The 57,671-nt window shown below is 43.1% G+C and carries 49 protein-coding genes and 4 tRNA genes (1 of these 53 running past the window's edge); 32 read left to right on the forward strand and 21 right to left on the reverse strand.

Features of this window, described 5'->3' with window-relative positions:
• Positions 1-158 precede the first annotated feature (158 nt).
• From ACNQO6_RS05145 to ACNQO6_RS05160, 4 genes are all read left to right on the forward strand, one after another.
• Positions 159-234 (forward strand) — tRNA-Val (locus tag ACNQO6_RS05145).
• A gap of 39 nt (positions 235-273) precedes the next feature.
• Positions 274-350 (forward strand) — tRNA-Asp (locus ACNQO6_RS05150).
• Positions 351-451: 101 nt separating this feature from the next.
• Positions 452-527 (forward strand) — tRNA-Val (locus tag ACNQO6_RS05155).
• Between the two features lie 87 nt (positions 528-614).
• On the forward strand, positions 615-1,106 hold the full coding sequence (locus ACNQO6_RS05160; protein ID WP_032879987.1) for a DUF2750 domain-containing protein: 492 nt from the start codon (positions 615-617) through the stop codon (positions 1,104-1,106).
• Positions 1,107-1,119: 13 nt separating this feature from the next.
• On the opposite strand, the gene ACNQO6_RS05165 is transcribed toward ACNQO6_RS05160, so the two are convergent.
• From ACNQO6_RS05165 to yccS, 4 genes are all read right to left on the reverse strand, one after another.
• On the reverse strand, positions 1,120-1,905 hold the full coding sequence (locus ACNQO6_RS05165) for a YdcF family protein (RefSeq protein WP_440208283.1): 786 nt from the start codon (positions 1,903-1,905) through the stop codon (positions 1,120-1,122).
• Positions 1,906-2,024: 119 nt separating this feature from the next.
• Entirely contained in the window at positions 2,025-4,568 is a 2,544-nt protein-coding gene (locus ACNQO6_RS05170) for a PepSY domain-containing protein (protein WP_440208284.1), read from the reverse strand.
• A 158-nt stretch (positions 4,569-4,726) separates the two neighbouring features.
• Positions 4,727-5,311 (reverse strand): YcxB family protein, encoded by a 585-nt coding sequence (locus ACNQO6_RS05175; protein WP_440208285.1) that lies wholly within the window; start codon positions 5,309-5,311, stop codon positions 4,727-4,729.
• Between the two features lie 78 nt (positions 5,312-5,389).
• On the reverse strand, positions 5,390-7,564 hold the full coding sequence (yccS, locus tag ACNQO6_RS05180) for a YccS family putative transporter (RefSeq protein ID WP_440208286.1): 2,175 nt from the start codon (positions 7,562-7,564) through the stop codon (positions 5,390-5,392).
• A 143-nt stretch (positions 7,565-7,707) separates the two neighbouring features.
• Between yccS and ACNQO6_RS05185 the strand changes: the two genes are divergently transcribed.
• On the forward strand, positions 7,708-8,922 hold the full coding sequence (locus tag ACNQO6_RS05185) for a multidrug effflux MFS transporter (RefSeq protein WP_343578736.1): 1,215 nt from the start codon (positions 7,708-7,710) through the stop codon (positions 8,920-8,922).
• A gap of 26 nt (positions 8,923-8,948) precedes the next feature.
• Here ACNQO6_RS05185 and ACNQO6_RS05190 read toward each other — a convergent pair whose 3' ends face one another.
• Entirely contained in the window at positions 8,949-9,653 is a 705-nt protein-coding gene (locus ACNQO6_RS05190) for a nitroreductase (protein ID WP_062846087.1), read from the reverse strand.
• A gap of 423 nt (positions 9,654-10,076) precedes the next feature.
• Here ACNQO6_RS05190 and ACNQO6_RS05195 point away from each other — a divergent pair, with 423 nt between their 5' ends.
• The 6 genes from ACNQO6_RS05195 (at position 10,077) to ACNQO6_RS05220 (ending at position 19,259) form a co-directional block, all read left to right on the forward strand.
• Positions 10,077-11,429, forward strand: a complete 1,353-nt coding sequence (locus ACNQO6_RS05195; protein ID WP_343578735.1) for a DcaP family trimeric outer membrane transporter — start codon at positions 10,077-10,079, stop codon at positions 11,427-11,429.
• 190 nt (positions 11,430-11,619) lie between these two features.
• Positions 11,620-12,855, forward strand: a complete 1,236-nt coding sequence (gltS, locus tag ACNQO6_RS05200) for a sodium/glutamate symporter (protein WP_312049950.1) — start codon at positions 11,620-11,622, stop codon at positions 12,853-12,855.
• A 94-nt stretch (positions 12,856-12,949) separates the two neighbouring features.
• A complete protein-coding gene (locus ACNQO6_RS05205; protein ID WP_312049951.1) occupies positions 12,950-14,431 on the forward strand; it encodes an alanine/glycine:cation symporter family protein in 1,482 nt (493 codons plus the stop codon).
• Between the two features lie 157 nt (positions 14,432-14,588).
• Entirely contained in the window at positions 14,589-15,566 is a 978-nt protein-coding gene (locus ACNQO6_RS05210; protein ID WP_343578734.1) for a patatin-like phospholipase family protein, read from the forward strand.
• A gap of 230 nt (positions 15,567-15,796) precedes the next feature.
• A complete protein-coding gene (gene sbmA, locus ACNQO6_RS05215) occupies positions 15,797-16,990 on the forward strand; it encodes a peptide antibiotic transporter SbmA (RefSeq protein WP_005226984.1) in 1,194 nt (397 codons plus the stop codon).
• Between the two features lie 217 nt (positions 16,991-17,207).
• The gene (locus ACNQO6_RS05220; protein ID WP_440208287.1) at positions 17,208-19,259 is read left to right on the forward strand and encodes a M13 family metallopeptidase; all 2,052 of its coding nucleotides are present in this window, start codon (positions 17,208-17,210) and stop codon (positions 19,257-19,259) included.
• 51 nt (positions 19,260-19,310) lie between these two features.
• Here the strand turns inward: ACNQO6_RS05220 and ACNQO6_RS05225 are convergent, their stop codons facing one another.
• Positions 19,311-19,826: a chromate transporter gene (locus tag ACNQO6_RS05225; RefSeq protein WP_005226986.1), complete on the reverse strand. Its 516-nt coding sequence runs from the start codon at positions 19,824-19,826 to the stop codon at positions 19,311-19,313.
• Positions 19,823-20,395 carry a chromate transporter gene (locus ACNQO6_RS05230; protein WP_440208288.1) on the reverse strand — a complete coding sequence of 191 codons (573 nt, stop codon included), beginning with the start codon at positions 20,393-20,395 and terminating at the stop codon, positions 19,823-19,825. Before ACNQO6_RS05230 ends, ACNQO6_RS05225 begins: the two co-directional genes overlap by 4 nt.
• 100 nt (positions 20,396-20,495) lie before the next feature.
• On the opposite strand from ACNQO6_RS05230, the gene ACNQO6_RS05235 reads away from it, so the two are divergent.
• Positions 20,496-21,395, forward strand: a complete 900-nt coding sequence (locus tag ACNQO6_RS05235; RefSeq protein WP_440208289.1) for a LysR family transcriptional regulator — start codon at positions 20,496-20,498, stop codon at positions 21,393-21,395.
• Between the two features lie 6 nt (positions 21,396-21,401).
• On the opposite strand, the gene ACNQO6_RS05240 is transcribed toward ACNQO6_RS05235, so the two are convergent.
• Positions 21,402-22,151, reverse strand: coding sequence for a DUF4850 domain-containing protein (locus ACNQO6_RS05240; protein ID WP_440208290.1), 750 nt, complete (start codon positions 22,149-22,151; stop codon positions 21,402-21,404).
• Between the two features lie 133 nt (positions 22,152-22,284).
• Between ACNQO6_RS05240 and ACNQO6_RS05245 the strand changes: the two genes are divergently transcribed.
• The 5 genes from ACNQO6_RS05245 (at position 22,285) to ACNQO6_RS05265 (ending at position 25,577) form a co-directional block, all read left to right on the forward strand.
• Positions 22,285-23,349, forward strand: a complete 1,065-nt coding sequence (locus ACNQO6_RS05245) for a DUF1176 domain-containing protein (RefSeq protein ID WP_440208291.1) — start codon at positions 22,285-22,287, stop codon at positions 23,347-23,349.
• Between the two features lie 35 nt (positions 23,350-23,384).
• Positions 23,385-24,155, forward strand: coding sequence for a hypothetical protein (locus ACNQO6_RS05250; protein ID WP_440208292.1), 771 nt, complete (start codon positions 23,385-23,387; stop codon positions 24,153-24,155).
• A 154-nt stretch (positions 24,156-24,309) separates the two neighbouring features.
• Positions 24,310-24,831, forward strand: coding sequence for a hypothetical protein (locus ACNQO6_RS05255; RefSeq protein WP_440208293.1), 522 nt, complete (start codon positions 24,310-24,312; stop codon positions 24,829-24,831).
• A 90-nt stretch (positions 24,832-24,921) separates the two neighbouring features.
• Positions 24,922-25,173, forward strand: coding sequence for a DUF6364 family protein (locus ACNQO6_RS05260; protein WP_440208294.1), 252 nt, complete (start codon positions 24,922-24,924; stop codon positions 25,171-25,173).
• The gene (locus tag ACNQO6_RS05265) at positions 25,170-25,577 is read left to right on the forward strand and encodes a PIN domain-containing protein (RefSeq protein ID WP_440208295.1); all 408 of its coding nucleotides are present in this window, start codon (positions 25,170-25,172) and stop codon (positions 25,575-25,577) included. The genes ACNQO6_RS05260 and ACNQO6_RS05265 overlap by 4 nt, the downstream gene beginning before the upstream one ends.
• A 112-nt stretch (positions 25,578-25,689) precedes the next feature.
• Here the strand turns inward: ACNQO6_RS05265 and ACNQO6_RS05270 are convergent, their stop codons facing one another.
• The 4 genes from ACNQO6_RS05270 to gatC form a co-directional block, all read right to left on the reverse strand.
• Positions 25,690-26,172, reverse strand: a complete 483-nt coding sequence (locus tag ACNQO6_RS05270; RefSeq protein WP_440208296.1) for a hypothetical protein — start codon at positions 26,170-26,172, stop codon at positions 25,690-25,692.
• A 97-nt stretch (positions 26,173-26,269) separates the two neighbouring features.
• Positions 26,270-27,739 (reverse strand): Asp-tRNA(Asn)/Glu-tRNA(Gln) amidotransferase subunit GatB, encoded by a 1,470-nt coding sequence (gene gatB / locus ACNQO6_RS05275; protein ID WP_440208297.1) that lies wholly within the window; start codon positions 27,737-27,739, stop codon positions 26,270-26,272.
• Entirely contained in the window at positions 27,739-29,217 is a 1,479-nt protein-coding gene (gene gatA, locus ACNQO6_RS05280) for an Asp-tRNA(Asn)/Glu-tRNA(Gln) amidotransferase subunit GatA (protein ID WP_440208298.1), read from the reverse strand. Before gatA ends, gatB begins: the two co-directional genes overlap by 1 nt.
• A gap of 53 nt (positions 29,218-29,270) precedes the next feature.
• Positions 29,271-29,588, reverse strand: coding sequence for an Asp-tRNA(Asn)/Glu-tRNA(Gln) amidotransferase subunit GatC (gatC, locus tag ACNQO6_RS05285; RefSeq protein ID WP_004652310.1), 318 nt, complete (start codon positions 29,586-29,588; stop codon positions 29,271-29,273).
• 133 nt (positions 29,589-29,721) lie between these two features.
• Between gatC and ACNQO6_RS05290 the strand changes: the two genes are divergently transcribed.
• From ACNQO6_RS05290 to ACNQO6_RS05315, 6 genes are all read left to right on the forward strand, one after another.
• Positions 29,722-30,762, forward strand: a complete 1,041-nt coding sequence (locus ACNQO6_RS05290; protein WP_004775309.1) for a rod shape-determining protein — start codon at positions 29,722-29,724, stop codon at positions 30,760-30,762.
• A 17-nt stretch (positions 30,763-30,779) separates the two neighbouring features.
• Positions 30,780-31,637: a rod shape-determining protein MreC gene (gene mreC / locus ACNQO6_RS05295; protein ID WP_004775307.1), complete on the forward strand. Its 858-nt coding sequence runs from the start codon at positions 30,780-30,782 to the stop codon at positions 31,635-31,637.
• Positions 31,624-32,115, forward strand: coding sequence for a rod shape-determining protein MreD (mreD, locus tag ACNQO6_RS05300; RefSeq protein WP_440208299.1), 492 nt, complete (start codon positions 31,624-31,626; stop codon positions 32,113-32,115). The genes mreC and mreD overlap by 14 nt, the downstream gene beginning before the upstream one ends.
• Complete coding sequence (locus tag ACNQO6_RS05305) at positions 32,103-32,663, forward strand: Maf-like protein (protein WP_343578720.1); 561 nt, start codon at positions 32,103-32,105, stop codon at positions 32,661-32,663. The genes mreD and ACNQO6_RS05305 overlap by 13 nt, the downstream gene beginning before the upstream one ends.
• A 63-nt stretch (positions 32,664-32,726) precedes the next feature.
• The gene (gene rng, locus ACNQO6_RS05310) at positions 32,727-34,181 is read left to right on the forward strand and encodes a ribonuclease G (protein WP_004775302.1); all 1,455 of its coding nucleotides are present in this window, start codon (positions 32,727-32,729) and stop codon (positions 34,179-34,181) included.
• A 135-nt stretch (positions 34,182-34,316) separates the two neighbouring features.
• Positions 34,317-34,490 carry a PA1571 family protein gene (locus ACNQO6_RS05315; RefSeq protein ID WP_104021909.1) on the forward strand — a complete coding sequence of 58 codons (174 nt, stop codon included), beginning with the start codon at positions 34,317-34,319 and terminating at the stop codon, positions 34,488-34,490.
• A gap of 35 nt (positions 34,491-34,525) precedes the next feature.
• Here the strand turns inward: ACNQO6_RS05315 and ACNQO6_RS05320 are convergent, their stop codons facing one another.
• Together ACNQO6_RS05320 and ACNQO6_RS05325 are read right to left on the reverse strand one after the other, a co-directional pair.
• The gene (locus ACNQO6_RS05320; RefSeq protein ID WP_343581512.1) at positions 34,526-35,914 is read right to left on the reverse strand and encodes a WS/DGAT/MGAT family O-acyltransferase; all 1,389 of its coding nucleotides are present in this window, start codon (positions 35,912-35,914) and stop codon (positions 34,526-34,528) included.
• Positions 35,915-36,100: 186 nt separating this feature from the next.
• On the reverse strand, positions 36,101-36,832 hold the full coding sequence (locus ACNQO6_RS05325) for a phosphoadenylyl-sulfate reductase (RefSeq protein WP_440208300.1): 732 nt from the start codon (positions 36,830-36,832) through the stop codon (positions 36,101-36,103).
• A 172-nt stretch (positions 36,833-37,004) separates the two neighbouring features.
• Here ACNQO6_RS05325 and thrH point away from each other — a divergent pair, with 172 nt between their 5' ends.
• The gene (gene thrH, locus ACNQO6_RS05330) at positions 37,005-37,622 is read left to right on the forward strand and encodes a bifunctional phosphoserine phosphatase/homoserine phosphotransferase ThrH (RefSeq protein WP_004652299.1); all 618 of its coding nucleotides are present in this window, start codon (positions 37,005-37,007) and stop codon (positions 37,620-37,622) included.
• A gap of 78 nt (positions 37,623-37,700) precedes the next feature.
• Here the strand turns inward: thrH and ACNQO6_RS05335 are convergent, their stop codons facing one another.
• The 3 genes from ACNQO6_RS05335 to ACNQO6_RS05345 all read right to left on the reverse strand — a co-directional run bounded on the left by ACNQO6_RS05335 (position 37,701) and on the right by ACNQO6_RS05345 (position 42,669).
• Entirely contained in the window at positions 37,701-38,930 is a 1,230-nt protein-coding gene (locus ACNQO6_RS05335; protein WP_440208301.1) for an OmpP1/FadL family transporter, read from the reverse strand.
• A gap of 252 nt (positions 38,931-39,182) precedes the next feature.
• Positions 39,183-40,673, reverse strand: a complete 1,491-nt coding sequence (locus tag ACNQO6_RS05340) for a long-chain fatty acid transporter (protein WP_440208302.1) — start codon at positions 40,671-40,673, stop codon at positions 39,183-39,185.
• Between the two features lie 535 nt (positions 40,674-41,208).
• Positions 41,209-42,669, reverse strand: coding sequence for a coniferyl aldehyde dehydrogenase (locus ACNQO6_RS05345; RefSeq protein WP_440208303.1), 1,461 nt, complete (start codon positions 42,667-42,669; stop codon positions 41,209-41,211).
• A gap of 132 nt (positions 42,670-42,801) precedes the next feature.
• Between ACNQO6_RS05345 and ACNQO6_RS05350 the strand changes: the two genes are divergently transcribed.
• The 4 genes from ACNQO6_RS05350 to ACNQO6_RS05365 all read left to right on the forward strand — a co-directional run bounded on the left by ACNQO6_RS05350 (position 42,802) and on the right by ACNQO6_RS05365 (position 47,693).
• Positions 42,802-43,884 (forward strand): AraC family transcriptional regulator ligand-binding domain-containing protein, encoded by a 1,083-nt coding sequence (locus ACNQO6_RS05350; protein ID WP_440208304.1) that lies wholly within the window; start codon positions 42,802-42,804, stop codon positions 43,882-43,884.
• 459 nt (positions 43,885-44,343) lie between these two features.
• Positions 44,344-45,681, forward strand: a complete 1,338-nt coding sequence (locus ACNQO6_RS05355; RefSeq protein ID WP_343581656.1) for a CitMHS family transporter — start codon at positions 44,344-44,346, stop codon at positions 45,679-45,681.
• A 140-nt stretch (positions 45,682-45,821) separates the two neighbouring features.
• A complete protein-coding gene (locus ACNQO6_RS05360) occupies positions 45,822-46,931 on the forward strand; it encodes a porin (RefSeq protein WP_440208305.1) in 1,110 nt (369 codons plus the stop codon).
• Between the two features lie 201 nt (positions 46,932-47,132).
• The gene (locus tag ACNQO6_RS05365) at positions 47,133-47,693 is read left to right on the forward strand and encodes a phosphatase PAP2 family protein (RefSeq protein ID WP_440208306.1); all 561 of its coding nucleotides are present in this window, start codon (positions 47,133-47,135) and stop codon (positions 47,691-47,693) included.
• A gap of 50 nt (positions 47,694-47,743) precedes the next feature.
• On the opposite strand, the gene ACNQO6_RS05370 is transcribed toward ACNQO6_RS05365, so the two are convergent.
• Both ACNQO6_RS05370 and ACNQO6_RS05375 read right to left on the reverse strand, forming a co-directional pair.
• On the reverse strand, positions 47,744-48,973 hold the full coding sequence (locus ACNQO6_RS05370; RefSeq protein WP_440208307.1) for an HmuY family protein: 1,230 nt from the start codon (positions 48,971-48,973) through the stop codon (positions 47,744-47,746).
• A 20-nt stretch (positions 48,974-48,993) separates the two neighbouring features.
• Complete coding sequence (locus tag ACNQO6_RS05375; RefSeq protein ID WP_440208308.1) at positions 48,994-51,051, reverse strand: TonB-dependent receptor plug domain-containing protein; 2,058 nt, start codon at positions 51,049-51,051, stop codon at positions 48,994-48,996.
• Positions 51,052-51,202: 151 nt separating this feature from the next.
• On the opposite strand from ACNQO6_RS05375, the gene ACNQO6_RS05380 reads away from it, so the two are divergent.
• Together ACNQO6_RS05380 and ACNQO6_RS05385 are read left to right on the forward strand one after the other, a co-directional pair.
• Positions 51,203-52,189, forward strand: a complete 987-nt coding sequence (locus tag ACNQO6_RS05380; RefSeq protein WP_440208309.1) for a DUF6607 family protein — start codon at positions 51,203-51,205, stop codon at positions 52,187-52,189.
• A 161-nt stretch (positions 52,190-52,350) separates the two neighbouring features.
• Positions 52,351-53,763, forward strand: a complete 1,413-nt coding sequence (locus ACNQO6_RS05385) for a glutamine synthetase family protein (RefSeq protein ID WP_440208310.1) — start codon at positions 52,351-52,353, stop codon at positions 53,761-53,763.
• 25 nt (positions 53,764-53,788) lie between these two features.
• Here ACNQO6_RS05385 and ACNQO6_RS05390 read toward each other — a convergent pair.
• Together ACNQO6_RS05390 and ACNQO6_RS05395 are read right to left on the reverse strand one after the other, a co-directional pair.
• Positions 53,789-53,861: transfer RNA gene (locus tag ACNQO6_RS05390), tRNA-Arg, on the reverse strand.
• Between the two features lie 69 nt (positions 53,862-53,930).
• Complete coding sequence (locus ACNQO6_RS05395) at positions 53,931-55,289, reverse strand: amino acid permease (protein ID WP_440208311.1); 1,359 nt, start codon at positions 55,287-55,289, stop codon at positions 53,931-53,933.
• A gap of 371 nt (positions 55,290-55,660) precedes the next feature.
• On the opposite strand from ACNQO6_RS05395, the gene prpF reads away from it, so the two are divergent.
• Both prpF and ACNQO6_RS05405 read left to right on the forward strand, forming a co-directional pair.
• A complete protein-coding gene (gene prpF, locus ACNQO6_RS05400) occupies positions 55,661-56,848 on the forward strand; it encodes a 2-methylaconitate cis-trans isomerase PrpF (RefSeq protein ID WP_440208312.1) in 1,188 nt (395 codons plus the stop codon).
• 160 nt (positions 56,849-57,008) lie between these two features.
• Positions 57,009-57,671: the 5' portion of a polyprenyl synthetase family protein gene (locus ACNQO6_RS05405; protein ID WP_440208313.1), read on the forward strand. The gene runs 255 nt beyond the window's last position; only the first 663 of its 918 coding nucleotides appear in the window; its start codon is at positions 57,009-57,011; its stop codon lies off the right edge, out of view.

The following is a 57,671-nucleotide window of genomic DNA, read 5'->3' on the forward strand; positions in this document are numbered from 1 at the left end:
GAATATCGGCCTGTCACGCCGAGGGTCGCGGGTTCGAGCCCCGTCCGCTGCGCCACTTTAAGATTGCAAGAATAGCTAGAGTTGAATAGATTAGAATTTATGTCTTTTATATTCAAACAAATTTTTAAAGCGATGCTTTAGATTTGTTACCTCGCTCAGGGCGCTTAGCTCAGTTGGTAGAGCGTCTGCCTTACAAGCAGAATGTCGGCGGTTCGATCCCGTCAGCGCCCACCATAATTTGTGACATTTACTTCTCTATGGAAGTAATACAGTGCAGCGGTAGTTCAGTTGGTTAGAATATCGGCCTGTCACGCCGAGGGTCGCGGGTTCGAGCCCCGTCCGCTGCGCCATTCTCTTGATTCCCTGTTTAAGAGGGTGATAATGTAAGATACTACGCACTCCGTTTGTCTTGCGTCATAAAAATTGATATTCAATCAATTTTTATTCCTCAGGGCGCTTAGCTCAGTTGGTAGAGCGTCTGCCTTACAAGCAGAATGTCGGCGGTTCGATCCCGTCAGCGCCCACCATATTTCTTCCCCGATCTCATATCATTGTAATCAATACAAAGTTATTTTATGATTAGCATCAATAATGATTCTAATACGAAGTACTTTATGAGAAATCCTTATCAACGCAAGGCTGCGTCGAAATCTCAAGCTACACCTGCCAATTCTTCACTCAAAGACACTTACCGTCAGTTTATTCAAAACATTATTATGCAACGTCACGTAATAGCGCTCTATCATGACGGCTGGGCTTTATGTTCAACACCATCAGGTCAGCATGCATTATCGGTATGGCAAAATAAAAGCTTGGCGAAATTACTGATTAAAGACAATTGGGCACAATACGAAATTCAGGAAGTACCCTTATTGGCTTTTATTGAGAAGATGATTCCATTTTTAAAAGAAAATAATACCATCTTATCTTTGGATTTAACCCCTGAAGGGAATAACCTGTTGGTTAGCCCCGATGCTTTATTATTAGATATTAAGAACTTTTTATACCAGATTTACTTACAACGACCCGATGTATTTGCTGAGTTAAAACTGCCGTTACCGCGTGATATTCGTTTGCATCAGCCAGCTTCGTCCTCATTGGAATAGAGAAGGTCTCAATTCAATATTCATTGAGCAGCCAGCCACTGGCATAAGCAAAATATTCTCTTAACCAGGCGTTATAGCGTGTAGCCAATGGTGTGGTCGCTCCGAGCAGGGTAATATTACGATATCCTTGTTTTCTAGCAATGGCGGCAGCTCTTAAGGTATGAAAATCACTGGTCACAATCGCAATCGGTTGCTGGATATTGATGTGTTGGGCTTGTAATAATGTTTGACTATTTTTAAGGTTTAGTTCAGTGCTGGTGCTTTTATCTTCCAGAATGATGTGTGAGGCAGGAATATGGTATTGCTGTTGTAGATAACGAGACATCACCATAGCTTCGCTTTCGGTTTCACCATAATCTATACCGCCTGTCAGCACCAGTTTTGCATCAGGCTGCGCTAAAGCTACAGGAGCCGCGCGATCCAATCGTTTTGCCAGCGTCGCAGAAGGTTGTCCATTTTCTACGCCACTGCCCAAAACAATAATGGCTTTTACCGGTGCAACAGGTTGTGTTTCCGTACGATTATCAGCAAGGTAATCAAAGAAATAGCCTAAGCTGACCAACCATGCCCAGAAACACAGCCAGCCAAAACGCCACAGGCTATGCAGACGGAAATGGTAGAAAAAGAAACGTTCAACATGATAATAGAAATAAGCATAAAGACAGAAAAACAGTCCGAGCAGTAGCGGGAGTACAGCACCAATATGAATCTTTTTAAAGGCAATCAGAATTGCGCCATCTAAGAACAGAACTGAACCGATAAGGGCTAAAGCAAGACGAATCCATAAACTTATTTGCATAATCTTAATTGTGTCGATTTGAACCGTGCTAAGTGTATGCAAAATTAAAAGAAAGGCAACACTGCGTTTGTCTTATAAAAAAACGAGTGACTGGCACTCGTTTTTTTAAATGAGAAGGCTTAATACACATCTCGACGATAACGGCCTGCTTGGCGTAATTCATCCAGTTTTTGTTCACCGAGAATATCTGTTAAAGCTTGGTCTACACCTGAGGCCATGCCTTCGATGCTACCACAGACATAAATCACCGCACCTTGCTCGACCCACTTCACGAGCTCATCAGCATTATTCCGCAGAATATCTTGTACATAGATACGCTGTTGCTGATCACGAGAGAAGGCCAGATCAAGTCGTTGCAATGTGCCCATATTTTTCCACGCTTCAATCGTTTCCTGATAGAAGAAATCATGTTCGCGTTGACGTTCACCAAAGATCAGCCAGTTGGCGGTGTAGTTTTGGCGATTACGCTGCTGTAGCAGACTCATTAAACCCGCAATACCGGTACCGTTACCAATACAGAGGATTGGACGGTTATCATCGATTAAATGGAATGACTCATTGGTACGGATACGTAGCGCGATTGCTTGTTTGAGCGGCGCATATTCCGTTAACCAGCCAGAACCCAAACCGAGTTGATGGTTATCATCATAGTATTGACGCACTACCAGTCTTAACAACTGTTGAGATGGAATACTGGCAATTGAATACTCACGCGTTGGCAAGGTCGGAAGCTGTGCCAGTAACTCTTCGATGCTATTGAAAGGCTGAGTTTCAACACGCAGGTTTTTATCCCACAGTACCTGTTCAATCGTCTGGTTGAGCGATTGCACAACAGTGTGTGCTGTAATCTGGTGTTTGGCTAAAAAGTTTTGGATCGCTATTGGGCTATTTGCTGGCTGAATTTCAGCAATATCACCGGCATGCCAAGTCATATCCGAAACAGAGGTCAGTTCAATATTATAAGCCGCTTGACCTACACTATTTGGGTTGAGCAGGGTACGCGCACTTAACGTCCATTGATCAAAGACTTTCTCGATATTCATGGCATGTAATTCATGTCGGGTCACCACTGAAAGGGCTTGGTTCCAGCGCTGAATATCATGGGCATTGGCGTTATCTACTTCAATGAGATCGAAGAAGGGTTGTGCCTGACATTGTTTTAACCATGTATCAACTGCATAACCAAAGCTGCAATAACTTTCTGGATATTCTTTGGAGCCCAGCGCAAGCACGGCATATTGCATCTGGCTGAGATCAAGCTTTTGCTGCATCAGTTTTTTGCTAAAACCTGAGGCGAGATCGGGTGCTTCACCAGTCCCGTAGGTACTGATCACAAATAAAACCTGTGTTGCCTGTAGCAGATCCTGTTCGGTCAGTTGCTGGATCGGTTTAACGGTTGTTGGTTGTTGTGCTTCTTGCAGGCTCGTCGCTGTACGCCATGCCAGTTGCTCTGCCACACCGGTTTGAGACGCATAAGTGATCAGCCAAGGTTGCGCATTTGGGTCAATCTGTTGAGTGCTGAGGGATTGACGTGCGGCTTGGGTCAGCTTCTTCTGTTTACGGCGTTTTAAATACAGCATCCAGCCCGTTACGAAAAACAGTGGCATGCTGAGTGACGCCAGCATGGCAATAAATTGATAGGTCGAACCAAAGAAACTGCCACGGTGTACAGGTAGCATGCTGCTCATGATTTTTTCATTGAGCTTTTTATCTTCATACAGTTCAAGTTTCTCAAACTGTTGATCTTGATAGTTATAGACTGCTTGGTTACGTGCTCGCTCATGTTGTGGAATCGCATCGACAAAAGACACTTCGACTTTGGCATCGTCACGCTTTGGAATAGTTAAGGTCAGGCTTGAATATTCACGACCGATTTGCGCATTGACGCCCGTCCAGCTCTGGGTCAGGATGCGGTCGACCTGCTCGGTTGATAAAGCTTCTTGTTTATGCTTTCTATTTCCAGATTCATTGTGCTGTTGGTTACGTTGCGGTTGTTCAACGCCCATGACTTTGAACATCCCCGCACGCCACCAGTCATAGGACCAGTATAGGCCGGTGCAGGCAAACAGCAGATAGAATATCACCACCCATGTGCCGACAACGGCATGTAAATCCCAGATGAAATTACGGCCTTTTAACTTGGGTTTAATAAAGAACCATTGTTTAAAGCTATGTTTCTTGGGAAAACGTAAATACAGACCACTCAATACAAAGAAAATCAGCATCAGGGTAGAGGCACCAGTAATCTGTGCGCCAAATTCACCTGCCGTTAAATTACGGTGTAAACGTTGAATAAATTGCAACGTATCACGACCTTTAATCTCAGGTAAAACTTCCGCTGTGTAGGGGTTGACCATCATGTTATAGCCGCGGCGCGCACCTTCTTTTTTAATATTGACGGTGGAGGACGCAGTGGGATCAGCAGCGATGGTAATGCTGTTAATTTCAATTTCTGGTTGTTGTTGATTGAAATGTTGGTAGAGCTGGGCCGGGGTTAATTTGGGTGTTTGAGCCACTTCAACAACATAGCTGTCCTGATTGATCCATTTGAGGATTTGTGGTTCATATGAGTAAATCGCCCCTGTTACGCCCATCAAAGAGAGAATAAGCCCCGCGGTGATCCCTAAAAACCAGTGAATCTGGAAGAAAACTTTTTTAAACATGGTCAAAAAATGTAAATAGAGTGGAATTCATGTAAAAAATTATAACTCAAGATTAAGAATACAATATGGATTTTGCAGGTAATATTGATTTTGATTCTCATTTATTTTATGGGCAATAAAAAACCTCTCATGGCGAGAGGTTTTTGTTCATCCGTGTCTTAAATCGATTTAGGCGCGCCTACAGTTTCATTTAAGTGCTTGCGTACGGTATTAAAAGAAAAGTTCTTGGAATCCATGCGTTTTGGCAAAATATAAGCACCTTGCTGTTCTTCACCTTTAGGTGTTTTTACCTTGAAGTTCACCAGGATAAAGTCAGGGGAGCTATACCATTCATAGATATCTTTCCAGCCAATGGTCGCGGTACCTTCTTGCAGACCCATTTTTTGGCGCATCACGATCCCGTGTGGTTGTACACCTAGACGTAAGCCTTTAATTTCCTGTACAGGGAATTCAGTCATTTTACGTTTAACATACCACTCCAGACCAAATTTCTTGATCAGATAAAAAAGAACCACACTCACAATCACTACCCAGCAAATCACGGTAGAGTAGGTTGAGTAATATTTAATAAGTCCTGCTGCAACTAAAGAAAGCACCACAAGTGCAATCATAATCATCCATGCTTTGCGGCTGAATTTGTTGGTACTACGCCAAATCATAAGTTGAGCTTGACGTTGTTCAGCTTCAGAAACTTCGTAAGGAACAGGTTGTAGCGTATAAGCGTATAGCGTTTTGGCGGTCATAGTGTAAAAAATGAGTCTAGAACTGGGTTAAGTTTAACACCTATTGGCATGCAAAGATATTATGCCAATGGTGAATGATTAGAGCGATGCATACTCTGTGCCGTCTTCATTGGGTTCATGGCTCAGGCTTTGTTTCAACATACTTAAACGGGTGAGTACACCCAGCATCAGTGACAGTTGTTGCAAGATAATTAATGAATTTTGATCATTTTCTTTATTGCGGCTTAGACGGTCACGAATGGTTTGCATCATATTTTGTGCGGATAAATCAGGAACTTCATCTCTGAGTAATGCACCTTGAATATCGTCCAGTGCCTGATCAAGTAGGCTCAATACCTCCTGATCCTGGATTTTTTCACGGTGTGCACCCAAGGCAGCGATATAACTTAAAAAGGTATGGCTGAGACAGAGAAATTCGAAGGCCAGGCTTTTCTGGTTAACATCAATATTCGGTTCGGTGGCGATGGTCGAAATCAGTGATGCCACTTCTGCATCGGTATTATGGGCAGCCCGACGCACTACACGGTAATTCAGGGCATTATTACGACCATGATGATATTGAGCGACTACTTCGCTCAGGTATTGACATTGGGCCTGTAAAGAACGGCGGATCGAGCGGGGCAGTCTGCGGAACTTCCAGTCTGGCCAGATAAAACTCACACCAAACCAAGCCAGTGCACAGCCGATTACCGTATCAATAAAGCGGGGAAAACCGGCTGCAAAAGCTGAGCCATCCAGATTGAAATTGATGAGCGCCAGAATGGTAATAAAGGCCGTGGCTTGTGCATATTGCTTACTGCGCAGTTCTAAAAAGAGAACCCCGCTGAGCACCAGCATGACCAGTTGTCCTTCAATGGAAGGAATAAAGTAGATAATTGCAAGACCGACAATAATACCAACCAATGTACCGATAATCCGTAAATAGAGGCGGCGTTTGGTGGCGTTAAAATTCGGCTGGCAGACGAACAGCGCCGTTAACATGATCCAGTAACCGTATGCGATATCGGTCATCTGGATAAACACATAGCCAATAAATAGCACAATGGATAAACGTACAGCATGACGGAATAATACCGATTCTGGAGAAAGATGCTGTTTTACACGGACAATAATGTCATTCCAGCCTTTGAGATCATCATCTTTCAGCTGGCTTTCTGCATGTTGGGCATTGATCTTTTGCAGATTGCGTTCGGTTTCCAGATTCTGTAATTGCGCATCAATTGATTTCAGATTCTGATACAGCGCAAACAAGGCATTAATCCGCACCTGATCATAATGTCCATCTTCCCGCAACTTTTCCAGAGAGGTGCGTAAATTTTCAAAACTATGCTTAAAGCGTTTGTTATGCACATAACGGGTACGACTTAAAATCGATTGAGACAGATCCTGACAGGCTTTACCCTGAATCGACAGGATGCGCTGGAAGCGGAACAGGATGTCGCTATGCTGGAACACTTTGGCCAGTTTCTGATAATCAATATGGGCTGAATCGGCACGTTCATGAATATCCTGTGCCACAAAATAATATTGCAGGCTGCGTCGGGTATCCTTTTGACCGCGGTCACCTTTGAGACGGGTTAACAAGGACATGCGCAGATCATTAAAGATCGCCACCAGCTTGCCATTTTCCATGGCAATATCAATCATGCTTTGTTGGTAGCTGGATGGAGTCATGTCGACATCAAACAGGTTGGACTTGGCAAACAGGAAACTTCCCAGCGCCGAATACGATGCCGAAAGCTGATCCCGGACTTTTCGCACCGGGAACAGCAGGAAACTGATGGTGGAGAGTAGGCCATACCAGGCCGCACCTGCCACGAGAAGCGCGGGTTGAACATACCATTGCTCAAATAAATGCACTCCCAGCATGGTATAAACAGAAGTCACCAGACAGCCGTAAGCAATGGTGGCATAACGTCGCCCGAGCGAACCGAGCAAGATCCAGCCGATACATGAGGCAATCAGTCCGATTGCAAAGGCAACCGGATAGGGAAATAACAGTTGAACCGAAGCCGCGGTAATAAAAAATCCGATATAGGTATAAATCAGATTCATGATGCGCACAGAGAAGCGATCATCAATATCACTAATCGCGGCAGCAACCACACCGAGGGTTAAGGGAATGGTGGCGAGTTGATAATCGAGTAAGTACGGAACGAAAGCTGTCCCTGTAAAGGCAATGAGCATGCGCACGTTATACATCAACGTGGTGTTATAGGTTGTTTGTTTTAAACGTCCGAACCAAGGATTCAAGGGGTGTCCTTCTTGTATTCTACAATTGAATTTTCAGCGTGACTGTTCACAGGGATAAAGTGTTCGCAGACGTTAATATTATGCACAAATCTGGTGGGGATGCTAAGCTTAGAATATTCCAAAATTTGTTAAAGTGGGGCAGTATGCAGGCCGAGCAAACCAATCAACGTCAATATTCAACAGCATGGATTATGTTGCTTGCTTTGTTAACTGCGTTAGGGCCGTTATCGATTGATATGTATTTACCTGCATTACCGCAAATGGCGGATGAATTCGGGGTAAGTACGCAAATGGTTGCCAATACCTTGCCTGCCTATTTCTTGGGTCTGGCGATAGGTCAGTTGATTTATGGCCCAGTGAGTGACCGGATTGGACGTAAAATACCGCTTTATTTTGGCTTGGCACTTTATGCCATCGCCAGTCTGGCTTGCGTTTTTGCAAGCAATGAATGGGCCTTGATTGCTGCCCGTATTTTTCAGGCTTTGGGTGGCTGTGTGGGTGTTGTGATGGCGCGTGCTGCAATCCGTGACCGTCTGGATATGCAGGGTTCTGCACAGGCATTTTCCAGTATGATGATTGTCATGGGGCTGGCACCGATTCTGGCACCCATGTTTGGGGCATGGATTCTCAACTTTTTTCCGTGGCAGGCGATTTTCATTACCTTATCGCTGATTGGGGTGATGTGCTGGCTCTGTGTGCATTTCTTCTTTAAAGAATCTTTGCCGGTCGAGCGCCGTTTAAAATTATCGGTCTATCAAGTCACAACATTATATGGGGCGATCTTAAAGGATGAGAGTTTCCGTGTGCCGATGTTTGCAGGCTGCTTAACCGGTGCGGCCTTATTCTGTTATATCAGCTCGGCTTCTGCGGTTTTTATGGGACAGTATGGTTTATCTCAGCAACATTTCTCTTATGCCTTTGCCTTAAATGCAGCAGGCATCATGCTGATGTCTTCTATTAATAAACACTTGAATACCCGTATGGGCATTTACCAGCGTTTAAAGCTGGGTGGTGCGATTCAGTGTTTGGGGGCATTGATTGTGCTCGGTGCTGGCTTTATGGTGCATGCGCCATTAGGGGTATTGATGTCAGGTTTATTTCTGGTGGTTTCTGGTATTGGTCTGACCGGGCCGAATGCGATGGCTTTGGCCATGTCCCAACAGGGTGCACGTGCAGGCACAGCCAGTGCGATTATGGGCAGTATGCAATTTGCCTGTGGTCTGTTGGCGGGGATCATTCTGAATTTCCTGCTCTGGAAAGCATCCCTGAATATGGGCATCATGATGTTGTTATTTACCAGCGCAGGTTTCTTTGCCATCTTAAAAGTTGGCAAGCTGCAAAGCAGTAGTTCTAGCTAAAGAAGTACTGCTGCACCTTGGGTGGTTTAATCTAGAAATACGGTAAAGTTTTCAACCGGTTCACGCGGAGTAATGAAGGTGTTGACAATATGGTCAGGGTCGGCATAACCCAAGGCAATGGTACACACCAACTCTTCATCTTCTGGTGCACCCAGAATATCCAGAACGATCGGGTGGAAATGATTCCACGCTGCTTGCGGGCAGGTATCCAGACCACGGGCTTTGGCGGCCACCATGACATTTTGCAACATCATGGAAATATCCATTTTTGAACCAATACCCATGATTTTATTCACGGTAAAATACAGGGCGACTGGCGCATCAAATAACTGGAAGTTACGCAATTGTTGCGCTGCCATTTTCTCTTTTTCACCTTTCTGAATGCCCAGCAAGCCATAGAGACCCCAGCCATTGGCACGGCGACGGTCAATAAACGGTGAAATCCAGGTTTCAGGATAGTAGGCAAAGGTCTCTTGGTATTGGGCAGCCAGTTCTGGTTTTTGCAGAAGTTCGATTTGTGCTGCACAAACACGATCAATCATTTCGGCACGTTTCTGTCCTGTCACCACATAGACTTTCCATGGCTGAACATTGGTACCAGAAGGGGCACGGCTGGCGACAGTCAGGATATCTTTAATGGTTTGGGGATCGACAGGGGTATCTAAAAATGCACGTACCGAGTGACGAGAGGTAATCGCCTCATCCACCAGACGGACTTGTTCCGTGTTCATGAAAACTCCAACATTTTGATTTTTTAATGTCTGGAGACTATAAAACAATAAATGTTTTTTGTTGTCAGTTTTTCAGGTATAAATATAGGGTTGCATAAAAAATACGCACAAAAATTAGAGGATTAACACTAATTGTTGTGAGTTTTCTATCTTTTGTTTGGTTTGTGTGAAAAATAATTCTATTAGTAACATAATGAAATCGAAATAATATTTATGCATACTCAATGGAATCAATAAAACTCTTTAAATAAAAAGTACACACAATATCCGAAATTTATGCATAATACGCCCTTTTTAAAAATGATTAGACTTTCCTTGCTGAATGGGTGAGGGGGAATTTTCTATTTGAAAGACAGCTTGAATTTATCCAATTCAATGTCTGTGGGAAATGTTGAAATATACACTATATACAAGGAGCTTCTCATGAGTTTATCTCTCATCCGTAAGCCGTTCGTAATGCAAGGTCTGGCAATTACTGTTGCAACCTTAATGATGAACAGTACACATGCTGCTACAGAGCAAGAACAGATTCAGCAACTTCGTGATGAAGTGAAGGAATTAAGAGCTTTATTACAGCAATATGTTCCCCAAGCAAAACAACAAAATGATGCCCCTCAAGCTGCTGTTACCCCTGCTACTGCAGTGGTTGCAACCAATAATCAAAATACTCCAGCTGTTGTCACCAATACCCCGAAAAAATCTCCATTAAGTTTTAGTTCTGCTTCCGGTGCAGAGGTAAAGCTCTATGGTTTCTTGCGCGGTGATGCTTCTTATCAATCAAAAGGCGGCGACGGTATTTTTAACCGCATCAATAAGGTTGATCTGGAAGGCGCTGAAAAAAATAGCGACCGCTTCTATAGTACTGCAACCGTGACTCGTCTTGGTCTTGATTTCAAAGCACCGGTCGAAGGTGCTGATGTTGGCGGTAAATTAGAAGTTGACTTCCGTGGTGGTGCTAGCAATGACACGATTCGTATCCGTCATGCGTATTTGACCCTCAACGACTGGTTATTTGGTCAAACCACATCAACTTTCCTGGCAACTGATTTGCAACCGGAAATGCTGGATTTTAACTCTCCTTTGGGGATTGGTACCTACCGTACCCCAATGGTTCGTTATAGTGGCAAGTTCAATCCGGACACGAGTTATGCTGTTGCTTTGGAAAAAGGCAGTGACGATAACCGTGCGCCATCCCTCACTTCAAAAGTAAAATATGATTTTGCTGAAGGGCAGGGAACCACCTCTGCACGTGCCCTGTTGACAGAGGCGCGTAGTAAAGCAACTTATGACAACAACAATAACCGCATCAATTCAGGCGAAGCTGAACTGGGTTGGGGCGTTGCTGTTGGTGCCAAATATAAATTCACCGATTCATTACAGGCCATGATTGACTATTCGCATGTCAAAGGTGATAGCAAATTCCTGTTGTATACCAACAATGCCTTCAATGTAAATCCAAATAATTTTGATTTGAACCTGAATGAATTTGATGCATTTACAGTCGGTTCAACTTATCAGATTAACCCGAAATTACGCAGTACTTTAGCCTATGGCGCAATGTTTGCAGATGACAGCAATGATTTTGCGAAACAGGCCGTGATTGCAAAAGACAGCGCCCAGAACAAAACCTTGCAACAGGGTTGGTGGAATATCATGTATTCGCCAGTGACCCCGATTACGTTTGGTCTGGAATATGTCTATGGCGAACGTAAAACCTTCGATGGGCAAAAGGGTAAAGATAATCGTGTAGGAGCAATGGCTCGCTATAACTTCTAAGCCATTTATCCTGCAGATGAAAATCATCCGTGAAAACTGAATCACTGTAATGAGCAAAAGGTTCTTATATCGGACTGTATGCTTTTTATTAAGCTGATTGAGTTTTCACTCATTTTGAGAGTTACTATTTTAGCTGTTTTGAGGTGGGAACAAGCCACCGAAGGAACTGCTGAAATAAACGGAAGAAGATATGGAATTTACTTTTAATGGTTTTTATACCCTGATTTCAGCCGTTATCGTGTTGTTATTAGGGCGTTTGCTCGTTAATAAAATTGATTTCTTAAGACGCTATAATATTCCCGAGCCTGTTGCAGGCGGTCTGGTTGCAGCTGTAGTTTCACTACTTGTGCATTCGCTTTGGGGTTATAGCATTGTCTTTAGTAGCGAGTTACAAACCAGTTTTATGTTGATCTTCTTTGCTTCGATTGGTTTAAGCGCCAATTTTATGAAGCTTAAAGAAGGTGGTATCGGGTTGGTGATCTTCCTGGTCTGTGTTGCCTCATTTATCGTCGTACAGAATGCTGTCGGTATGAGTCTGGCAACCTTGCTGGGTATTGATCCGCTGGTGGGTCTGATTGCTGGCTCAATCACCTTGACAGGTGGTCACGGTACAGCAGGTGCATGGGGTGAGATTCTTGAAACCCAACATGGGATTCAAGGTGCCTTGGCGCTGGGGATGGCGAGTGCAACTTTTGGTCTGATCATCGGGGGGATTATCGGTGGTCCATTGGCTAAACTGTTGATTAACCGCTATGGCCTTGCTCAGGCGCAAACGCCAGCAGAGATCAAAAACCGCGATACGCATCTGGATCAGCATCCTGACGAGCTGGCGCCATTTGAAAATCCACATCAAGTCCGTTTAATCACTGCTGATAATGCCATTACGACTTTGGGTATGTTTGCTGCGTGTCTTGCCTTTGCAGAATTCATGACCGGTTTCAGTAAGGGCACATGGTTTGAGTTACCTACCTTTGTATGGGCACTCGGTGGCGGTGTTATTTTACGTAATATCCTGGAAAGCGTATTAAAGATTGATATCTTTGATCGTGCAATTGATGTTTTTGGTAATGCTTCATTGTCACTTTATTTGGCAATGGCATTGCTTTCGCTCAAATTATGGCAACTGGCAGATCTTGCTGGTCCGCTTGTCGTAATTTTAGGTGCGCAAACCATTACTATGGCATTGTATGCAGCATTCGTGACTTTCCGTGTCATGGGTAAAAACTACGATGCCGCTGTTCTGGCAGCAGGTCATTGTGGTTTTGGTATGGGTGCAACTCCAACTGCGGTTGCAAACATGCAGGCCATTACCAATATGTATGGACCATCTCATAAAGCGTTCCTGATTGTTCCGCTTTGTGGTGCGTTCTTCGTTGATTTAATTAACGCAACAGTAATTCAATTAATTTTGAAATTCTTTGCCTAAGTCGGATCAAAAGCCCCCAACGGGGCTTTTTTGATTCATCCATTGTTATCGTATATGTACGGATGTACATAAAATATTTAAAAGCGAATAAGTGATGAATGAAAAATTAAATGACACCCTGATGGCTTGGGTAAGTTTTTTCAATGATCCTTTATGGGACTTCCTCGTCGTTTTCCTTCTTGCAGTTGGTATTTTCTATACGATTGCGACCAAAGCTGTGCAGATCAGAATGTTCTTTCACAGTATCAAGGTCATGAAAGGCAGTCGTACTAAAGGTGAAGAAAAAGATGCGCACGGACTGACCCCATTCCAGGCCTTTGTAACAGGCTTAGCCAGCCGTGTTGGTGTAGGTAATATTGCGGGTGTTGCGATCGCGATTGCGATTGGTGGACCCGGTGCTGTGTTCTGGATGTGGTTTACTGCATTACTGGGTATGAGTTCGGCTTTTATCGAGTCTTCGCTTGCCCAGTTATTTAAAGTCAGAGACAGCAATAGCAAGCAGTTTCGGGGTGGACCAGCTTACTATATTACCCAGGGCTTACGTAGTAAAACCTTTGGTGTGATCTTTGCACTTGCACTGATCTTTACCTACGGTTTTGTATTCAACTCGGTTCAGATCAATGCCATTGCCAATGCTTCATCGCATGCGTGGGGCTGGGATAAAGCCAATCTTATTGCACATTTGGGCGGTGTAGATTTAGAAATTTCATGGGTTGGTCTGGCACTGGTTGTATTAGTTGCATTGGCGATTTTTGGTGGTATTAAACGTATCGCTAAATTTGCTGAAATGTTTGTGCCATTAAAAGCTGGTCTATACTTGGCTGTTGCTTTATATATCGCATTAAGCAACTACGAACTTTTACCTGGCATTTTCAAATTGATCTTCACTGAAGCCTTCCAGTTCAACGCAGCAGCGGGTGGTTTCTTTGGTGCCATGATTTCTATGGCAATGATGCAAGGGATCAAGCGTGGCTTGTTCTCAAACGAAGCGGGTATGGGTTCGGCACCGAATGCTGCCGCAGCTTCTGATGTAAAACATCCTGTAAACCAGGGTTTGGTTCAGATGCTGGGTGTATTCGTCGATACCTTCATTGTATGTACCAGTACCGCAATCATTATTCTGGTTTCTGGCGTTTACCATGATGCAGGCTTTGTCGGGGTTGAATTAACCCAACGTGCTTTAGAGTCTCAAGTGGGTAGCTGGGGTGGTGACTTTCTTGCGATTCTGCTATTCCTGTTCTGTTATTCTGCCGTGTTAGGTAACTATGCGTATGCGGAAAGTAATGTACAGTTCATTAATAACAATCCAAAAGTCATGTTCATCTTCCGAATTTTTGTGTTGGTGATGGTGTACTTCGGTGCAATTGGTAGTGTTCCGCTGGTTTGGTCTATGGCTGACTTGTTCATGGGGATCATGGCAACCATTAACCTGGTGGCAATCTTATTGTTAACTCCGATGGCTCGTACCTTGTTGAAAGACTATACGTCACAGTTGAAGAAAGGTATTAAAGAACCTGAGTTTAAGATTGATAACTATCCAGAACTGAAGAAAAAAGTCGGTTCTGATATCTGGTAAGTAATTTGAATAACGCCTTGAATCAATAAAAAAGTCCCTTTCGAGGGACTTTTTTTATGAAGTTTTCATGACATATGCAAAGAAATTGATACATCTTTTCAAATTTGCTAGCGCTAAAATCCGACACAGAAAAACAGTCAATATGGCAATACTGCGTATGAAACAGCTTAAATTATGGACGCTTGGTCTTTCAATGATGTTCTTGGCGGGTTGCCAAAGCACAGCGCATTTAAGCCCAGCCGTTGAAGATGCTCAAGCGCATGCTGTTTCGCAACCCTTTGCTTATATTAAACAGCAACAGAAGCGTCCAGTGGTGGCATTGGTGCTGGGCAGTGGCGGGGCGCGGGGCTATGCCCATATCGGTGTGATCGAAGTTTTAGAACAACAAGGCATACGTCCTGATTTCATTGTTGGAACCAGTGCAGGGAGTATTGTCGGTTCAATCTATGCCAGCGGCAAAAGTGCTGCTGAATTACGTGATATTGCCTTGAAGCTAAAAGCCAATGATGTCCGTGATGTCAACCTGAGTTTAAAGGGCTTTTTTGATGGTAAAAAGGTCGAAGATTATATCAATCAGCAAGTCCATAATACGCCCTTACAAAAGTTGAAAATCCCGCTTTATGTGGTGGCGACCGAGTTAAAGGACGGTACAAGAACCGTATTTAACTATGGCAATACCGGGCAGGCTGTTCGTGCTTCTGCCTCGATTCCAAGTATGTTTGTCCCGACCATGATTCATGATGTGGAATATGTCGATGGTGGGCTGGTCAGTCCAGTACCAGTGCAGGTTGCACGTGAACTGGGTGCAGATGTTGTGATCGCAGTAGATATTCTGGCTCAACCGATCCATACCGAAACCACCAATGTCTGGGGGCTGTTTAACCAGAATATCAATATCATGCAAGGTCGTTTGGCTGAAGAGGAACTGAAACAGGCGGATATCGTGATCCAGCCTGATCTACGTGAGAAAGCGCATATTTTTGATGTAAAAGGTCGTGAACAGACGATGCAGGCAGGTATTGATGCAGCGAATGATAAACTGGCAGATATTCAATGGACTATTCAAAATAAAACCAAACCCTCAAGAGCGGATCAGCAGAATATGGCGGTCAAGCAAAATTCAGCGCTACCATGATGATTAAATGTTGTTCAGATTTATAAGTGGACTTAAGTCCTTGAGTCCATTTGCTAAAATTCATTTTTTATAAAAACAGCTTATAAATATTCTACAAAAAGCTATTAAAACCACCAGAAAAATAGTAAATAACTACAAATCATAAAACTTTTCTATCAGAGAGTTTTAAGTTTTAGGTCATAGGATGACCTCATCAAATAAATTGTTTCATAACAAGGATTGTTAAACAGATGTTTAAGTCTTTCTTTCCGAACCCGCGTCTATTTTTTATTTCTGTGGTTGTCTGGCTCGCACTCAATATGCTGTTGTGGTACAGCGGTGGTCATAGCTGGGGCGAATATCTGGGTTTTCCTAAAGGCTATGCGGATGCAGAGCTGTCTGTCGGAGTTAATCGATTCTGGGAGCCTTCTTCACTTTGGTTTTATCTCTGGTTTATCACTGCTACGGCCTTATTTGCTGGATTTTGGCGTATTTTTTCAGATCATAAATGGCAAAAGTGGTCGATCTGGGGTTCAGCCTTTATTTTGTTTAATATCTGGTTTGGCGTACAGGTGAGCTTGGCGGTGAATGCTTGGTATGTACCATTCTGGGATATGATCCAAAATATGCTAACCAATGGTGGAGGAAGTATTACTGATTTATATAAAGAAACCATGGTATTTCTATATATTGCCATGGTTGGTGTGACTATGGCTGTGTTAAATGCTTTTTTTACCAGTCATTATGTTTTTCGCTGGCGCACGGCGATGAATGAGTATTATACCGAACACTGGCCTAAGCTACGCCATGTCGAAGGTGCTGCACAACGTGTACAGGAAGATACCATGCGTTTTGCCACGATTGTCGAAGATTTGGGGGTTGAACTGGTCAAGGCAATCATGACATTGATTGCATTCTTGCCATTATTATTCCAGCTTTCAAAACATGTTCCAGAAATACCTGTAATTGGAGAGCTACAATATTCACTTGTTTGGGCTGCAATTGCATGGGCGATATTTGGTACAGTTTTACTCATGGTGGTCGGGATAAAATTGCCTGGGCTCCAGTTCAATAATCAGAAAGTCGAGGCGGCTTATCGTAAAGAATTGGTCTACGGTGAAGATCATGAAAATCGGGCACAGCCAGCCACATTAAAAGAACTGTTTGAGCGAGTAAGAAAAAACTATTTCCGTCTCTATTTCCATTATACCTATTTTAACTTAACGGCTTCATGGTATGGGCAACTGGATATTCTCTATAATCTATTTGTGCTTTTCCCTGCGATTGCAGCAGGGAAGTTAACACTGGGTTTAATCAATCAGATTGGTGGGGTTTTTGGTAAGGTTCGTGAATCTTTCCAATATCTAATTAGTTCATGGAAAACCATTATTGAGTTGCTCTCTATTCATAAACGTCTTAAAGCATTTGAAAAGATTCTGGATTAGTTTGCTGACTTTGTTCGCTAAAGCCTTGATCAAAGATCAGGGCTTTTTTGTTGCCAGAGAAGTTAACCGGATTGTGGTTTTTATGTGAAAAGTGAATATATATTGCAACGAAAATGACTTTATTTGGTCTCACGACTTCACTATAGTCGTTTGATAAAATTAATGATCTCTCATTTTGCTCTTGTATAACTTAGAACCTAAATAAATAGGATAAATCATGAAACCTGTATTGCTTAAAAGTGCATTAGCGCTTGCACTGACTGCTTTTACTGCAAATGTATGGGCAGACCCAGCAATTAAATCCTCCCCAAGTCAAAAAAAATCAGGCATTGACCAGCAATATATCGATCAAACTGTGTCTGCCCAGCATGATTTTTATGATCATGTAAATGGAACATGGTTAAAGGAGACTGCGATTCCTGCAGATAAGTCACGTTGGGGCGCATTTAATGAGTTGCATGAATTATCGACTAACCAGTTGCATGCCATTGTTGAACAATTGAGTGCCCAAAAATGGGCAGCAGGCAGCGTAGAGCAAAAGATTGCCAGTCTGTATGCCAGCTTTATGGATGAAAAAACAATTGAATCACAAGGCCTTCAACCTTTACAGCAGGAACTGGCACAGGTAGATGCAATTCAAAATAAACAAGACTTCGCTCGATTAATGGGGCATTTCTCGCGTATTGGCGTCAGAACGCCGTTTGATATCAGTATTGATCAGGACATGAAACGGTCGGATGTAATGATTGCAGGTTTGGCACAGCGTCGATTGGGCCTGCCAGATCGTGACTATTATTTAAAAGATGATCAGAAGTTTGTGGAAACGCGTGCAAAATATCTCAAGCATCTTGAAAAAATGCTGCAGCTTTCAGGCGATCAGCAAGCAGCCCTGCACGCCCGACAAATCCTCCAGCTGGAAACGGAACTTGCCAAGATTCAGTGGAGTAATGTTCAAAATCGTGATTTATCCAAGCGTTACAATATTTACCCGCTTAAAGATTTGAATCAGTTAAGTCGTAACTTTGATTGGGATACTTATCTGAAGACGGTTGGGGTAAAGGATAAAATCCAGACCATTCAGGTACATCAGCTCAGCTATTTTAAAGCGCTTGATCCAGTGCTGAATAAAACTCCTTTAGAGGTGTGGAAGGCCTATTTTAAATGGAACCTGATCAGTAGTTTCGCTCCTTATCTGAATAAAGCTCTAGTTGATGAAAGTTTTGCGTTTTATGGTAAAAGTTTGCGTGATGTGGCTGAACAGGAAGTGCGCTGGAAACGTGGCGTACAAACGGTAAACGGTGTGCTTGGTGATGGTCTGGGTAAAATCTATGTAGAAAAACATTTTTCTGCGGATAAAAAACAGCGCATGGATACCTTGGTTCAGAATCTGATCCGGGCGTATGATCAAAGTATTAGCCAGCTGGACTGGATGAGTCCTGCAACCAAAGTACAGGCCAAAAAGAAACTGGCTAGCCTATCCATTAAAGTGGGTTACCCGAAGAAATGGCGTGATTACTCCGCGCTAGACATTAAAGACGGTGATCTCATTGGCAACGTGATTCGTGCCAGCGAGTTTGAGCATCAGGACGAACTGGATAAGCTCGGTAAACCTGTGGATCGCGATGAATGGTTTATGTCACCGCAAACGGTAAATGCGTATTACAACCCATCCTCCAATGAAATTGTGTTCCCCGCGGCCATCTTACAACCACCTTTCTTTAATATTGAAGCCGATGATGCGGTCAATTATGGCGGGATTGGCAGTGTCATTGGGCATGAGATCAGTCATGGTTTTGATGATCAGGGCAGCCAGTTTGATGAATTGGGGAATATGCGTAACTGGTGGACCAAGCAAGATCATCAGAAATTTAAAGCCAAAACACAGGCTTTGATTGCACAATACAATACCTATGAGCCGATTGCAGGCTATCACGTTAATGGTGAACTGACGCTGGGTGAAAATATTGCCGATAACTCGGGATTATCGATTGCCTACAAAGCGTATCAACTGTCCTTGGCAGGTAAACCTGCGCCTGTGATCGAGGGGCGTACAGGTGAGCAGCGTTTTTATATGGGCTGGGCGCAAGTCTGGCGCGCCAAAACCCGTGAAGCACAAGCCATTGTATATTTAAAAACAGATCCACATGCGCCCGATAAAGTCCGGGCCAATGGTGCTTTAGTCAATCAGGCGCCGTTCTATGATGCTTTCAAGATTAAAGCCGGGGACAAAATGTATTTGGCCCCTGAAAAGCGGGTCAGTATCTGGTAATCCAGAATTCAATAAAAAACCTGCATCATGCAGGTTTTTTATTGGCTCGATTTAAAGGAAGGCAATTCCTAGTCCTGCGCCTGCGGCCATCACCCAAAGTGGATGGATCTTTTTAAACATCCCGAGCACTGCAGTAACAACTACGATAATGACCAAGAGCAGGTTTTGTGCGGAAGCATCGGCAATCATCCAGGCACTGACCAGGACCAAGCCGACAGTAATCGGTTTCAGGGCTTTTTCAAAACGCGCCCGTAACGGATTGGCTTTAAAGCGTTCCCAGAATTTGAGTGCATAAATGGTAATGATGGAAGATGGACCAAATTTTGCCAATGAAGTGACCAGTAAACCTGCTGGGCCTGCCACATGCCAGCCGACCAAAGGCACAATCATCATATTCGGACCGGGTGCTGCCTGCGCCATGGCAAATAGCGAGCTAAACTGCTCTGCACTCATCCATTGATGCACGGTTACCACCTGATGCTGCATTTCAGGCAGGATGGCATTACCACCGCCAAAAGCCAGCAATGAAAGCTGAGTAAAAACCACGGCAAGGGTGACTAAGATCATGATTTTTTCACTCCCAATACCAGCATGTTAATGGCCAGTAGAATCGCTAAAGTCAGTGCCAACGGCAGCTTGATCCAGATCATGAACACAAAGGTCAGGCCGATGGTAAAAAGGGTCAGATAACTTTTCAAGATGGGTTTGAGCATCTTAAAGCCTGTGGCAAACAGCAAGCCTGCTGCGGCGGCGGCCAAACCCTGGATCATGTGTCTGACGGCAGGCAGATATTGAAAATGCTCATAGACCTGATAGATGATCAACACAATTGCAGTTGGGGCGGAGATCAAACCGAGGACTGAACTGATCGCACCTTTCACGCCCTGGAATTCCATTCCAATGGCAACCGCCATATTGATGATATTACCGCCCGGTAATAACTGGCACACGCCAAGTAAGTCGGTAAATTTGCCAGCATCAATCCATTTATGTTCTTCAACGATAATGCGATGTGCCAGTGGCAACACGCCACCGAAACCCATCAATCCCAATTTCATAAACCCCGTAAAAAGTGCCTTACAATCAGGAGCAGTCGCTAATGGTTCACGCTCTATTGATAGGACTTGGGCTTTCATTGGATTACCTTTCTGTTCAACCTTGTGAGCTATAGCATGAAAGATTTATGGTATATTCACAAATGCTATTTTTGCCATTATCTATACTTTCAAGGTATGTATGATCGATATTCATAAGCTCAATGCATTCGTTGCTGTGGTGGAAGAAAGCAATATTTCTAAAGCAGCAGTCAGACTGCATATGCAACAGCCACCCTTGACCCGATTGATCAAAAGTCTGGAACAAGAACTGGATACGGCTTTGCTGAAACGTCTGCCTCGTGGTGTCGAGGTTACGGAAGCCGGTAAGGCTTTATATCAGGAAGCGATTACCATTCTGGCGCATGCCCACTCGATCCCGAAACGGGTAAAAAACATTGCGCAAGGCCTGGAAGGTCAGATCAATATTGGCTTTACCAACTCAGCAGGCTTACATCCTTTTTTGCCTGCGGTGTTGCGTCAGTTTAGGGAACAGTTTCCTGCGGTAGCGATTCATCTGGAAGAGGACAGCAGCACAGCTTTAACGGATGCAGTCATCAATGAAAAACTGGATATTGTATTCCTACGCAAACCTGCACCGATTCATACCGAAGTCCAAAGTATTCACGTACTGGACGAGCCTTTGATTGTCGCGTTGCCGAGTAATCATCCTTTAGCTGGGCAAGAGGGAGCAATCCGCTTAGTCGATTTGGAGCCTTATGAGTTTGTATTGTATCGCCGTATCGCGGGACAGGACCTGTTCGATAATATTCTGGCGAACTGCTATCAGGCCGGTTTTAGTCCCAATATTGTTCAAGAGGCACCGCGCTTAACCTCGAGTCTTAATCTAATTGCCGCAGGCATTGGACTGTCGATTGTCCCCGCATCAATTCAGGACTTCTGGAACAAGCAGATTGTGTATAAATCGCTAGAGGCGAAAAAACCATGTATCGCCCCGATTTATGCAATTTGTCGTGCCAAGGGCAATAGTGTTCGGGTTGAGCATTTCTTGAGTTTACTCAAAGCCAGTCAGGCGGTTTGAAACGGTTCAATGGTTAAAGTGATAAAAATTTAAAATAGGACCCACCAGATGCTGTTGGGACTGATCCAGCGTTACGATGATTTCCCTAAAGTTAAAAGTGTCCTCATCATCGTATTTCGCGACGCCATGAGTTTTATTATTCAAGTTTGGAATCTGATAGCTAAAGAACGCCACATGTCTGGAAGGATGCACCACCTTGACCAGTTTTTGTGGGTCTTTATAGCCGCCATATTCATTTTCAATACTCTGCTTTAATAGATTAGGAAAATAAAGTGTGGCATAGGGCATACCGCAGCCCACACAAACGGATGAGTCGTACAATTCAATCGCCTGTTTTTGATTTGGACTCATCAGCAAAGCTGAACCGGTACCATTTGCACCTGCACTTGCCTCCACATCGTGCCAATCTTTCGGGATCAGCACGGCACCAATTTCTGGGAGTGCAACAAGTTTAAGCTGCTTGGCCTGATGTGTATCCAGCTTAAAGTCAAAATGGCAACTTTTTGCCGTACAAGGCTTAAAGTCTTTTAATAAGCCATCATCGACAGGATTGAGTGCGGTAACGCCATAAAAGGGAACGCGGACATCGTTGGCAAAGGATACTTCACCCAAGGCATAGATTTGATTGTCAGCTTTGCGCTGTTGGACTGTATTTGAGAATTGGGGAAAAGTGGGTTTAAAGCTACGAACTTCTGCATGAGTTGAAGTCGTTGCTAGGATGAATAAAACAGTGGAAATAGCGAACAATGTTTTCATTTTTAAATTAAGTATTTTAGGTTTGAATTCAAATGAATATATTCTGCAATACAAGAACCTACAACCTGTTCTATTCAATCGTATTAGAATATTTCAACGAATAATAAATAAATTACATTGAGACATAATCCCTATGAACAAGATCCTTCCAGTCAGTTGTTTTATTGTGTTGAGTTCGAGTGCGTTTGCCCAAGACATTAAGGGCATTTCTTTCTCGCATCAGGATTGGGAAATCTACTGTAGCAATACGGGGACTTGTCGGGCTGCGGGTTATCAAAATGAAGCGGAGCGCAATGAGCCTGCTTCATTATTATTGACCCGTCAGGCGGGACCCCGGCAGCCTGTACAGGTGGAATTCGCACTGGCACGTTATGAAGAGGCGTCTTTTCCGACCACCAAGCTTAAAAATATTCATTTTTATATCAATGGTAAAGATTTGGGCGTAGTCTCGTTTGAGGGGACTGAATTTCCGCTGATGGGTAAACTCTCAGCAAATCAAGTGAATGCTTTATTACAGCAGTCCCGACAACAGACCCAGATCGTGTTTAAAAATGCGCAGCTGCAATGGAAAATTTCAGATGCAGGCATGACTGCAGTCTTGCTGAAAATGGATGATTTCCAGAAGCGTATTGGTACGGTAGGCGCTTTGACTAAAAAGGGCCAGGCGGATGAGTCAAAGGTACTGACAGCTCAACCTAGATTTACGGTCAAACAGCTCAAAACCTCCAGTAAACCTTATCTAACCTTGCAGCCAAATAACAAACGCTATGCAGCGTTATATCGTAATTTGATGGCAGCTCAGCCGACATCAAAACAGGAGGGCTTTTGTGAAGGGATGTATGAGGATGGTGAAACAAAGCCTCAAACGATCGAGTTATATAAACTGACCAATAAAAAAGTATTGGCGATGACCTTGTGCTGGCGTGGTGCCTATAATGAAGGTTATGGCGCATGGGTGCTGGATGATTCACTTGTCAACAAGGCAAACTTTGTGACTGAACAGGCTTCCGAGTTTTATAACGGTATTTTGAGTAGCTCACAAAAAGGTCGTGGTATCGGTGATTGCTGGGCTAGTGATGAATGGGTCTGGGATGGACAGAAGTTTGTACATACTCAAGATCGCTGGACAGGGATGTGTAAAGGACTAGCCGCGGGTGGGGTGTGGGATCTTGATCAGATCGAAGCCATCGTTAAATAATGCATTGAACATAAAAAATAGCCTAAGGAAATATCATGCTAAAGGATAAAAATGTTTGGTCTGCAATGATTCTGCTGGGCACATCCATCTGTTTTAGTGCAACTATTTTTGCTGCACCTTTACAGATTTTGGAATTTAAAAAGGGACAACTGAGTTCAACCGAACAGACGCAGCTTTGTGAACAGGTCACAGACCTATGTCAGAACAAACCAAAATTGCTAAGCTTGAAAACACCTGATCAAGGTCTATGGTTATTATCTGAGGGCAATATTGCTCGGTTTAGTATTTCAAGCACAGGTTTTAAACTATTGAAACAGTGGCATATTCCATTAGCCTCGTCGGAAGAAATGGCACGATCAGGACAGTATATTTTTCCAAAGCTATTTCCCATGGATCAGAATCGTTATGCCGTTGCCATGATTGATACTTTTTCTGAAATGTATTCAGGTGGTGGGGCGGGGATTGAACGTGCCAGCTTTTATGAGTTAAAGGATTCGGGTCAGACGTATCGCTTTATTGAAAATTATCCTTTTAGTTTTAATCGTATGATTCGGGCCTGTTTCTCGGAACAGGATTACGAACGTTCGAAGGGCAACTGTCATGATGAAGATGGTCTGAGTCTGGATATTCGTCCGATCAAGGCGATGCTTTGGCAATTCCGTTATCGCTACAGTTTGGATGTATCTCCTGCATCAGATTCGGGCGAGAAATCGTTTAAAGGCAGTCGTAACCTGAATATTGATTTAAATAAAGCCCCGCAGCAGCCAAATATACCCGCATCATGGGATTATGCTGGTATGGAATAAATGCGCATGCAGGAATATAGGATTGTTTTAGAGGATCATTTTACACTTTGCCAAAGCTTTAAAGGGCGTGGGCTTACGCAATTTACAGCGTCATAACAGATGATTTGCACCGTACGTGGTACAAAGGGAAAGATTGCAATTTGGAACTGTGCTTATGTCTCGCGTTTATTCTTCTACCCGCCGTAAACTTTCTCATCTGAGTCGTTCTGTTTTGATGGCTGCGGCTGTGTTGGGTACAACCCAAATGGCAACGGCAGGGCCAACAGTCGATCAATTGAGTGACTGTTTGGTGAAAGCGACCACCGCAGCGGATAAAACCACAGTGTTGCAATGGACATTTAGTGCTTTAGCTGCGCATCCTGATTTAAAGGCATTCAGCAATGTCACGCCTGAGCAGAAAACCCAGCTGGATCAGAAACTGGCGCAGGTGTTACAGCGCGTGATTGTGGAGCAGTGTTCGACGCAGACCAAAGCCGTGATTAAAGCTGAAGGCATTCAAGCAGTCGGACAGGCTTTCCAGCAGTTAGGCCAGAGTGCAGGGCAGGATATTGTCAAAGACCCAGCGGTCAGACAGCAGTTGCAAGGTACCTTGCGTTATATTGATTTAAATAAATTGGTCACGACTTTTTTAACACCTGATATCTGGAATAAGTTAGGTGTGTTAAGAGGGCAGTAAGAATTTAAGTTTTCTCTCTTGATTAAAAGGAATTGCTAAAAAATGACCTATACGTATAATTAAATAATTAATACGTATAGGGAGAAGCTTATGCAAGCAAAATTAACATTGTCTATTGATAAAAATGTGATTGAACGAGCAAAACATTATGCCCAACAGCATCAGCAAAGTGTTTCTAGCTTGGTTGAGGCTTATTTAGACCGTATTTCAGCTCAAGCGAATAGAACAAATGAGCTTCAAGCGCCAATTACAGAGCGTTTAACTGGAATGTTTGCAGAGCAGGATAACGGGCAGGATTATAAAGAATTACTCGCAGATGGACGTATGGAAAAACATCTATGAGTGAGCGTATTTTTATTGATTCTGATGTGATTTTAGATGTCGCTTTAGCGCGTCAGCCTTTCGTTGAGGCGAGTCAGTCTGTTTTGGTCTTGTGTGAAAATAGAACTTTTACAGGCTGTATTTCATCCAATAGTGTTGCCAATATTTACTATATTTTACGTAAGTTAGGCGGGGATGAGAAGGCTCGTATATTTATAAAGCAGCTACTAAAATTTTTCGTCATTATTCCTGTAGATCATGTTGGAATTACCAATGCTTTAGAGTCTAAATTTACTGATTTTGAAGATGCTATTCAGCATTTTGCTGCTTTGAGTTTTGGTTGTTCGATGATTGTCACTCGAAATATTCAGGATTATAAGTTTGCTGAATTGAAGGTGGTTTTGCCAAGTGTTTTTATTGATTGATTTTGATATATCTCAATGCATTGATTTAAATAAGTTAGTCACGCCTTTACGTTAATAAATTAAATCATAGCCCTCGTTCATGAGGGATTTTTTTATTGTCTTGGATATTTATTTATCGCAATGAACATGCTTTGCCTTCATATTCATAACGATGAACCTTATATTCTTGACCATCCCAACGGAATACAGCAAAGCAAAAACCAGAGCCTTCATTAATAAGATCTGGCCAACCATCTTTACCTGTAGTTTTTAGGAAAGTTGGGGTTCCTCGATTTTCGACAATCATTTTCCATCTCCCTTTTTTCTGTTGGGAGATGAGGTGGTAACCCACCATTTCTCGGCCATAGCATGTTGAATCAGCATCTGAAATGATGGCATCTTTTAGTCCATCACCATTTAAGTCTTGATATGTAGTGATTTCACCGATATCGCAGTTACCTTCCCAACCATATTTAGTTTTTTTAAAACCTGCCGCTTTAAAAATGGCCTCAGCATCGGCTTTAGGAACTTGGGGTGTTTGTGCAAAATTAGAAGTGCTGATTAAAAGTAAACAGGTACTCAAAAGTAATCTATTTTTCATAAGTTGAAGGATCATGTCCGTTTTAGTTTAAAAATTTATTGTGTGAATATTTTATCCTATAAAAACTAAAAAACCCGCTCTAGAGCGGGTTTTCTTTTGAAATCAGATGGTATTAACCAATTAATTTCTTCATTAATTCATTCACTTGAGCTGGGTTGGCTTTACCTTTTGCCGCTTTCATAACTTGACCAACAAGACCATTAAAGGCTTTTTCTTTACCAGACTTGTACTCTTCAACCATTTTTTCATTGGCTGCAAGCACGTCTTTGATAATCGCTTCAATCGCGCCGGTATCGGTTTCTTGCTTTAAGCCTTTCTCAGCAATGATGTCATCTGCAGATTTTCCTTTTGCTTCCCACATAAAGCCAAATACTTGCTTCGCAATTTTACCGTTAATGGTGTTATCCACGATACGTGCAATCATGCCACCCAACTGCTCAGCAGAAACAGGCGAGTCCGCCAATTCCAGGCCAGCTTTGTTTAAAGCACCTGAGAATTCACCCATCACCCAGTTTGCAGAGACTTTACCTTGTTTCGCACCGCCCGCAGCAGCCACAACGGCTTCGTAGAAGTCAGCCATTTCGCGTGACAGCGTCAATACATGCGCATCGTACTCAGTCACACCGAAGTCAGCGATAAAGCGCGCACGGCGTGCTTTAGGCAGTTCTGGAAGGGCAGCACGTGCCGCTTCGATCTGCTCGTCAGCAATGATCACAGGCAATAAGTCTGGATCAGGGAAGTAGCGGTAGTCGTTCGCTTCTTCTTTTGAACGCATTGAACGAGTTTCCATCTTGTTCGGATCGAACAAACGGGTTTCCTGATCAATCTCGCCGCCGTATTCCAAGATTTCCATTTGGCGTTCAATTTCAACATTGATCGCTTGCTCAATGAAACGGAATGAGTTGAGGTTTTTCAACTCGCAACGGGTACCAAATGGTTGACCCGGACGACGCAACGACACGTTACAGTCGGCACGGAATGAACCTTCTGCCATGTTACCGTCAGAAATACCTAACCAACGCACTAGCGTGTGAATTGACTTGATATAGGCAACTGCTTCTTCAACCGAACGCATATCTGGCTCAGATACGATTTCAAGCAATGGCGTACCCGCACGGTTTAAGTCGATACCCGACATACCTTCGAACTGGTCATGAATCGATTTACCTGCATCTTCTTCAAGATGGGCACGAGTCACACCAATACGCTTCACAGTGCCATCTTCAAGCTGAATGTCGATATGACCCAAGCCCACAATTGGATTGTCCATCTGGCTGATCTGGTAGCCTTTTGGTGAATCTGGGTAGAAGTAGTTCTTACGTGCAAACACAGAGGCTTGGTCGATATAGGCATCAATCCCCAAACCAAAGCGAATCGCAAGATCAACCACTTCCGCATTCAATACTGGCAATACGCCCGGCATGGCCAAATCAACAAGGCTGGCTTGTGTATTTGGGTCTTGACCAAATTCAGTCGATGAACCCGAGAAGATTTTAGACTTGGTCGCCAACTGCGTGTGGATCTCGATCCCGATAACGACTTCCCAACCGTCAATTAACTTTAACTTTTGAGCTTCAGCCATTATGCATTCTCCTCAGCAATTGCCGCACGTTTGCTATGCCAGTCTGTGTTTTGTTGATATTGATGCACAATCGACAGTAATTGTGATTCTGACCAGTAGTTACCAATCAACTGTAAGCCCACAGGCAAGCTGTCTTTATCAAAACCAACCGGTGCGTTGATGGCTGGTAAACCTGCCAAGTTCACAGCAAGCGTATAGATATCGCCTAAATACATTTCAGTCGGGCTGAGGTTGGCTCCGATCTTATAGGCTGTGGTTGGTGCAGATGGTGCAGCAATCACATCAACATTTTCAAATGCTTTCAAGAAGTCTTGCTGGATCAAACGGCGAACTTTTTGTGCTTTGACATAGTAGGCATCGTAGTAACCCGCAGAAAGGGCATAAGTCCCGATCAAGATACGACGTTGTACTTCAGCACCAAAACCTTCTGAACGTGAACGTTTATACAAGTCCATCAAGTCCACAGGATTTTCACAACGGTAGCCATAACGGACACCGTCAAAACGTGACAGGTTCGAAGATGCTTCCGCAGGCGCGATCAGGTAGTAAGTCGGTACATAGGCTTCTGTCATGTTGAGATCAATCTCAACCAAGATTGCACCCATATCTTCAAGCTTTTTCAATGACTCTTCAACGCGTGCTTTTACATCTGCGTCTAAACCTGCAACGTTAAAGTACTGTTTAGGAATACCAATGCGTAAACCTTTTACAGCCGTGCTATTTAGGTTCGCCACATAGTCATCGACTTCTTTGTTGATCGAAGTCGAGTCTTTGGCATCATGACCTGCAATCACATTCATCAAGTAAGCACAGTCTTCCGCAGAACGTGCCATTGGACCGCCCTGATCCAGTGATGATGCATAGGCAATCATACCGAAGCGAGATACACGACCATAGGTCGGTTTCAAGCCGGTTAAGCCACAGAATGAAGCCGGTTGACGAATTGAGCCACCTGTATCGGTGCCTGTCGCAATCGGTGCAAGATCAGCTGCCACAGCCGCTGCTGAGCCACCAGATGAACCACCCGGTACATGATCCAGTGCCCAAGGGTTAGACGTTGCACCGATGTAAGAATTTTCAGAGGTTGAACCCATGGCAAATTCGTCCATGTTCACCTTACCTAAAGTCACGAGGCCCGCGGCTTTGGCTTTTGCAACCACGGTGGCATCATAAGGTGAAATGAAGTTATCCAGCATTTTTGAACCCGCAGTGGTCTTAATGCCTTGGGTACAGAAAATATCCTTGTGGGCAAGAGGAATACCCGCTAGCGCATGTGCATTGCCTGACTTCAGTGCCGCATCCGCCGCATCCGCTTCGGCCAGTGCCTGCTCTGCGGTGACGGTCACATAGCTTTTTACTTTAGGGTCAATTTGGGCAATACGCTTTAAATAATGTTCAGTCAATTCACGTGATGAAAATTGGGCTTGTTTCAGGCCTTCAGATAGTTCACGGATTGATAAGCGATGTAAATCTGTCATATGAAAAATTTCTTTACATTCTAAATATAAAATATTGACTAATCGAATAAAACTTATTCAATTACGCGAGGTACGAGGTATAAGCCTGCTTCAGTAGCAGGGGCGACCGCTTGATATTCATCACGATGGTTGCTTTCAGTCACAACGTCAGCGCGTAAGGGTTGCGGGTTATCAAATGGGCTCTTTAAAGGCTCAACATCATCGGTATTAATGCCTTTCAAGCTTTCCATCATGCCAAGGATTTTATTTAAACTTTGAGCATATTCAGCAGATTGCGTGTCATTGAGAGATAAACGTGCAAGGTGTGCGATTTGTGAGACCGTTTGCGCGTTTAAGTCTGTTGTCTGCTGAGCATCTGATGATGTAGACATAACTTTACCTAATTCAGTATTAAAAAATTTCAAAATATCGTGCGTTATAATAAGCGATTGACTTGTTCAAATCATCACATTTAGTTAAAGTTGCCACCTTGTATTCACACAAAGTTTAATTGAGAACGCCCCCGTGATTCTAAAACGACTAATTGGCTTGTTTTCGCCGGATTTAGCCATTGATTTAGGTACTGCAAATACACTTATTTATGCACCAGGCCGTGGCATTATATTAAATGAACCAACTGTTGTGGCAATTCGTCACAGTGGTTCACAAAAAATTGTTGCCGCTGTAGGTCTCGATGCTAAACAAATGTTAGGCCGTACACCAGCGAATATTTCAGCGATTCGTCCGATGAAAGACGGTGTCATTGCTGACTTTGAAGTAACTGAGACCATGTTGAATCAGTTTATTGGCAAAGTGCATGAAAAGCGTTTATTCCCACCAGCACCACGTGTTGTGGTGTGTGTGCCATGTAAATCGACTCTGGTTGAGCGTCGTGCTATTCGTGAGGCTGTATTCAATGCAGGCGCACGTGATGTCCGCCTAATCGAAGAGCCGATGGCGGCTGCAATTGGCGCAGGTATGCCGGTTGAGCAAGCCTGTGGTTCGATGGTGGTTGATGTCGGTGGTGGTACCACTGAAATCGCAATCATTTCATTACAAGGTTGTGTATACGCAGATTCATTACGTATCGGTGGTGATGTATTTGATGAGCAGATCATCAACTACGTTCGTAAAGCGCACGGTTGTGTGATCGGGGAAACCACAGCTGAAGTGATCAAGAAAGAAGTGGGCATGGCTGTTGCTGATGGCAAGACCCTCGAAATTGAAGTTCGCGGACGTAATCTGGCAGAGGGTGTACCTCGCGCGATTACCGTGACTTCTGATGAAATTACCCAGGCGATTGCTGATCCATTGCAAAGCATTGTCAGTGCGGTGAAATCTGCACTTGAACAAACCCCGCCTGAATTGTCTTCGGATATTGCAGAACGCGGTATCGTGTTGACTGGTGGCGGTGCATTACTGCGTAACCTTGATAAATTACTTGCACAAGAAACAGGCTTGCCTGTGATTGTTGCTGATGATCCTTTAACTTGCGTTACTCGTGGTGGCGGTAAAGTCTTAGAGTTCTTTGACAATCCAAACCATGACATGCTTTTCGTTGGTTAAATCATAAGGACGAGGCGGTGCAACCGAATCTTTTTTCAAGACAACCGCCATCTTTTCGCTCATTTGTCATTGCGGTCATTACATGTCTGGTGGTGCTTTTCTTTGATTGGCGCATGCCCTATGTTATCCAACCCGCAAGGGATGTCTTGTATGCCGCGTATAATCCGATTTATGCGCTGGCAAGCTATCCTGTACTGTCGCGAGAATGGCTTAACCAACAAACCAAATCCGAAGCCCAATTGCGCCGTGAAAATACGGCCATGCAGGCTGAACTCCTTCAGGCACAAGTCCGTCTACAAAAGCTTTCAGAACTTTCTGCGGAAAATAACCGTTTGAGAGGGCTATTGGATACCCCATTGATTATTGATGGACGTATGCAGATTGCTGAAGTGATTGGAACCGATGCAGACCCGTTACGACATATTATTATCATTAACCGTGGTTCGGTGGATCATTTAAGAACAGGTCAAACTGTACTGGATGATAAGGGGATTATGGGGCAGATTATTAATGTCTATCCACATAGTTCACGCATTATGCTGCTCTCTGACAAGGAACACTCATTGTCGGTACGTTTAGAGCGTACGGGAATGCGAGCCATTGTAACGGGAACCGGTGATTTGGGGCAACTCAAAATGGAATATGTGCCGACCAGTGCCAATATTCAGGTTGGGGACAAAGTCTTTAGCTCCGGGCTTGGTGAACATTTTCCAGCGGGTTATTTAGTGGGTACGGTATCAAAAGTCAGCCGACATACCTCGGGTGAGTTTGCTGAAATCGATGTGGCACCTGCTGCCCAGTTGGCAAGTGGTCATCATGTGGTCGTATTATTCTCGGAATCTTTAGCGCAGGAGCAACCTTATGCCGATCGCTAAACTGAACTATGAGAAACGTAAAGATCCACTGTTGATGATTATCCTGTCAATTATCATTGGGTCCGTGTTGATGGTCTATCCGATGTCTTATGAGGCATCTGGATGGCGGCCGTCGATGATGTTAATGATCATGCTGTTCTGGATTCTCTATCAGCCCGTCTGGTGTGGCGTCTGGTTTGCCTTTGGTATGGGGCTTTTTGCTGATTTACTGCTCGATGCACCTTTTGGCTTAAATGCATTGAGTTTTGTACTGATTACCTTTGCAACACGTTATTTGATTCGTGAGCGTCGCATTCTGACCTTTGGAAACTCATGGGTGATTGCGGTACTTGCCATTGTTGCGCATATTACCTTTCTCTGGATTAGCCAGACCATTGCCGGAACACATTTTTCGATTGCGCGTCACTGGCAACCTGTGGTGACAGGTGTGTTAGCATGGCCACTGGTTTATTATTGTTTGCATAAATGGCGCATATAATTCTTGCATCAAGCTCGCCTCGTCGGCAGGAGCTGCTCAAGCAACTGGGTCTGGACTTTGAAATCTACAGTCCGGATATCGACGAGGCTGTGCAAGATGGGGAAGCGGTTGAACACTATGTTGAACGTTTGGCCAGAGCCAAGGCGCAAGTTGTTTTAGACCGGTTTCCTGACGCAATTGTGATTGCGGCTGATACCAGTTTAAGTTTTGCGGGCAAGATTATTGGGAAACCGGAATCAAAGCAGCATGCTTTTGAAATCTGGTCAGCACTTTCCGGACAATGGCATGATGTCTACTCTGGTCTATGTGTTGCGACTTCTGCACAGATGCTCAGCACCGCTGTGCGCACTCAAGTCGAGTTTCAGCAACTGAGTCACGCAGAAATGGAAAAATACTGGGCCACTGCTGAGCCGATAGGAAAAGCTGGTGGCTATGCGATACAGGGAATTGCTGCACAATATATTCCTCAAATTCGGGGCAGCTACAGTAATGTAGTGGGTTTGCCTCTATACGAGACAGCACAGTTATTAGAAAGGGTTAAAGCCTAAGTATTGGAATACTGGGGATAACACTTTCGGATATAAGAATTTTTATAAAGTTTTGAGTTTGTTATGGCAGAAGAGTTGCTGATTAACGTCACGCCGATGGAATGTCGTGTGGCATTGATTGAAAATGGTACGGTCAATGAACTATTCGTTGAGCGTACTGTCAAACGTGGGTTAGTGGGTAATATCTACAAAGGTAAAGTTGTGCGTGTCCTGCCGGGGATGCAAGCAGCCTTTGTTGATATTGGTTTATCTCGAACCGCTTTTTTGCATATTAATGATATGGTGTGGTCGCGTTCGCAGCCCACCCCAAATGTTTTTGAGTTATTACATCCCGGGCAAATGCTGACGGTTCAGGTCATGAAGGACATGCTGGGAACCAAAGGTGCGCGCCTGAGTACAGATCTCTCTATTCCTTCGCGTTATCTGGTGTTGATGCCATATGGTAATCATATTGGTGTGTCTCAGCGGATCGAATCTGAAGAAGAGCGTGACCGTTTACGGGGCATTATTGAAGGCATTCAGGCTGAACATCATTTGCCGGGTAGTGTGATTGTGCGTACTGCCGCAGAAGGGGTGGATGAAGCCGCGATTGCACAGGACATGTGTTATCTCAGTAAGTTATGGGAATTTATCCAGCGCAAGCAAAAAGAAGCAGCAACAGCTGAACTGATCTTTGAAGAATTACCTTTACCGCAACGTATCGTACGTGATCTGGCCAGTGATGAAACGGCGAAGATTTATGTCGATTCACGGGAAATTCATGGCAAACTCAGCGAGTTTGTGGATGAGTTTGTGCCGACCATTCAAAACCGTCTGATTCATTATCCGGGTGAGAAGCCGCTTTTTGACTTGTATAACGTCGAAGAGGATATTCAGAAAGCGTTGCAAACCCGTGTCGCGCTTAAGTCGGGCGGTTATCTGATGATTGACCAGACCGAGGCTATGACCACCATAGATGTCAACACAGGCTCTTATGTCGGCGGACGTAGTCTGGAAGACACGGTATTTAAAACCAATATGGAAGCTACGCAGGTGATTGCAAGGCAGTTACGTCTGCGCAATCTGGGTGGCATTATCATCATCGATTTTATCGACATGCAGGAAGCCGAGCATCGTGAAGAAGTGATGCGCCAGTTTGAACGCATGCTTGAACGCGATCACGCCAAGACCAAAATTACCCAGGTTTCCGAGCTTGGTCTCGTAGAGATGACGCGTAAACGTACACGTGAATCTTTGGAACATTTACTCTGTGAGTCATGCCCAACCTGTCAGGGGCGGGGATATGTAAAAACAGCGGAGACAGTATGTTACGAGATATTTCGAGAAATTCTACGTTATGCCCGTGCATTTGATTCCAAGGGTGGCTTTACTGTCGTTGCCCATCCGGCGGTGATTGATCGGCTATTAACAGCAGAAGCCCCAGCTGTCGCGGATTTAGAACATTTTATTAATCGCGTGATTAAATTTCAGGTGGAAAATCTGTATACGCAAGAGCAATACGATATCATTTTAACCTAAAGTTGTAACAAGATTTCGCTTAATCCTTGTTACAACTGAAATTTTACTTTCTATCATGAATTTTAAATACTAGAACCATAGAATGAGCCATAGGTACTTTTGGGTACCTTAGCAAATAATATGAGGTATATAATGATGAATGTAACTGAAAGATTAGTGAGTCACGGTTTTAAACACGTTTTAGATAGCACCCCTGTAAACACCTGCTACATGGTCGACAGTCAAGGTAAAGAAGTTCAGATTACCACAGCAATGATTCGTTCAGCCTGCCATCAGCTCTTACAGCGTTGCCGCACAATTAAAAAGTAAGGGGCTAACGAAAGCCCCTTAATTTATTCTGAGATTTAATTTACTGCTTTCTGAGGTTGGGGCAAGTCTGAAATGGCCTGTTCAAAACGTTGAATTTCCTCTTCCAGATGCGTCAGTAAATTCTGCATTTTCGGTAATGCATTACGACAAGCGATCAAACCAACTTCTAGCTTATCCAGATAACTTGTCATGGTGATATTGAGCGCCTGACCATCCATCACAATTGATGCCGGGTAGAGTGCATCTAGTTTGGCACCATTCCAGTACAGTGGCTCACGCGGGCCGGGAACATTGGAAATCACAAGATTAAAGGCTTGGCGTTTAGGTAGCATACCTGAAGCAATATTTAAACCCGCCGGTCCATAAACAACCGCGCTATAGTTCAAAATTTCATTGGCGGTCATACGACTAAAGCGTTGTTTGGAGTTCTGTACGCTGCGACGAATAATGTCCAGACGTTCAATCGGATCTTCGATATGGGTCGCAAGATTTGCCAGAATCATGGTAATACGGTTGCTGACATCGGAATCATCGGTACGTAAAGAGGCCGGCACCATCGCAATCAGTGGCTTTTTCGGCAAACTGTTATGACTGAGCAGATATTCCCGTAAAGCACCTGAACACACCGCCAGAATCACATCATTCAGTGTCACCCCTAAGGACTTGGCAATACGACGGAAGCGTTCCAGTTCAAATGATTGTGCAGCAAAACGGCGCGAAGAACTGACGCGCTGATTCAGGATGGAAGGCGGCGCCTGAAATGTTGAAACATAGTCCGGATTTTTGCCCATCTCTTTAAAGATGGTTTGCGAAAGTTCCTGCATTACCTTAGGTGCAACTTCAAGCTGGGACTTAATTCCTTCCATCACCCCTTTAATTTTGCTCACAGTCGGCGGTTTAGGTGCTTTCAGACGCTTGGTCCGTTTACCTTCGACACACCATAACGGTACAACATGCTTTTCATTTGGATCATGTGAGAGTGATTTTTCAATCAGGCGCATTCCTGCAACGCCGTCCACCATGGCATGATGAATCTTGAAATACATGGCAAAACGGTTGCCTTCAATACCTTCAATAATGTCACAGGTCCAGAGGGGCTTGGCACGGTCAATCAAGGAACTATGTTGCTGAGAGATATACACCAGTAGTTCACGGATACGCCCAGGATTCGGTAGGGCAATGTGACGGAAATGGTGATCCAGATCGAACTCGCTATCCTCGCCCCAGAATAAGCCATTCAGTTGATTATTAAAGGGCGGAACAGGAATACTTTTTGACTGGCGAATTTCATTGACTAGATCGTGTACAAACGTGGGTGATGCATTTTCTGGAAGCTCGAATAAAAACAATCCGCCTACATGCATAGGCTGTTGCCTTTTCTCTAGCGAGAGAAAAATAAAATCAATGGGGTGTAGTGGGCGCATAGCAGATCTAGCCTCTCATCGCATTTTTTCTAAGATACTCTCGAAGAGCTCTTATTAGAATTATTGGAACCGTTCTGCGCAGTATATACTGTTTGTTCTGGTTAAAATATGACTTTAGACAAGCGAGTCAGGAAAAATAAAACCACTGACGAATCAGTGGTTTTAATATACCAAATCTGTAATTGTTTACTTTTTAAGGTTGCCTGCGTGTAGGCCACATTCCTTATGTGTTGCCTCTTCCCACCACCAGCGGCCTTCACGTTCGTGCTGATTTGGAAGGACTGGGCGGGTACATGGTTCACAACCAATCGAGATAAAACCACGTTCATGCAATGGGTTATAGGGGATTTCCATCATGCGGATATAACTCCACACATCCGCACTGCTCCAGTTCGCAAGCGGATTGTATTTGATCAACTGTTTGCCTTCACCGGAAAAACCTACATCGGCTTGAACGACAGGCACTTCACTGCGTGTTGGGCTTTGATCTTTACGTTGTCCCGTAATCCAGCCATCCAGTGTTGCCAGTTTTTTGCGTAATGGCTGTACCTTTCGAATACTACAGCATTCCTGATGCCCATCTTCAAAAAAGCTGAACAAGCCTTTTTCATTCACCATGTGTTGAACAGCTGCTGATTCCGGGAAGCAGATTTCGATATTGATATTATAGTGCTTACGAACTGTTTCTATGAATTGGTAAGTCTCGGGATGTAAACGTCCGGTATCCAAGCTAAACACACGGAAGGGCTTACCTAGGCGTGATGCAATATCAATTAACACAACATCTTCTGCACCTGAAAATGAAATTGCAATTTCACCTTCCTGGCTTAACGCAAGTTCTAAAATTTCTCGTGGCGATTTATCTGCATACTCGGCAGCGAGCGCATCTACAAGGTTAATAGTAGGAATAACAGTCATGAATGTTCCTGGCGATAGGCTTGGGCACAATTGTAAATCATTCGAAGCAAAGCAGTGTGCTTGTCGTTGATTTCATCATGCAGAATAAAATCATTTTATTCAACAATAGCGCAAAAAATGAATAATCTTAGTGCTATGATACAGCAATTTTTAACCAACATTGGAAGCATTCATGGAAATCGTATGCCTAGATCTTGAAGGGGTTTTAGTTCCAGAAATCTGGATCAACTTTGCAAAAAAAACAGGGATTAAAGAACTCGAAGCAACTACACGTGACATTCCAGATTACGATGTACTAATGACGCAACGTTTGAATATCTTAAAACAACATGGTTTAGGCTTAAATGATATTCAGGCAGTCATTGCAGATATGGGGCCCTTTGAAGGTGCCAAAGAGTTTGTTGAATGGGTACGCACGCATTTCCAGTTAATTATCTTGTCTGATACTTTTTATGAATTTGCACATCCATTGATGAAACAGTTGGGATGGCCAACCATTTTCTGTCATAAGCTTGAAACTGATGAAAATGGCATGATCACCGCATATAAATTACGTCAACCTGATCAAAAGCGCCAAGCGGTCAAAGCATTACACGGCTTGAACTTCCGTGTCATTGCAGCAGGTGACTCATATAACGATACCACCATGCTGGGTGAGGCGGATCATGGCTTCTTGTTCGATGCACCAGCCAATGTCATTGCTGAGTTCCCACAATTTCCACCACTACATGGCTATGAAGCATTAAAACAAGCGATTCGTTCTGTATCACAACGTGATATTCCAGAATAACAAATCCATCTGTTTGCTTATTTTAGAATTTTAAAATAATAAAAGGCGCTTAAAGCGCCTTTTATTATGCATCAAGCATTAGAACTTATAGCCAATTTTTAAGCCGTAGGCGATCGCATCATTATTTTCAAATTCAGCCACATAACCTGGTGTATTAAATTGAGAACCTGATTGCGCTTTGGCATCACCGAGCCAGAAGTATTTCACTCCACCCGCAATAAAGGTAGAAGGTGTAGGACTATATTGCACACCTAGGCCAACATTCCAGTAGCCTTCAGTTGGACCTAATGTGGTGACGGGGTTACCCGCGCCAGAGTCCCAACCGACAGAGAGGTTGCCTGCCCATTGGTCATTGAGTTTATGACCGACACCTGCTGTAATCGAGTATTGATCTTCGGTATAGGCCACCAGATCGAAACCGTCTTTTTTACCTGTATTCTTTACAATGTCTGATAAAAGTGAGGCTTCGCCAAACTTATACGGACGAATGGCAAAGTCTTTCCAGTTGACCCAGCGGAAGTTAGCGAAAGCAATCGTGTTCTCCATGATTCCGGTTTGAAAGTCTAGGTTAACTGATTGTGGTGTAGTGATTTCCGTTTGCCCTTCAGTATTGTTAATTTGAGTTAAACCAGCATTGAGCTCTGCTGATGGTGTCATTCCCGCAATACCATGCTTTTCATAAGCATTCATTTCATGCTTGATCTTGGCACGGTAAGTTAAAGAAGCCTTGAGTGCAATCTCAGGAATTTGATAAGCAATCCCGGCTAACCAACCTACTGCTTCATCACGACCTGTTTTAAAATCATAGCCGCTGTATGCACTATAGCTTTGACCACGTAATAATACGGTACTGTCTAAGGTTTGATAAACCGCGCCTGCATACAGGTTCCAGTTTTGATTCGGCTGATAACCGAATAACAGGTTTAAATTTTCAGTATCTACGGTAACTGATGTGCCACCTTTAAATGGAACAGGGCGGCTTTCAATAAAGTTACTATGACCCGTATATTCTGCATCGGCGCCATAAGGCTGGTCATAGATCAAGCCAATCGAGAAGTTGTCGGTTGCTTGAATTTTTAAAGCTGCATTTGGCGAGTAGTAATGGTTCGCCATATTGCCTGTATTGTTTTGCGAGATATCTTTACCTGATACATTGGGATCAAGAATGGTAATACCCGCTTCAAAATAATTGTTTGGTTGTAGGAATGCTGCAATTGATTGGCCCGAGCGATCCAGTGCTGCGGCAAATGTTGTCGTTGTTGGAACCAAGCTAAGTAGAAGAGCCGTTTGAATAGCATTCAGCTTCATTAATATGTTCTCTCAAATCACTTTGTAACAGAATGGCGCGAAAAGTATCATAATTTTTATGGGCTTAAATATTTTACAAATGTCAATAAATGAACTGGCAAGGTCACCAAAAATACTTGAGCATTCACGTTTTCTATTGACGAATTCTGTATGGGGAGCGAGCAATGATACATATCTATTATTCTGATTTTATTTATTAAAAGGGAATAAAAAAGGCCATCCTGAGATGACCTTTTGCTTTAGCTGATCTGATTAGAATTTATAACCGATTTTTAAACCGTAAGCGATTGCATTGTTGTCTTCAAACTTAGCAACATACTCATTACCGCCTGCTTGAGCACCTGTTTGTGCTTTCGCATCGCCTAACCAGAAGTATTTCACGCCACCTGCAATAAATGTTGCTGGAGTTGGGCTATATTGTAAGCCTAGACCTACGTTCCAGTAACCTTCTGTTGGACCAAGCGTGGTCACAGGGTTACCTGCACCAGAATCCCAACCTACAGAAACGTTACCCGCCCATTGATCATTCAGTTTACGACCAACACCAGCGTTTACAGACCATTGGTCATCAGAGTATTCAACAAGATTGAAACCATTTGGACGACCAACTAAACCACCAATTTGTTTAGATAGTAAACCAAACTTATAAGGCTGTATTGCAAAGTCTTTCCAGTTCACCCAACGAACGTTAGCAAATGCAACGGTGTTTGCCATGATGCCAGTCTGGAAATCTAGGTTAACAGATTGAGGTGTAGTAATTTTAGTCTTTTTACCAGCACTACCTTCTTCAAGGGCTTGAGCTTGAGCTAACGCTTCTGCTGGAGAAATACCTAATAAGCCAGCTAAAACTGCCGGATTACTTGTTAAAGCTGAGGTCACAGCAAACTTTTCATTAATATTTACTTTGTGATCGATTTCAGAGCGATAAGTTACCGATGCTTTAAGCGCGATTTCAGGAATTTGATATGCTGCACCTACTAACCAACCAGCACCGCCTGTTTCTTTAATATCAGCATCATAACCATTGTAGATACTGTAAGCAGTACCGCGAAGATTTACTTTACCTTTTACAGTTTGGTAAACACCACCTGCATAAAGGTTGATGTTTTTAATTGGTTGATAACCAAAAACAAGTGAAATATTTTGCGTATCTACTTCAACACCTGTGTTACCAACGCCTAATGAGTTATTTGCATCTTGTAAGCCTTTTTGTAGTGCTTTAACTTGAGGGCTGTTCAAGAAACCTTGAGTGACTGCTGCTTGAGCTTGGGCAGGGGTCATGCCGCCTTGTACAAGCTGATTAATTTGTGCCTGTCCTGTAGTAGAAGTTAAATAATCAGTTACTTTCTTTTGTACTAAAGCATTTGTTCTTTCAACAGGTAAGACCGTATCAGAACCTGGATTTGATACAAAAACATTTTCACCTGTATATCTTGCATCAGCACCAAATGGTTGATCGTAAAGTAGACCAAATGAAACGTTGTCAGTCAGTTGTAGTTTTAAGGCTGCGCTAGGGAACATATAATCGTCGCCCATATCGCCAATTTTACGTGTCGTTGCTGATGTGCCTGCTTCTTGACCTTTTACTGTTGGATCTAGAACCGAAATCCCCGCTTCAAAATAGTTACCCGGCTGTAAAAAAGCAGACATAGATTGACCTGAACGGTCTAACGCCGCTGCAAATACTCCAGTTGCAGGTAGCGTTGCTAAGATCATGGCAGTGCTAAGATGTTTTAATTTCATTGTAATCTTTCCTTGAACTTCAAGATTCTTAAGTGTTAAGAAGCTATGATCTGACAACAAAAAAGTTATCTATCGTGATTGGCTATAACTTCATGTAACAAAAATACCATAATTAAAATAAGAGTAAATGTTCTAAATGAACTAAGCAGTATCAGCAGATAAGTTAAATTGGACAAAAATAAATCTTAAAAAATTTATATACATATGTGTTTTTATTGGTAAAATAATGAAAAATATAGATTATTATTTCATGATAAGAATCATTTGTTTTTGCATTTTTGAAAAAAAAGTTTTTTATTTGGTCAAAGATTTTTTGTAAAAAATAAGATTTATTTCTTCATCTTTTAAGTTGTAGCAGTTTTTTGAAGCAATTTGCCTTATTTAAAGAATTTTATCCTTAATATCTGCTTTTCCTAGAAGCTCTATCTGTTCAAGTTTACCCGTCTATAAAGACGAGAGAAGCAGATAGGGAAGGAACTAAAATAAAAAAGCATCCCTTGACAGGATGCTTATGAATATATCATGCGTATCGGGGTTATTTAAGACTCGGATCACCTTCTTTCAAGAAGAAACGTAATGCCAGTTTTTGTACCCAAGTGCCATACGGCGGATAGAATAGTTGCGTCGGGAAGAAACGGTGACGGGCAAATACTGTTTTGGCATGAGAAAGTTCGCGGAAGCCTTCTTCACCGTGATAAGTTCCCATACCTGAGTTACCAATGCCGCCAAAAGGTGCATCGTGATTGACCACATGCCAGCCCCAGTCATTGATGGTGACCCCGCCTGAATGTGTCTGTTTTAGGATGTAATCTCGCTCACTGGCATCATGGCTAAAACAATATAGGGCAAGAGGCCTCTCGCCAGCCCGAATATAGTGAATGGCCTCATCTAAAGTATCGTAGGCGATAACAGGTAACACAGGCCCAAATAATTCTTCTTTTAAAATCCGCATGTCTGCCGTGCAATTCAATACGATATGTACAGGCATACGACGTGCATCTTTATCTCGATCATATTCGCCACAGGCAATCACCTGTGCGCCTTTGGCTTGTGCATCATCCAGTATCTCTAACAGGCGTTTGAGGTGGCGGTCATTCACAATAGAGGTGTAATTTGAGTTAGTACTGATGTTTGCGCCATACATACCGGTGAAGCTGGATTGGCATTCAGCAACGAAGTCCTCCACCTTTTCTTTTGGCACTAATGCATAGTCAGGGGCAACGCAGATCTGACCACAATTGGTCGCCTTACCATGTAGAACCCGTTTTGCCGCATCGGCTAAAGGGTAATTACGACTGACCAGAGCCGGTGATTTACCCCCTAGTTCTAGGGTTACCGGGGTCAGGTTGTCTGCCGCTGCACGCATCACCACACGCCCAATCACAGGTGAACCTGTAAATACGATATGGTTAAAAGGCAAAGAGGTAAATTGGGCCGGATCTAAAATTTCTTCACCAAACACTGCAACTTCATCTTCCTTAAATACTTCAGCCAGCATACGTTTGACGACAGCATTGGTCGCTGGCGTCACTTCAGGCAGTTTGATCATGACCCGATTGCCTGCAGCAATTGCCGCAATTAGGGGGCCTAAAGCCAGATAAACCGGGAAGTTCCACGGCACAATCACGCCAACCACACCTTTGGGCTGATATTGCACACGCAGATGATTGGATAAAAACAGCAATTCAGTATGACGTTTGCTTGGGCGCATCCAGCGTTTTAAATGACGAATCGCATGGTCTGCCTCGAGCACTGAACCGAGTAAGTCGAGTAATTTTGATTCATCAACTGAGCGTGAACTAAAGTCACTATTAATTGCAGTTGCAATCACATCTTGATAACGGATGATCTGTTTCTTGATCTGGATGAGCTTGTTGCGACGCTCTTCCAGATCAGGATAGGGCTTGGCATCAAAAGCACGACGTTGTTGCTTAAAAACTGAATACATCTGTTCAGTTGCCGAATCTGTCAAAGTTTGTGAAGTTGAAAGTGTCATTTGTTGCTCCTTTCATGCTTATTCGTTGAATAGAATTTATGATTGATGAGCTTTGTAGTCGATGTTAAATTGAGACAACAAAAAGTAATTTCGTGCCATTATGCATCATCACTCCAGGAAAGAGGTGAAAAAATGCGTAAATCAGGTTCTGAGCAAAAGGTGATCGAAGCACGCTATGATCATCCCGATAGTACTCAGGGAATTCCCTTACTTGGGTTAAGCAGTTTACTCAATGAAATGCAGCAGCAAGGATATCCGATACCCGTTGTACTGGAAGGAACGGGGATTGCCGCTGAAGCATTGACCAGCGCCACGTCGAATGTCTCTCAATATCAGAAGTTAAAACTTTTTCAGAATATCCAGCGCCTGTCAAAGGACCCCCTGATCGGAATTCGTGCCGGACAAAAGCAACGCTTATCTGATTTTGGGGTATATGGCTATGCCTTATATGCATCGCGTAATTTGCAACAGGCCGCTGAGTTTGGTATGCGTCATATCAAGCTTGCAGGGCCCGTACTCAAAAAAACCTTTTACATCCAAAATAATATGGCCATTTTTGAAGGTCATGAAATGATTGCATTGGGTAAACTGTTGCCCTTGGTGTGCGAGTTCTGGTTTAGTTCCATTCAAACCTTGATTGAATGTGTATTGGAGGCGCCGTTTCAAGCGCAAAAATTGTTACTGCCTTATCCTGCTCCTGCTTATGCCGAAGAATATCAAAAAGCATTCCGCTGTCCGGTCGAGTTTGATGCAGAGGTGATGCAATGGCATTTTGCACTTGACTGGCTAGAGCAGCCTTGTCCCAATGCCAATCCGATTACGGCGGATATGTGCCAATCTTTTTGTGAGCGAATGCTTGGCACAGGGGAGGATGAACAAGAACCAGAACTGGTGCACACCATTCGCCTGCTATTATTGGATTCGGTCGGGGGCTTTCCGACCGCGCAAGCAATCGCGGATCAACTGCATTTATCCAAAAGGACCTTATACCGTCGTCTGGCAGATATCGAGATCAGTTATCAGGAGATTCTGGATAGCACCAGAAGACGACTTGCTGATGAGTATTTGGCCACCAGTTTGAGTGTGGATGAAATTGCAGCACGGTTGGGATTTTCAGATACCTCGAATTTCAGGAAAGCTTACCGAAATTGGGTGGGTATTTCACCAAATGAATATCGGGCGCATAAAAATAAGATAATTGAACAGGAAAAATAAGTTTTATTCTCAAAATATGAATTTACGCTTTTATTTTTTGATATAAATTAGAAAGAATGTTGTTATAATTTTCCACTCCTTTTAAATAAGTAGATAGCAGTCTGTATTTTAACCAAGCTTGTTGCTGGATAATTAAATGATATTTATTTTAATTATCATTCAATTAAAAGTGTTAAATTTTAATCAAAAAATGCACCATAATGTGTCATTGTTTTAATCAATATAGGTCATTTAAAAAGCTTATTTTGATTGGGTGGTATATAATAATATTTAAAAAATCATTAGGTTAATGATAATAAGCTTGAATTTATTTTTGGTACATTTTTCATGTGAATGGGTGGGTTGAGCATATAATAAAATTAAATGAATCGATTAAAGTTAAATCGCATAGAATCGGTCCTTAATTCGGGTAAGGTGTTTACCCATAAAAAAAACTTATCAGGCTAAGGATTGCTTTAAATGCTGACTTTTTTAGGTATCAGCATGATCATGTGTTTCATGTATTTGATCATGTCAAAACGTCTCAGTGCATTGGTTGCATTAATCTTAATCCCTTTTATCTTCGCTATTATTGCCTGGGGCTTAGGTTTCTATTTTGAAAGTCTGAGCCATATTCAGTTGGCTGAGCTTGGAAATACCATGCTGGATGGTATTAAGAAGCTTGCTCCTACAGGCGTGATGCTACTTTTCGCCATTCTATATTTCGCTTTAATGATCGACTCGGGACTATTCGACCCGTCAGTCAGATGGATTTTAAAGAAAGTGAAAGGTGATCCCTTAAAAATCACTTTAGGCACCGTCTTTTTAACCTTGCTTGTATCGTTAGATGGTGATGGCTCAACCACTTACATGATCTGTGTGGCCGCCATGATGCCGTTATATAAACGTGTGGGAATGAATCCACTGATCATGACCTGCTTGATGCTACTCTGTAGTGGTGTGATGAACCTTACCCCATGGGGAGGCCCGACAGCGCGTGCTGCCAGTGCGCTTCAGGTCGACGCCAGTGAAGTCTTTATTCCCATGATTCCTTCCATGGTGATCGCGGCTGCATGGTTATTCTTCCTTGCTTATCTCTATGGTAAATATGAGCGTAAACGTCTCGGCGTGATTGAACTGGTGGACATTAGCCATGCGGACAATATCTCTATTTCGAAAGATCCAGAAGCACAACGTCCTCATTTACGCTGGTTTAACGGTATTCTCACACTGGTATTAATGGCTTCTTTGGTGAAAGGGATTTTGCCGATGTCGATCCTGTTTATGCTGGGTTTCTGTATTGCATTGGTGGTGAACTATCCATGCGTCAATATGCAGAAAAAACGGATTGCCATGCATGCGGATAGTGTATTGGCTGTGGTAGGCGTGATCTTTGCTGCGGGTGTTTTTACAGGGATTTTATCGGGCACAGGCATGGTTGAAGCGATGTCTAAGGGCTTCGTTGCGGTTATTCCGCCAAGCTTAGGGCCTTATCTGGCACCAATTACCGGTGTGCTGAGCATGCCTTTAACCTTCTTCATGTCGAACGATGCTTTCTATTTCGGTGTTTTACCGATTTTGGCGGAAGCTGCATCACATTATGGCATTGCACCTGTTGAAATTGCGCGAGCATCGATTATTGGCCAGCCGATCCATTTATTATCACCACTGGTTCCTTCAACCTACTTACTCTGTGGTTTAGCTGCAGTAGAAATGGGTGATCACCAGAAATTTACCTTGAAATGGGCATTTATTACTTGTTGTGTATTGATGGGTAGTGCTTTGATATTTGGTGTTTTTCCATTTTATAATCTGTAATTCTGATTATTCATGTGCTTTTATGTTGAATATATAAAAGCACATCATTTGATTTGAATCCCTGTTTATTTATTTTTTTGCTTGGAATAGAGCGAAATAGGTTTCTTTTAATTTTTTTTGAGATGGTTAGGAAGATAACAATGAAGATGAAAATTTTATTTGTCACAATGATGAGTATTGCAGCAAGTTCTGCATTTGCAGCGCCAAAATTATATGGCGAAATTGATGCCAGTCTGGATTATTTACCCGAGATAAATGCCAATTCATCTAATCGTGATGTTTGGAAAGTGAACAGCAATAGTTCATTTGTCGGGATTAAAGGCGAAGAAAAATTAACCGAACATTTAAGTGCTGTTTATTTGGCTGAATGGGCCTTTTATGCAGATGGTGATAAAACAGACTGGTCGCAACGTAACCGTTTTATCGGTTTGAAAGATGACCGTTTAGGTACGGTGAAAGTAGGTAAACATAATACCCCATTAAAAGATTTATCCAGCCCGGTCGATAGTTTTAATAACTACATCAGTAATAAAGCCGATATCACGGGAATTATGACGGGTGAAAACCGTGTCAATAATGTCGTGGTGTATGACTCTCCTGAGATTGCACTATATGAAGGTAATCTGGAAGCGAGTGTATTGCTGGCAACAGGCGAGAGCAAAGGGATTGAGGATGACGGACGTGGTGGTGTCAATGTCGCTGGACGTGGTTTGGGCGATGCCTGGTCTGCATCGTTGAGCTATAACCATCCGATGTTTCTGGTTGGCGTTGGTTATGACAAGGCAATTCCAAGTGATTTCTTGGGACATGGCCTGTTAAATAGCAAAGATACCGAAACTAAAGTTGATGAAGTATTTGCTGCAGCCGATACGGTACGTGTGATTGGACGTTTGACGCCAATCGAAGGGCTGGCATTAAAAACCTTATATCAAACCTCTAAAGTTGCTGATAAAAAAGGAAATGATGAGGGCGCAGTTGATATCGATGATTCGCAAGGCTGGTTAATCGGTGCTGAATACAAGTTGCCCAATCAGTCAAAATGGGCAGTCAAGGCTCAATATAGCCAGAACACAACCAGCTTTAAAAATGGTGCCGCTGACTTCGATGCCAAGCAAATACTTGTCGGTACGGATTATTCGTTCAATAAACAAGTAAAAGTCTATGGCTATGGTGGATATTCTACGTTTGAGCAGGCAAATGCTAAAGATAAACAACCTGTAGTCGGTAGTGGTTTAGAATTTAAGTTCTAAAAATCAATGGTTAATCTGAATAAATAGGGGTGTTTTTCTCTATTTATTCAGTGCGCTGGTTTGTTGTTTCAAGTGAAGCGCTTGTGTAGCCGCATTTGCAAATCAGTGCAGAATAACCCATAAAAATTCATAATTTTTACATTTTAGTCCTGTAAGGTGAACTGATAAATCTGTCATGGATAGTATGGATAACAACGGAAAATGATTTTTAAAGATTTAAATATTTCTTTGTTTAACAGTATCAATACGTTTGCCAAGGATTCTCCTGTTTTAGACAAGATCGTAATTTTTTTAGCGGAAGATCTAAATACAGTTTTTATCAGTTTTCTGGTGTTGTTACTGGTGATTCAGTGGAAAACCTATGGGCTTCTGTTTGCAAAAACCTTGCTTATCGTTTTGTTTTCACTGGTTTTAAGTGATTTAATCGAATTTTTTTATCATCATCCTCGACCATTCCAGTTGCATTTGGGCGATAAATTGATTGGTCATGGCGCTTCATCCTCTTTTCCGAGTCAGCATACCTTAACTATTGTGATTATTGCTTTCTCTTATTTACTGGCGGGATTTAAAAAGATCGGAATCATTGGTCTGGTACTGAGTCTGGTCGTTGGGGCCTCCCGAGTTTTTGTCGGCGTCCATTTTCCTTTCGATATCGTGGGTTCTTTTATCATTGGCTTTTTACTGGTTGTTGCCACCAATTATGCTGTAAAAGAAATGACTTTAAGAATCCGACGAATCCGTCCCATCCGTGTGATCGATTAGTTTTGAGTTATACCTAAATGAAAACGGAGCAGATGCTCCGTTTTTATGCCTTATCTGGCTGGCTGGATATCCAGTTCAAAGGTCCATGTGGTCGGACTGACGGCATTGTTTGGATCGGCATATTTGATCTCGGTGAGATGTAGGCGAGCATAGCTATTGCCTTTATTGCTCCGAATGATGGTTGCACCCTCAGGATTTGCTTTTAGCATATGGGCTGCTTGTAGACCATCTGTCTGTGCTGCACTTAAGGTTGGATAGTAGTTATACCAGCCATAGGTGAGTTTTTGAGGATATGCGCCCTTAAATGCTGGATTTAAAATAGAGTTAATCGTGTTAGAACCCCATTTAATATTGGTTGTAGCAACGGCTGCTTTTAAATCGGCTTCTGTAGAGACATACGCATTACTATCTTTAAACTTATCAATCACGGGTTTACCGTCGGCAGAATAGAAACCGGCAGGTTGTGAGGCCACCATACTGCCCATCCCCTGATTGAGTTGTACATTATAGCGGTTGAATCCAAGTTGCCATTGTCCGGTTGCATTTTTGCTGGTCGTGCCTGTGATCAGGTCAACATAGTTCCAGCCTTGAGTTGCATCAATCGTGAGGGTTTTCACGTCATGAGGCAGTTGCGTATTGATATAACGGATTGAAATATAACCTGAGGTTGAGCCTTGATAATAATTATAAATCTGTACCGCAAACACCGGTTTTTCGTAGCTGCCGATCACAGCCTTGGAGCTTGAGTCGGTGGTGACCAAGAAGGTTTTAAAGTTTGGTGACATACGGTGATCACCGAACAGATCATATTCAAAGAAGCTGTTGCTGCCCGATGAGGTGTCCATAAATGCGTTGCTGTAAGCATCTACACTCCAGGCCTGGGCGGGTAAACTGCCGCCTTGTGTTGCATCCAGTTCTTTGGATAGATTTTCCCAAGTTGCATCAAATGGTGAATAAAGGGCACCGCCATTGCCTGAACCACTTACACCACTGTTGGTAAATAACAGCGGAGTACGTGTGCCCATCGCAAATTTGAGATCCCAATCGGCTGTGGTACATGAAATTTCAGCTTGCGTGTCGATATCATAGCAATACGCGCTATTTGCAGTGGGTGTAATGCGCCATTGTTTGCCTTTTACTGTAAATAGATCGGTCTTGGTCGCCGGTGGATTACGACTTCCGTTATTATCCGATGAGCCATCACCACCTCCACCACAAGCGATCAGGAGCGTACTTAAGGTGCTTAAAGCAAATAACTTGGCGAAATTGAGATGAGACATTGTTGTTGATCCTTAGAAGATTATTTCAGATAACTGTTCCAGTTAAAGCGAAGGCCCATATAGGTGTACCGACCCGCAATCGGGCGGAAATCTACGGCGCTAGAAAAATTACGTTGTTCATTGAAAATATTGTCGATACCTGCAAAAGCACTGATGTAGCTGTTGATGCGATAATCCACTTGTGAGTCGAAGGTCACCCAGCTTGGCGACCGTTGCTGATTGGCACTATCGCCGTATTCATCGCTTTGGTAACGGCCGCGTAGGGTCAAATCAAGCTGATCATTTAGGGCATAATCGGTGCCTAAACGTGCAATATGTTTGGGGCGTCGCGTTAATAGGGTGTTACTGGTTTTGTCTTTTGCTTCGGTATAGGTATAGGCACCATTTACGGAGAGATAAGGGGTGAGCTTCCATTTGGCTGAAGTTTCAACTCCTTTGGTTTCTGCCTTGGCAACGTTGCTGTAGCTGTATTGAGTGATGCCATTGACTGTCGTGGCATGATCAAAATCGGTTTGGATCAGGTCTTGGATATCGTTCCAGAACAGGTTGATCTCGGCATTCCAGCGTTCATCTTGAACCAGACTTAATCCAAGTTGATAACTGTCTGATGATTCCGGTTTTAAGTTCGGGTTACCGATGACGATATAACCTAGGTGACTATGATCAAACGAATAAAAACGTTCCTTTAAGTTCGGTACGCGATAACCCTGACCATAGCTGAAGCGTAGATCGGCCAGTAGATCATGCTGGTCGTAAACACGGTATTTGCTACTGAGTTTAAAGGCATTATGATCTCCAAAATCATCATCATTCTGGAAACGCCAACCGATGACTGCATCGAGGTTTTGCAGCAGATTAAAGTCATTTTGGAGGTAAAACTCATGTCGGTCCCGTTTTACCGAACCGCCTTGCATCTCAAATTTACCGTTATTGCTTTGCTCTAACTTTTCTTCATGCCAGTCATAGCCTAACTGCCAGTTTTGCTTGTTCCATTGAGGCAGCGTGAGTTGTGAGCTGAAATGATTGTTTTCCTGATTTGAGTTTCTCAATGCAGAAAGATAACCATCTAAGGTTTGGGTCGAGGTTGAGTCATAGGTTTCATGTACAGCTTTTAAATCGACTTTGCTATTTTTGATAAAATTAAATTGGGAACCTGCACTGAAACGTTGGCGCTCAATCTCTTCAAGTTTGTATTGTTTTAAATAAAATGGCGGAACGAAATTCAGGCTTCGCTGCTGATCTTTTTCTTTATATTGATTGAAATCTGCCCACAGCATAAATTGATCTGAAGGCTGCCATGCACCATAAAATGCATACTGCTGACGCTTTTGCTCATCACCTTGTTGAGGATAATCTTTCGGGTGAACGGCAAAGCCGTCGCTACTGAACTGGTCTGCGATGATGCGGCCTTTTAAAGTGGCATTTGCCGCTTCAATACTGAGTTTTTGATGGTGATTATTGATTGACGTAGTTTTGCCATCTGCATTCTGTTTGCCGTAAGAACCAAGATCGACTTGCCCTGAAATGGCAACGCCATCCTGAACTTTTTTGGTGATGATATTGATTACTCCACCCATTGCCGATGAACCATATTGGGCTGAAGCAGCACCTTTAATGACTTCAATATGTTCAATACCGCCGACTAAATATTGATCTAGATCAACTGTCGAACTGGTACTGGCCGCCAGTGGCAGACCATCGATCAGAATCAGGACCTGATCGCTACTCAGACCTTGCAAGGAAATTTCATAACCTGATTTGCCATGAATCTCTCTTAGCAAAATGCCTGGAATATTTTCCAGTGCATCTTTTAAGGTGATGGCATTGGTTCTCTTTAATTCTTCCGCATCAATAATTTCAGTTCGGATGGGACTATCAATTAACTTTTTTTCTGAGCGTGTACCTGTCACCACAATAGTACCGAGAACGTGCAGTGGAGTTTTGGTAACGGGATCTGTTGTGGACTCGACTGCATAAACGCATGGGGAGAACACACCTGCCGTTAAAAGAGCAGCCAATAATACATGAGGACGGGCAGGACATTGAGGAGAGCGTATATTCACAATAGTTAATCGCAATGAAAATTATTCCATAAATTAAATGGTAATCATTCTCACATTAATTTACAATGCTTTACAGGTTTATTTCAAAAAGATACAAGCGACTAGACGAGGAAAAGTTGCTTTATTTAATTGATTCAGTAATTTAGCATCAAGTTGAGATTTTTATATGAAGCTTAAGTTGTCTTATATTCTTGTAACTACATTGTTGATGGGGATCAGCAGCGCACATGCTATACAACAGCCGGTCAAATTGGCAGATGCTTTACAACAGCAATCATTACATGAAAATCTGACACAAGAACAGGCACGTCAGGCCATTCTGAAAATGGCAGGGGAATACAAAGTCGATTTTCGCTTTGAAGAACTTTATTCACTTAAACCGGACTATAAAGTTAAAAAAGATGACCTATCCAGTGGTTATGAAACCGTTATGGTTTTAGAAAACACACCGAATAAAGTGTCGTTACAGCATATCCTGGTTGCAGAGGGTCATGTTGTGAAGCACTGGCGTCAGGACTGGGAATATGAGCCGACCAAGATGTGGAGCTATATCGGTGATTATCGCTGGAAGAGTATTGATTTAAAGCCAGAACAGAGCAAAGGCAAGTGGTTGCAAACCGTATGGCAAGTCGATGATTCACCTCGCTATGCAGGCTTGGGCGTGTGGACCAAAGACAATGGTGCTGTGGAATGGACATCGAATGAAACCTATCGTCCGTTACCGCGCCGTGAGCATACCACGCGTAATGATTATGATGTGATTATCGGGATTAATCGTCATGCACTTACTGCAACGGGATGGGTGCATGAGCAAGATAATATCAAGTTTGATACCAAGACCAATACGGCACTTGCCCGTGAGCTGGGAGTTAACCAGTACAATAAAGTTGAAGGTTATGACTTCAAGGCTGCTTATGATTACTGGCAGAAGAATGCAACTTACTGGAGTGCCGTCAGACAGGCGTGGGCAAATGCATTTAACCAGAACCAGATCGTGGCATTAAAGTTTTCAGGAAAAAATGAGAAATCTCATTTTAGTTATTTTAATGATCAGGCAAAGTCAGTCGCAGGAAAAACCATCAAAGCAGAACAATTGCAAACCCAGACGAAAACCTTGCTTAACCAGCAGCTTGTGGAAGGCAAGATTCAATAATTTATGCTTGAAAAATGAAAGCTCATGCACTGTGAGCTTTATTTTTCTGTTTGTTTATAAAAAATTTATTCAACCGTATCGTTAATTTACGCACTGTTTACGTTACTTCCAGCTCAGCCTCAACTAAGCTGAATTTATCTATATAACTTGAGCTTTCAGCTATGAGTGCTGTACTTATTGAGATCAATCATTCATCTACACTTAAAAAGTATATTCATACCGCTGCCTCGAAAAATAATGTTGACGATGTGACGCAAAAAGAAAGATTTATAGAAGAAGTTGAGAGCTATTTAAAACATTATCCCCAGACCGAACATGTCGATATTTATCTATGCGATTTAAATGGGCATTTACGGGGTAAACGTATAGATATCAGCTGCCTAAAAAATCTGATGAAAGGCTGTTATTTTCCATTATCGATTTATGCCATGAGTCTGGATGGCAAAGTGGTTGAGGAGACTGGACTTGGTAAATATATTGGAGAGCCTGATCATTTATGTGAACCTGTTTTAGGGACATTAAAACCACATGCGCTTGAGCCTGAAACCACAGCTCAGCTCTTGCTTACCATGAAAGATGATCATGGAAAAGATTGTGTATACGAACCGCGAAATGTTCTGAAAAAAATCTTCCATCAATTGCAATTGCAAAACTACCATCCCTGTATTGCTGCCGAAGTGGAATTCTATTTACATTGTTTAAGTGAGGCAGGTGATGTTGAAGATACCATGTCACAATGCTTTGATATTAATAGCTCTGATCATTATCAACATATTCTGAATGAGATTGAAACAGCCGCAAAACGACAAGGCATTCAAATTACAGGAATTGTTTCCGAATCATCTTCTGGTCAGTATGAGATTAATCTGCAACATACAACGGATCTTTTGACTTTATGTGATCAGATTATGTTGCTGAAGAGAACCATCAAGCAGATTGCGCATAAGCATGGGCTACGTGCGAACTTCCTTGCCAAGCCCGATATGCATAAAGCGGGCAGTGGCATGCATTTCCATATGAGTCTTCTGGATCAGAATCAACTGAATATTTTTAGTTCATCACACGGCAATATAGCCGATGCCTTATTAAAAGCAGTGAGCGGTTTACTGTTGTTGATGCCAGATTCAATGGCAATTTTAGCACCTAACCTAAACTCTTTCAGACGCTTTAAATGGGGGCATCATGTGCCACTTGAAGCCAGCTGGGAGCTGAATAACCGCAATGTTGCGATTCGTATTCCATGCTCAGATCAAGAAAATCAGAGACTGGAATATCGCGTGGCAGGAGCAGATTGTAATCCTTATTTGGCTGTCGCTACAATTTTGATAGGGACTTTGCATGGTTTGACACACCAGTTAACACTGCCTCCGCCAGCACATCAATTAAAACTCAAAAGTGAGCATGTATTATTGCCAACAGAGCAAATGCAAGCACTGAACTTATTAAAGAGGAATACATGTTTAACCGAATATCTAGGTAAAGCCTTTGTTGAACTGTGGTGTACGGTAAAGCAGGTTGAGTACCAAAGTGTCTATAGCCAGATTACCGCCATGGAAAAGAGCTGGGATATTTAACAGCGGATTGTAGAATAGGGGATTATGCGCTCAGCGGGACTCGAACCCACGTCGGTCGCTTAGGAGGCAACTGCTCTATCCAGTTAAGCTATAAGCGCATAATTTTATGATTATAAACAAAAAAGTGATTGCAGATGCAATCACTTTTTGAGAAAACCGATTAACTGTTAATTTTCAGTCTTACGATTTAAAAACTTATAAAAGATAAACATCAGTACAATCCAGATCGGAATCATCAGCACTGATTCTTTAAAGCCTTGCTGCCACATGATATAGAGCACAACACCAATAAATGCCAAGACCAGATAGTTACTGAATGGAGACCATAACGCTGGATATGAGGTTTTGATTTGTGCGGCTTTGATATGACGACGATATTTCAAATGGGTCAAACTGATCATTGCCCAGTTTAAAACCAAAGCACCCACCACGACATACATCAAATGACCTAAGGCATCTTCAGGCACAAAGTAGTTAAGTAACACGCAGCCAAAGATCAGGAACGCAGAGAGCAGTACTGCTGGAACTGGAACACCTTGCTTATTGGTTTTGGTAAATATCTTCGGTGCATTGCCTTGTTGGGCTAAACCAAAGACCATACGGCTATTGGCATACATTCCGCTGTTATAGACCGACAATGCCGCCGTCAGGATAATAAAGTTCAGTAAATGCGCGGCCCAACCGATCCCCATCTGACTGAAAATCATGACGAATGGACTCTTATCCAAACCGCCAAGATCGAGCTGGTTCCAAGGTACAAGGGACAACAGGATCGCCAGTGAACCGACATAGAATACCAAAATACGAATCACCACCTGGTTAATCGCTTTAGGAATCGTGGTCTTTGGATCTTTGGCTTCTGCTGCGGCCATACCGATCAGTTCAATTCCCCCAAAGGCAAACATCAAGAATGCCAACATGTAGAATAGCCCATCGAAGCCATGCGGGAAAAAGCCGCCTTGTGACCATAGGTTGCTAAATGAGGCTGTCGAATTTGCATCGGCAGTGAAAAGAAGGAACAGACCAAACAGGATCATGGCCACGACAGCTGTCACCTTGATGATCGCTAACCAGAACTCTGATTCACCATAGAATTTAACATTGGTCAGGTTGACTGCAGTAATCACCACAAAGAAAAACAAGACCGACTGCCAGGCGGGGATTTGCGGCCACCAGTAATTAATATATTTACCTACGGCGGTGAGCTCAGTCATTGCCACAAGGATGTAGAGCACCCAATAGTTCCAGCCCGTAATAAAGCCTGGAAATTTACCCCAATACTTATAAGCAAAATGGCTAAATGAACCTGCAACAGGTTCTTCAACAATCATTTCACCTAAATGACGCATGATTAGAAAAACAATCAAGCCGCCAATCGCATACCCCAAAATAATAGATGGTCCAGCAGACTGGATAATTTGCGCAGAACCTAAAAATAAGCCCGTACCAATTGCTCCACCCATGGCGATGAGTTGGATATGGCGGTTTTTTAGTCCACGCTGAAGTTGAGAAGAATCGTTGTTCAAAGGACTGAGCTCGACGAGGAATTAACTGGATTATTCTAATAGATTGATTGATTTTCGCCTAGTAAAAGTACAGCATTGCCATGACTGCAAAGTTGTTTTTAAAAGTTATTTAAAATTAAATATTTAGATTAATATTAATGTGAAATTTGCTTTATATTTATACCGTAAAATCCGATTCTTGTTTTTCCCGACGGATGGATTCGCATTTTTGCCATTGTACAAGTCATAAAAAATACTCAATATAATGCACAGATTTTATCCATGAAAATATAATCAGGCACCATTGGTCGTATGGTATTTATAACGGCTGTGCAGTAATTTGAGATGCAAAATACCGCTGCACCAAGAATATGATAAAAGGAAGAATGGACATGAGCTCAGTACCGCAAATCAAAGTCGCTGCAACCTATATGCGCGGTGGCACAAGTAAAGGGGTATTTTTCAAACTGGATGATTTACCCAAGGCGGCACAGGTAGCAGGCAAGGCACGTGATCAACTTCTTTTACGCGTGATTGGGAGTCCGGACCCTTATGGCAAGCAGATTGACGGGATGGGTGGCGCAACCTCCAGTACCAGTAAAACCGTGATTCTGGCAAAAAGTTCAGAGCCAGACCATGATGTGGATTATCTATTTGGACAAGTCTCCATTGATCAGCCATTTGTAGACTGGAGTGGCAACTGCGGCAACCTCACCGCTGCTGTGGGTTCATTTGCGATTTCTAATGGTTTGGTCGATGCCGACCGTATTCCTGAAAATGGTATCTGTACGGTACGCATCTGGCAGAAGAATATCCAGAAAACCATTATCGCACATGTACCTGTGACCAATGGTGAAGTACAGGAAACCGGTGATTTTGAACTGGACGGGGTAACGTTTCCGGCAGCAGAAGTTCAGATTGAATTCCTGGATCCTGCGGATGATGGTGAAGACGGCGGCGATATGTTCCCGACAGGAAATGTTGTGGATCAATTGACTGTCCCTGAGTTGGGTACCTTTGACGCAACATTTATTAATGCAGGCATTCCAACCATTTTTCTGAATGCCGAAGATATCGGTTATCAAGGGACAGAATTACAAGATCATATTAATGGTGATGCGGCTGCTTTAGCACGATTTGAAAAAATCCGTGCCTATGGCGCGGTGCACATGGGGCTGATTAAAGACATTTCAGAAGCAGCTGCACGTCAGCACACCCCTAAAATTGCATTTGTATCAAAACCAAAATCGTACACGTCTTCAAGTGGTAAAGCGGTTGCGAGCAGTGATGTCGATTTACTGGTTCGTGCCTTGTCGATGGGCAAGTTACATCATGCCATGATGGGAACCGCCGCGGTTGCAATTGGTACAGCTGCCGCCATTCCGGGGACGCTGGTGAATTTGGCGGCTGGGGGCGGTGAACGTGAAGCCGTTCGTTTTGGTCATCCTTCCGGTACCTTACGTGTGGGTGCTCAAGCCGAACTGATTGATGGCAAATGGGCGGTGAAAAAAGCCATTATGAGCCGTAGTGCGCGTGTATTGATGGAAGGCTGGGTGCGAGTACCTGAGGATACTTTCTAAGCACTGCTTGGAATGATGTGATAAAGCCTTCATTTGAAGGCTTTATTATTTGGAATCGATTAAAACTACAAATGCAATTTCTTCAGATAAATAGTGTTATGATGTCGCCATTCTGGCAAGTCTTGTCATTTTCCTTCCATTAAGATTTCCCGAGGCAATTGTGTCATCTATTTCTCAAGTTAATGCGGATGTTTTAAAACAAGCTCAACAACGTATTCAACAGGATTTATTGACAGCATTGGCTGCATTTTCGATTCCAGAACCTTTAAAAGCAGCTGTTCATCATGCCGTCATGCTTGGTGGAAAGCGGGTTCGTCCAGCACTCTGTTATGCCGCAGCGTCTTTGCAACCGAATCATAATTTTGCAGCGGCCCGCCGTGCAGCAGTTGCGGTTGAACTGATCCATTGTTATTCATTGGCACATGATGATTTGCCATGTATGGACAATGATTTACTGCGCCGTGGACAGCCGACTTGTCATGTCGCCTTTGGTGAAGATACGGCATTGCTGGCAGGTGATATTTTGCAGTCGATGGCCTTTGAAATTCTGGCCAGTCGTCTGTTTGATGAACAAGGCCAGGGAACTGAAGCCGCGATTGTGTTGAAGCAGGTACAGATCCTGGCGACCGCGAGTTCAAAAATGGTCTGTGGTCAGGTTCTGGATTTGCAGGCAGAAGGGGCCGGTAAGCAAGTTAATCAGGCTGAATTGGAAAATATTCACCGTAATAAAACCGGTGCCTTGATTCAGGCCGCGATCATGATGGGTGCTGTAACCATCTTTGCGGGCACGGATCAGGCAATTCCTAAATTACGTCAATTTGGA

Origin of the sequence: Acinetobacter calcoaceticus (genome assembly GCF_051947995.1) — a bacterium.
Lineage (GTDB): Bacteria > Pseudomonadota > Gammaproteobacteria > Pseudomonadales > Moraxellaceae > Acinetobacter.

What these genes read in the sequence shown, in the direction of transcription:
- ACNQO6_RS05160 (WP_032879987.1), top strand. Translation starts at nt 615, where the DNA reads ATGAGAAATCCTTATCAACGCAAGGCTGCGTCGAAATCTCAAGCTACA.
- ACNQO6_RS05165 (WP_440208283.1), bottom strand. Translation starts at nt 1,905, where the DNA reads ATGCAAATAAGTTTATGGATTCGTCTTGCTTTAGCCCTTATCGGTTCA.
- ACNQO6_RS05170 (WP_440208284.1), bottom strand. Translation starts at nt 4,568, where the DNA reads ATGTTTAAAAAAGTTTTCTTCCAGATTCACTGGTTTTTAGGGATCACC.
- ACNQO6_RS05175 (WP_440208285.1), bottom strand. Translation starts at nt 5,311, where the DNA reads ATGACCGCCAAAACGCTATACGCTTATACGCTACAACCTGTTCCTTAC.
- ACNQO6_RS05185 (WP_343578736.1), top strand. Translation starts at nt 7,708, where the DNA reads ATGCAGGCCGAGCAAACCAATCAACGTCAATATTCAACAGCATGGATT.
- ACNQO6_RS05190 (WP_062846087.1), bottom strand. Translation starts at nt 9,653, where the DNA reads ATGAACACGGAACAAGTCCGTCTGGTGGATGAGGCGATTACCTCTCGT.
- ACNQO6_RS05195 (WP_343578735.1), top strand. Translation starts at nt 10,077, where the DNA reads ATGAGTTTATCTCTCATCCGTAAGCCGTTCGTAATGCAAGGTCTGGCA.
- gltS (WP_312049950.1), top strand. Translation starts at nt 11,620, where the DNA reads ATGGAATTTACTTTTAATGGTTTTTATACCCTGATTTCAGCCGTTATC.
- ACNQO6_RS05205 (WP_312049951.1), top strand. Translation starts at nt 12,950, where the DNA reads ATGAATGAAAAATTAAATGACACCCTGATGGCTTGGGTAAGTTTTTTC.
- ACNQO6_RS05210 (WP_343578734.1), top strand. Translation starts at nt 14,589, where the DNA reads ATGAAACAGCTTAAATTATGGACGCTTGGTCTTTCAATGATGTTCTTG.
- sbmA (WP_005226984.1), top strand. Translation starts at nt 15,797, where the DNA reads ATGTTTAAGTCTTTCTTTCCGAACCCGCGTCTATTTTTTATTTCTGTG.
- ACNQO6_RS05220 (WP_440208287.1), top strand. Translation starts at nt 17,208, where the DNA reads ATGAAACCTGTATTGCTTAAAAGTGCATTAGCGCTTGCACTGACTGCT.
- ACNQO6_RS05225 (WP_005226986.1), bottom strand. Translation starts at nt 19,826, where the DNA reads ATGATCTTAGTCACCCTTGCCGTGGTTTTTACTCAGCTTTCATTGCTG.
- ACNQO6_RS05230 (WP_440208288.1), bottom strand. Translation starts at nt 20,395, where the DNA reads ATGAAAGCCCAAGTCCTATCAATAGAGCGTGAACCATTAGCGACTGCT.
- ACNQO6_RS05235 (WP_440208289.1), top strand. Translation starts at nt 20,496, where the DNA reads ATGATCGATATTCATAAGCTCAATGCATTCGTTGCTGTGGTGGAAGAA.
- ACNQO6_RS05240 (WP_440208290.1), bottom strand. Translation starts at nt 22,151, where the DNA reads ATGAAAACATTGTTCGCTATTTCCACTGTTTTATTCATCCTAGCAACG.
- ACNQO6_RS05245 (WP_440208291.1), top strand. Translation starts at nt 22,285, where the DNA reads ATGAACAAGATCCTTCCAGTCAGTTGTTTTATTGTGTTGAGTTCGAGT.
- ACNQO6_RS05250 (WP_440208292.1), top strand. Translation starts at nt 23,385, where the DNA reads ATGCTAAAGGATAAAAATGTTTGGTCTGCAATGATTCTGCTGGGCACA.
- ACNQO6_RS05255 (WP_440208293.1), top strand. Translation starts at nt 24,310, where the DNA reads ATGTCTCGCGTTTATTCTTCTACCCGCCGTAAACTTTCTCATCTGAGT.
- ACNQO6_RS05260 (WP_440208294.1), top strand. Translation starts at nt 24,922, where the DNA reads ATGCAAGCAAAATTAACATTGTCTATTGATAAAAATGTGATTGAACGA.
- ACNQO6_RS05265 (WP_440208295.1), top strand. Translation starts at nt 25,170, where the DNA reads ATGAGTGAGCGTATTTTTATTGATTCTGATGTGATTTTAGATGTCGCT.
- ACNQO6_RS05270 (WP_440208296.1), bottom strand. Translation starts at nt 26,172, where the DNA reads ATGATCCTTCAACTTATGAAAAATAGATTACTTTTGAGTACCTGTTTA.
- gatB (WP_440208297.1), bottom strand. Translation starts at nt 27,739, where the DNA reads ATGGCTGAAGCTCAAAAGTTAAAGTTAATTGACGGTTGGGAAGTCGTT.
- gatA (WP_440208298.1), bottom strand. Translation starts at nt 29,217, where the DNA reads ATGACAGATTTACATCGCTTATCAATCCGTGAACTATCTGAAGGCCTG.
- gatC (WP_004652310.1), bottom strand. Translation starts at nt 29,588, where the DNA reads ATGTCTACATCATCAGATGCTCAGCAGACAACAGACTTAAACGCGCAA.
- mreD (WP_440208299.1), top strand. Translation starts at nt 31,624, where the DNA reads ATGCCGATCGCTAAACTGAACTATGAGAAACGTAAAGATCCACTGTTG.
- ACNQO6_RS05305 (WP_343578720.1), top strand. Translation starts at nt 32,103, where the DNA reads ATGGCGCATATAATTCTTGCATCAAGCTCGCCTCGTCGGCAGGAGCTG.
- rng (WP_004775302.1), top strand. Translation starts at nt 32,727, where the DNA reads ATGGCAGAAGAGTTGCTGATTAACGTCACGCCGATGGAATGTCGTGTG.
- ACNQO6_RS05315 (WP_104021909.1), top strand. Translation starts at nt 34,317, where the DNA reads ATGAATGTAACTGAAAGATTAGTGAGTCACGGTTTTAAACACGTTTTA.
- ACNQO6_RS05320 (WP_343581512.1), bottom strand. Translation starts at nt 35,914, where the DNA reads ATGCGCCCACTACACCCCATTGATTTTATTTTTCTCTCGCTAGAGAAA.
- ACNQO6_RS05325 (WP_440208300.1), bottom strand. Translation starts at nt 36,832, where the DNA reads ATGACTGTTATTCCTACTATTAACCTTGTAGATGCGCTCGCTGCCGAG.
- thrH (WP_004652299.1), top strand. Translation starts at nt 37,005, where the DNA reads ATGGAAATCGTATGCCTAGATCTTGAAGGGGTTTTAGTTCCAGAAATC.
- ACNQO6_RS05335 (WP_440208301.1), bottom strand. Translation starts at nt 38,930, where the DNA reads ATGAAGCTGAATGCTATTCAAACGGCTCTTCTACTTAGCTTGGTTCCA.
- ACNQO6_RS05340 (WP_440208302.1), bottom strand. Translation starts at nt 40,673, where the DNA reads ATGAAATTAAAACATCTTAGCACTGCCATGATCTTAGCAACGCTACCT.
- ACNQO6_RS05345 (WP_440208303.1), bottom strand. Translation starts at nt 42,669, where the DNA reads ATGACACTTTCAACTTCACAAACTTTGACAGATTCGGCAACTGAACAG.
- ACNQO6_RS05350 (WP_440208304.1), top strand. Translation starts at nt 42,802, where the DNA reads ATGCGTAAATCAGGTTCTGAGCAAAAGGTGATCGAAGCACGCTATGAT.
- ACNQO6_RS05355 (WP_343581656.1), top strand. Translation starts at nt 44,344, where the DNA reads ATGCTGACTTTTTTAGGTATCAGCATGATCATGTGTTTCATGTATTTG.
- ACNQO6_RS05360 (WP_440208305.1), top strand. Translation starts at nt 45,822, where the DNA reads ATGAAGATGAAAATTTTATTTGTCACAATGATGAGTATTGCAGCAAGT.
- ACNQO6_RS05365 (WP_440208306.1), top strand. Translation starts at nt 47,133, where the DNA reads ATGATTTTTAAAGATTTAAATATTTCTTTGTTTAACAGTATCAATACG.
- ACNQO6_RS05370 (WP_440208307.1), bottom strand. Translation starts at nt 48,973, where the DNA reads ATGTCTCATCTCAATTTCGCCAAGTTATTTGCTTTAAGCACCTTAAGT.
- ACNQO6_RS05380 (WP_440208309.1), top strand. Translation starts at nt 51,203, where the DNA reads ATGAAGCTTAAGTTGTCTTATATTCTTGTAACTACATTGTTGATGGGG.
- ACNQO6_RS05385 (WP_440208310.1), top strand. Translation starts at nt 52,351, where the DNA reads ATGAGTGCTGTACTTATTGAGATCAATCATTCATCTACACTTAAAAAG.
- prpF (WP_440208312.1), top strand. Translation starts at nt 55,661, where the DNA reads ATGAGCTCAGTACCGCAAATCAAAGTCGCTGCAACCTATATGCGCGGT.